Source organism: Janthinobacterium sp. GMG1, from assembly GCF_034427795.1.
In the GTDB taxonomy this organism is placed as follows: domain Bacteria; phylum Pseudomonadota; class Gammaproteobacteria; order Burkholderiales; family Burkholderiaceae_D; genus Janthinobacterium.
In genome coordinates this window covers 226,671-284,341 of record NZ_JAXQNT010000003.1, presented here as the reverse complement: position 1 = coordinate 284,341, position 57,671 = coordinate 226,671, and the positions used below count along the sequence as shown (strand labels likewise).

General features: G+C 62.3%; 47 protein-coding genes and 3 tRNA genes (2 of these 50 cut by a window edge). 30 read left to right on the top strand and 20 right to left on the bottom strand.

All coding sequences use genetic code 11. The features are described from left to right. From SJI03_RS10100 to SJI03_RS10080, 5 genes are all read left to right on the top strand, one after another. On the top strand, window positions 1-23 hold the end of the coding sequence (locus tag SJI03_RS10100; RefSeq protein ID WP_322427067.1) for an Hsp70 family protein. 1,228 nt of this gene lie to the left of the window's left edge; the window shows 23 of its 1,251 coding nt (coding positions 1,229-1,251); the start codon falls outside the window, past its left edge; its stop codon occupies window positions 21-23. Window positions 24-61: 38 nt separating this feature from the next. Then, entirely contained in the window at window positions 62-691 is a 630-nt protein-coding gene (locus tag SJI03_RS10095; RefSeq protein ID WP_175445035.1) for a PolC-type DNA polymerase III, read from the top strand. 176 nt (window positions 692-867) lie between these two features. Further along, window positions 868-2,256, top strand: coding sequence for an SEL1-like repeat protein (locus SJI03_RS10090; protein WP_322427066.1), 1,389 nt, complete (start codon window positions 868-870; stop codon window positions 2,254-2,256). A gap of 97 nt (window positions 2,257-2,353) precedes the next feature. Next, a complete protein-coding gene (locus SJI03_RS10085) occupies window positions 2,354-2,830 on the top strand; it encodes a DUF4262 domain-containing protein (protein WP_322427065.1) in 477 nt (158 codons plus the stop codon). Continuing rightward, on the top strand, window positions 2,827-3,255 hold the full coding sequence (locus tag SJI03_RS10080; protein WP_322427064.1) for a DUF6386 family protein: 429 nt from the start codon (window positions 2,827-2,829) through the stop codon (window positions 3,253-3,255). The genes SJI03_RS10085 and SJI03_RS10080 overlap by 4 nt, the downstream gene beginning before the upstream one ends. Before the next feature lie 30 nt (window positions 3,256-3,285). Here SJI03_RS10080 and SJI03_RS10075 read toward each other — a convergent pair whose 3' ends face one another. Further along, complete coding sequence (locus SJI03_RS10075; protein ID WP_322427333.1) at window positions 3,286-5,073, bottom strand: GGDEF domain-containing protein; 1,788 nt, start codon at window positions 5,071-5,073, stop codon at window positions 3,286-3,288. Between the two features lie 414 nt (window positions 5,074-5,487). Between SJI03_RS10075 and SJI03_RS10070 the strand changes: the two genes are divergently transcribed. Continuing rightward, complete coding sequence (locus SJI03_RS10070) at window positions 5,488-7,686, top strand: prolyl oligopeptidase family serine peptidase (RefSeq protein WP_099376939.1); 2,199 nt, start codon at window positions 5,488-5,490, stop codon at window positions 7,684-7,686. Between the two features lie 65 nt (window positions 7,687-7,751). Here the strand turns inward: SJI03_RS10070 and SJI03_RS10065 are convergent, their stop codons facing one another. From SJI03_RS10065 to SJI03_RS10045, 5 genes are read right to left on the bottom strand one after another with little or no spacing between them, the layout of a single operon-like run. Next, window positions 7,752-8,630, bottom strand: a complete 879-nt coding sequence (locus tag SJI03_RS10065; RefSeq protein WP_322427063.1) for an STM4011 family radical SAM protein — start codon at window positions 8,628-8,630, stop codon at window positions 7,752-7,754. Continuing rightward, window positions 8,624-10,003 carry an STM4012 family radical SAM protein gene (locus SJI03_RS10060; RefSeq protein ID WP_322427062.1) on the bottom strand — a complete coding sequence of 460 codons (1,380 nt, stop codon included), beginning with the start codon at window positions 10,001-10,003 and terminating at the stop codon, window positions 8,624-8,626. Before SJI03_RS10060 ends, SJI03_RS10065 begins: the two co-directional genes overlap by 7 nt. Next, window positions 10,000-10,848 carry an STM4013/SEN3800 family hydrolase gene (locus SJI03_RS10055; RefSeq protein ID WP_322427061.1) on the bottom strand — a complete coding sequence of 283 codons (849 nt, stop codon included), beginning with the start codon at window positions 10,846-10,848 and terminating at the stop codon, window positions 10,000-10,002. Before SJI03_RS10055 ends, SJI03_RS10060 begins: the two co-directional genes overlap by 4 nt. Then, on the bottom strand, window positions 10,841-11,929 hold the full coding sequence (locus tag SJI03_RS10050; RefSeq protein ID WP_322427060.1) for an STM4014 family protein: 1,089 nt from the start codon (window positions 11,927-11,929) through the stop codon (window positions 10,841-10,843). Before SJI03_RS10050 ends, SJI03_RS10055 begins: the two co-directional genes overlap by 8 nt. A gap of 13 nt (window positions 11,930-11,942) precedes the next feature. After that, window positions 11,943-12,869, bottom strand: coding sequence for an STM4015 family protein (locus SJI03_RS10045; RefSeq protein WP_322427059.1), 927 nt, complete (start codon window positions 12,867-12,869; stop codon window positions 11,943-11,945). A 270-nt stretch (window positions 12,870-13,139) separates the two neighbouring features. On the opposite strand from SJI03_RS10045, the gene SJI03_RS10040 reads away from it, so the two are divergent. Continuing rightward, the gene (locus tag SJI03_RS10040) at window positions 13,140-14,243 is read left to right on the top strand and encodes a PEP-CTERM sorting domain-containing protein (RefSeq protein WP_322427058.1); all 1,104 of its coding nucleotides are present in this window, start codon (window positions 13,140-13,142) and stop codon (window positions 14,241-14,243) included. Window positions 14,244-14,281: 38 nt separating this feature from the next. Here SJI03_RS10040 and SJI03_RS10035 read toward each other — a convergent pair whose 3' ends face one another. Continuing rightward, window positions 14,282-14,857, bottom strand: coding sequence for a helix-turn-helix domain-containing protein (locus SJI03_RS10035; RefSeq protein ID WP_077403922.1), 576 nt, complete (start codon window positions 14,855-14,857; stop codon window positions 14,282-14,284). Window positions 14,858-15,078: 221 nt separating this feature from the next. On the opposite strand from SJI03_RS10035, the gene kbl reads away from it, so the two are divergent. From kbl to SJI03_RS10020, 3 genes are read left to right on the top strand one after another with little or no spacing between them, the layout of a single operon-like run. Further along, window positions 15,079-16,305: a glycine C-acetyltransferase gene (gene kbl, locus SJI03_RS10030; protein ID WP_322427057.1), complete on the top strand. Its 1,227-nt coding sequence runs from the start codon at window positions 15,079-15,081 to the stop codon at window positions 16,303-16,305. Between the two features lie 20 nt (window positions 16,306-16,325). Continuing rightward, window positions 16,326-17,291 (top strand): NAD-dependent epimerase/dehydratase family protein, encoded by a 966-nt coding sequence (locus SJI03_RS10025; RefSeq protein ID WP_322427056.1) that lies wholly within the window; start codon window positions 16,326-16,328, stop codon window positions 17,289-17,291. A gap of 48 nt (window positions 17,292-17,339) precedes the next feature. After that, window positions 17,340-18,740 (top strand): L-serine ammonia-lyase, encoded by a 1,401-nt coding sequence (locus SJI03_RS10020; RefSeq protein WP_322427055.1) that lies wholly within the window; start codon window positions 17,340-17,342, stop codon window positions 18,738-18,740. Between the two features lie 42 nt (window positions 18,741-18,782). On the opposite strand, the gene SJI03_RS10015 is transcribed toward SJI03_RS10020, so the two are convergent. Continuing rightward, complete coding sequence (locus tag SJI03_RS10015; protein ID WP_322427054.1) at window positions 18,783-19,523, bottom strand: AAA family ATPase; 741 nt, start codon at window positions 19,521-19,523, stop codon at window positions 18,783-18,785. A gap of 270 nt (window positions 19,524-19,793) precedes the next feature. On the opposite strand from SJI03_RS10015, the gene thrC reads away from it, so the two are divergent. From thrC to moaD, 3 genes are read left to right on the top strand one after another with little or no spacing between them, the layout of a single operon-like run. Then, window positions 19,794-21,275, top strand: coding sequence for a threonine synthase (gene thrC, locus SJI03_RS10010; protein ID WP_322427053.1), 1,482 nt, complete (start codon window positions 19,794-19,796; stop codon window positions 21,273-21,275). 14 nt (window positions 21,276-21,289) lie between these two features. Further along, window positions 21,290-22,516 carry a gephyrin-like molybdotransferase Glp gene (gene glp, locus SJI03_RS10005; RefSeq protein ID WP_322427052.1) on the top strand — a complete coding sequence of 409 codons (1,227 nt, stop codon included), beginning with the start codon at window positions 21,290-21,292 and terminating at the stop codon, window positions 22,514-22,516. 10 nt (window positions 22,517-22,526) lie between these two features. Beyond that, window positions 22,527-22,793 (top strand): molybdopterin converting factor subunit 1, encoded by a 267-nt coding sequence (gene moaD, locus SJI03_RS10000; protein WP_322427051.1) that lies wholly within the window; start codon window positions 22,527-22,529, stop codon window positions 22,791-22,793. A gap of 46 nt (window positions 22,794-22,839) precedes the next feature. Here the strand turns inward: moaD and SJI03_RS09995 are convergent, their stop codons facing one another. Continuing rightward, a complete protein-coding gene (locus SJI03_RS09995; RefSeq protein ID WP_219308928.1) occupies window positions 22,840-23,073 on the bottom strand; it encodes a hypothetical protein in 234 nt (77 codons plus the stop codon). Between the two features lie 155 nt (window positions 23,074-23,228). Here SJI03_RS09995 and SJI03_RS09990 point away from each other — a divergent pair, with 155 nt between their 5' ends. After that, on the top strand, window positions 23,229-24,482 hold the full coding sequence (locus SJI03_RS09990) for a TIGR03862 family flavoprotein (RefSeq protein WP_322427050.1): 1,254 nt from the start codon (window positions 23,229-23,231) through the stop codon (window positions 24,480-24,482). Here the strand turns inward: SJI03_RS09990 and SJI03_RS09985 are convergent. The 6 genes from SJI03_RS09985 to hpnC form a co-directional block, all read right to left on the bottom strand. Further along, window positions 24,479-25,285: a head GIN domain-containing protein gene (locus tag SJI03_RS09985; protein ID WP_099376926.1), complete on the bottom strand. Its 807-nt coding sequence runs from the start codon at window positions 25,283-25,285 to the stop codon at window positions 24,479-24,481. The two genes, SJI03_RS09990 and SJI03_RS09985, sit on opposite strands and share 4 nt — an antisense overlap. Window positions 25,286-25,295: 10 nt before the next feature. Further along, window positions 25,296-26,093, bottom strand: coding sequence for a DUF1700 domain-containing protein (locus SJI03_RS09980; RefSeq protein WP_322427049.1), 798 nt, complete (start codon window positions 26,091-26,093; stop codon window positions 25,296-25,298). Window positions 26,094-26,112: 19 nt separating this feature from the next. Next, entirely contained in the window at window positions 26,113-26,268 is a 156-nt protein-coding gene (locus SJI03_RS09975; RefSeq protein ID WP_322427048.1) for a hypothetical protein, read from the bottom strand. A gap of 124 nt (window positions 26,269-26,392) precedes the next feature. Beyond that, window positions 26,393-27,763: a hydroxysqualene dehydroxylase HpnE gene (hpnE, locus tag SJI03_RS09970; RefSeq protein ID WP_322427047.1), complete on the bottom strand. Its 1,371-nt coding sequence runs from the start codon at window positions 27,761-27,763 to the stop codon at window positions 26,393-26,395. A gap of 7 nt (window positions 27,764-27,770) precedes the next feature. Further along, complete coding sequence (hpnD, locus tag SJI03_RS09965; protein WP_099376923.1) at window positions 27,771-28,604, bottom strand: presqualene diphosphate synthase HpnD; 834 nt, start codon at window positions 28,602-28,604, stop codon at window positions 27,771-27,773. A gap of 46 nt (window positions 28,605-28,650) precedes the next feature. After that, on the bottom strand, window positions 28,651-29,532 hold the full coding sequence (hpnC, locus tag SJI03_RS09960) for a squalene synthase HpnC (protein WP_322427046.1): 882 nt from the start codon (window positions 29,530-29,532) through the stop codon (window positions 28,651-28,653). Between the two features lie 290 nt (window positions 29,533-29,822). Here hpnC and SJI03_RS09955 point away from each other — a divergent pair, with 290 nt between their 5' ends. From SJI03_RS09955 to SJI03_RS09905, 11 genes are all read left to right on the top strand, one after another. Continuing rightward, window positions 29,823-30,986 (top strand): efflux RND transporter periplasmic adaptor subunit, encoded by a 1,164-nt coding sequence (locus tag SJI03_RS09955; protein ID WP_322427045.1) that lies wholly within the window; start codon window positions 29,823-29,825, stop codon window positions 30,984-30,986. Beyond that, on the top strand, window positions 30,983-34,081 hold the full coding sequence (locus tag SJI03_RS09950) for an efflux RND transporter permease subunit (protein ID WP_322427044.1): 3,099 nt from the start codon (window positions 30,983-30,985) through the stop codon (window positions 34,079-34,081). Before SJI03_RS09955 ends, SJI03_RS09950 begins: the two co-directional genes overlap by 4 nt. Before the next feature lie 173 nt (window positions 34,082-34,254). Then, a tRNA-Leu gene (locus tag SJI03_RS09945) sits at window positions 34,255-34,337 on the top strand. Between the two features lie 724 nt (window positions 34,338-35,061). Beyond that, complete coding sequence (gene tig / locus SJI03_RS09940; protein ID WP_070256539.1) at window positions 35,062-36,402, top strand: trigger factor; 1,341 nt, start codon at window positions 35,062-35,064, stop codon at window positions 36,400-36,402. An 85-nt stretch (window positions 36,403-36,487) separates the two neighbouring features. After that, entirely contained in the window at window positions 36,488-37,105 is a 618-nt protein-coding gene (clpP, locus tag SJI03_RS09935; RefSeq protein ID WP_369811567.1) for an ATP-dependent Clp endopeptidase proteolytic subunit ClpP, read from the top strand. Between the two features lie 200 nt (window positions 37,106-37,305). Next, entirely contained in the window at window positions 37,306-38,574 is a 1,269-nt protein-coding gene (clpX, locus tag SJI03_RS09930) for an ATP-dependent Clp protease ATP-binding subunit ClpX (RefSeq protein WP_010398446.1), read from the top strand. Between the two features lie 276 nt (window positions 38,575-38,850). After that, window positions 38,851-41,262: an endopeptidase La gene (lon, locus tag SJI03_RS09925; protein ID WP_034787304.1), complete on the top strand. Its 2,412-nt coding sequence runs from the start codon at window positions 38,851-38,853 to the stop codon at window positions 41,260-41,262. 203 nt (window positions 41,263-41,465) lie between these two features. After that, complete coding sequence (locus SJI03_RS09920) at window positions 41,466-41,738, top strand: HU family DNA-binding protein (RefSeq protein ID WP_010398442.1); 273 nt, start codon at window positions 41,466-41,468, stop codon at window positions 41,736-41,738. Window positions 41,739-41,863: 125 nt separating this feature from the next. Next, window positions 41,864-41,940: transfer RNA gene (locus SJI03_RS09915), tRNA-Asp, on the top strand. Window positions 41,941-41,957: 17 nt separating this feature from the next. Next, a tRNA-Asp gene (locus tag SJI03_RS09910) sits at window positions 41,958-42,034 on the top strand. A 411-nt stretch (window positions 42,035-42,445) separates the two neighbouring features. Beyond that, window positions 42,446-44,371 (top strand): SurA N-terminal domain-containing protein, encoded by a 1,926-nt coding sequence (locus SJI03_RS09905; RefSeq protein WP_322427043.1) that lies wholly within the window; start codon window positions 42,446-42,448, stop codon window positions 44,369-44,371. Window positions 44,372-44,439: 68 nt separating this feature from the next. Here SJI03_RS09905 and SJI03_RS09900 read toward each other — a convergent pair whose 3' ends face one another. Then, window positions 44,440-45,072, bottom strand: coding sequence for an arylesterase (locus SJI03_RS09900; RefSeq protein WP_322427332.1), 633 nt, complete (start codon window positions 45,070-45,072; stop codon window positions 44,440-44,442). A 55-nt stretch (window positions 45,073-45,127) separates the two neighbouring features. Here SJI03_RS09900 and SJI03_RS09895 point away from each other — a divergent pair, with 55 nt between their 5' ends. Continuing rightward, complete coding sequence (locus SJI03_RS09895) at window positions 45,128-45,880, top strand: ABC transporter ATP-binding protein (RefSeq protein ID WP_402718129.1); 753 nt, start codon at window positions 45,128-45,130, stop codon at window positions 45,878-45,880. 53 nt (window positions 45,881-45,933) lie between these two features. Here the strand turns inward: SJI03_RS09895 and SJI03_RS09890 are convergent, their stop codons facing one another. Next, on the bottom strand, window positions 45,934-47,481 hold the full coding sequence (locus tag SJI03_RS09890; RefSeq protein ID WP_322427042.1) for an NAD(P)H-hydrate dehydratase: 1,548 nt from the start codon (window positions 47,479-47,481) through the stop codon (window positions 45,934-45,936). Between the two features lie 132 nt (window positions 47,482-47,613). Between SJI03_RS09890 and SJI03_RS09885 the strand changes: the two genes are divergently transcribed. Beyond that, window positions 47,614-51,186 carry a hydantoinase B/oxoprolinase family protein gene (locus SJI03_RS09885; protein WP_322427041.1) on the top strand — a complete coding sequence of 1,191 codons (3,573 nt, stop codon included), beginning with the start codon at window positions 47,614-47,616 and terminating at the stop codon, window positions 51,184-51,186. Here SJI03_RS09885 and SJI03_RS09880 read toward each other — a convergent pair. After that, window positions 51,168-52,115 carry an AraC family transcriptional regulator gene (locus SJI03_RS09880; protein WP_322427040.1) on the bottom strand — a complete coding sequence of 316 codons (948 nt, stop codon included), beginning with the start codon at window positions 52,113-52,115 and terminating at the stop codon, window positions 51,168-51,170. The two genes, SJI03_RS09885 and SJI03_RS09880, sit on opposite strands and share 19 nt — an antisense overlap. A gap of 179 nt (window positions 52,116-52,294) precedes the next feature. On the opposite strand from SJI03_RS09880, the gene SJI03_RS09875 reads away from it, so the two are divergent. The 3 genes from SJI03_RS09875 to SJI03_RS09865 all read left to right on the top strand — a co-directional run bounded on the left by SJI03_RS09875 (window position 52,295) and on the right by SJI03_RS09865 (window position 56,730). Further along, window positions 52,295-53,341, top strand: coding sequence for an NAD(P)-dependent alcohol dehydrogenase (locus SJI03_RS09875; protein ID WP_092716513.1), 1,047 nt, complete (start codon window positions 52,295-52,297; stop codon window positions 53,339-53,341). 300 nt (window positions 53,342-53,641) lie between these two features. Beyond that, window positions 53,642-56,068, top strand: a complete 2,427-nt coding sequence (locus SJI03_RS09870; RefSeq protein ID WP_322427039.1) for a membrane-bound PQQ-dependent dehydrogenase, glucose/quinate/shikimate family — start codon at window positions 53,642-53,644, stop codon at window positions 56,066-56,068. Window positions 56,069-56,079: 11 nt separating this feature from the next. Continuing rightward, entirely contained in the window at window positions 56,080-56,730 is a 651-nt protein-coding gene (locus SJI03_RS09865) for a TetR/AcrR family transcriptional regulator (RefSeq protein ID WP_322427038.1), read from the top strand. 241 nt (window positions 56,731-56,971) lie between these two features. On the opposite strand, the gene SJI03_RS09860 is transcribed toward SJI03_RS09865, so the two are convergent. Both SJI03_RS09860 and SJI03_RS09855 read right to left on the bottom strand, forming a co-directional pair. Continuing rightward, complete coding sequence (locus SJI03_RS09860) at window positions 56,972-57,316, bottom strand: cyclophilin-like fold protein (protein WP_322427037.1); 345 nt, start codon at window positions 57,314-57,316, stop codon at window positions 56,972-56,974. 238 nt (window positions 57,317-57,554) lie between these two features. After that, window positions 57,555-57,671, bottom strand: partial view of an MFS transporter gene (locus SJI03_RS09855; RefSeq protein WP_199534268.1) — the final stretch only. Its footprint extends 1,005 nt past the window's final position; the window shows 117 of its 1,122 coding nt (coding positions 1,006-1,122); its start codon lies beyond the right edge, outside the window — the gene reads right to left on this strand; it ends in the stop codon at window positions 57,555-57,557.

Below are 57,671 nucleotides of genomic sequence, written 5' to 3'. Positions count from 1 at the left end.
ACGCCGTGCGCAAGTTCGGCTAAGCTGGCCCACCGCAGCATCGCAGAAAGAGCCTGACTTCATGAATGTGTTTGACAAACCGATCGTCATGATCGACTTCGAGACGACCGGATTGTCTCCCGACATGGGCGACCGCATCACGGAAGTGGCGGCGCTGCGCATCGAGGGCGGGCGGATCACGGACCGCTATGTGACCCTGATCAACTGCAATGCGCGCATCCCCTCGTTCATCACGGGCTTGACGGGCATCACGCAGGCCATGGTGGACAAGGCGCCGCCCGTGGCCGAGGTGGTGCCGCAGTTGCTGGATTTTATTGGCAGCGATGCCTTGTCGGCGCACAATGCCAGCTTCGATGAAAAATTCCTGCGCGCGGAAAGCGCCAGGCTGAACCTGGCACCGGCGCACCAGTCGCTCGTGTGTTCCTTGAAACTGTCGCGCCGCGTGTTTCCCGGCATGGCCAGCTACAAGCTGGGCTTGCTGTCGAGCCAGCTGGGCATCGCCTTCAAGAGCGCCGCCCACAGGGCCGAGTCCGATGCGGAAGTGGCGGCGCAAGTGCTGATCCATATCGGCCGCCATTTGCGCAGCAGCTATGGCATCGCCGATGTCGATGCGGATTTGCTCGTGTCGCTGAACAAGCTGGCCGCCGCCAAGGTGCCGCAATTCCTGCAAAAACACCCATCACGCCGCTGACCGCCGTTTCCCCTCTAAGCGGGCTCATCAAAACGATATAATTTTGTTATTTCGTTTGAGCCTGCTCAAGTCCTTCCCCCGCATCGAATTTAAAATTTAAGCAACACACGATTTCGCCGCCCTGGGCCGCCGTTTTGCGCGTGCTGCCGGCAAGCGCAATGTGGATGGGGGCGCACATGGACAAGCACCATACTGCCAGAGATAGCCACGAAGCGTATATCTGGTTCCGCACGGCTGCCGAGCAGGGCAATGCCTATGCCCAGTTCAACCTGGGCCTGATGTACAAGAAGGGTGAAGGCGTGGCGCAGGACGATGCGCGTGCCTTTGTCTGGCTGCGCCTGGCCGCGCTGCAAGGGCTGGCTTTCGCGCAGAATCACCTGGGTGCCCTGTATTACCATGGCCGCGGCGTGGCACAGAGCGACGAGGACGCCGTGCTGTGGTTTCGCCGCGCGGCCGCTCAGGGCGATGCCTCGGCCCAGCAAAACCTGGGACAGATGTACCGCAAGGGACGCGGCGTGCTGCAGAGCGACGAGCTGGCCCTGGCGTGGTTTTACCGCGCTTCCGAGCAGGGCGTGGCCAGTGCGCAATCGTTGCTGGGCGAAGCCTATGCGCAAGGGCTGGGCGCGAAAAAGAACGATGCGCTGGCCCTGGCCTGGTTCCGCAAGGCCGCCTTGCAGGGCGATGCGCAGGCGCAGCTGAACCTGGGGCTCGTCTACAAGCGGGGCCAGGGCGTGGCGCAAAGCGATGCGCAGGCGCTGGCCTGGTTCCGTCAGGCCGCCGCCCAAGGCCTGGCCGTGGCGCAGCGGCAACTTGGCGTGGCGTATGCGGAAGGCCTGGGCGTGGCGCCCGACCAGCTGCGCGCCTACGCCTGGCTGCAGCGGGCGGCCGAGCAGGATGACGCCGACGCCCAGTTCAACCTGGGCCTGATGCTGGCGCGTGGCCAGGGCGTGGACAAGGATGAGGCGCGCGCGGTCATTTGGTACCGGCGTGCCGCCATGCAAGGCCATTGCATGGCGCAATACAATCTGGGCGGCATGTTTGCGGGCGGACGCGGCGTCGTCCGCGACCTGCGCCAGGCGCTGGATTGGTATGCCAGGGCGGCGGCCCAGGGCGCCTCGAATGCGCAGTTCAACCTGGGCGTGATGTATGCCAATGGCCAGGGCGTCGAACGCGACGAGGTGTGCGCCGTGCGCTGGTACCGCACGGCGGCCGAGCAGGGCGATGCCAGTGCGCAAAACAACCTGGGCGTCATGTATGCGAACGGTCATGGTGTGCATCAAGACGATGGCCTGGCCGTGCAATGGTATGCGCGCGCGGCCGGCCAGGGTCATGCGCTGGCGCAATACAACCTGGGCGGCATGTACAACAGCGGGCGCGGCGTGGAGAAGGATCCCGTTTGCGGCTACATGTGGCTGGCGCTGGCGGCTGAGGGCGGCGATAGCGGGGCGGCCAGGGCGCGGGAAGCGGCTGCCGCCAGGCTGGAGCCGGCGCAGCTGCAAGAGGCGCAGCAGCGCATGCGGCAATGGCACCAGGTGCGCTTTCCACCGCGGCCGCCGCGCGACTGAAGCGTGGGCTGTGCACGTGGACGCGCGCTGCATGCGATAATTGCTGGCAGGCATGTCGCGAAGGCGGCATGGTTTTCGGCACAGTGAAAGGTGGAACATGGTAAGGCAGGCAGGCGAGGATGCATCCGAGCAAAAAGTCATCGACGACATCGCCACGCATGGCTGGCATGGCGTCCACATCAGTGCCGATGAGGAAGGTCCCGGCTATGCTTTTACCATAGGCGCTTGCCACAGCTTTGGCCAGCCTGAATTTCTCATCATGGGCTTGCCGCGCGCCATGGCCCACCAGATACTCGATGTGGCGCTGGACGCCGCGCGCAGCGGCGCCATCACGGATTTCACGGCTACCACGGACGTCTTGCTGGAAGGCCATCAGTGCGCCTTCGTGCGCGTGCCCGTGGAGCAGTATCGCAACTATGTCGGCTATGCGCGCTGGTATTACCAGGGCGATGATTTTATCTTGTACCAGATCGTCTGGCCGTCGCGCGATGGCCATTTTCCGTGGCAGGCGCAAGCCAGTGCGCAGTACGTGGAGAGCCAGCCCCTGCTGGGATCGGCGCCGCTGGCGGCATGACGAGTATTGTGACCGGCACGGCCACCGTGTGCGTGTTCGACCCGGCGCTCCTGCGCCACAAGCTGGAAGAGGACTGCGACTGGTGGAGCCTCCCCAGCGCGGAACTGGCGGCCGTGAATGCGGGGCAGGTGGCGTTTTTCAACGTTGGCGGCGACGGCGCGTATGACATTGCCTTGCACGCCGAACTTGCCGAGCCACAGGTAGTCGTGCATCTGACGATCGCCTCGGGCCGCGTCTTCATCGGCGCCGGGGAAGACGTCACGGGCGGCGGCCTGGAACCGGACACGGCCTACGGCGGCCTGTTCGTGGACGTGCCCGCAGGCAGCTACCGCGTGCAGGCGCGCCGCGATGGCGCGCGCATCAGCCTGGCATTCGTGCCCGATGCGCGCGGCAGCAATGCGTTTGGCGACCTCGTACGCATCTGATTCCGTTGAGCTTCTTGCTATTGCCCCTGGCTACGCATCCATGCGGGCCGCGCCCGCGCCTTGCCGTCGGTCCAGGAACAGGCTGTTGCCATGGATTTTCTTTGCCTGTTTCTTTGCTTCGGCCGCCTGCGTGGCAATTTGATGGTGCGTGTAGTACTGGTGCGCCTCGACCTTGATGACGCCCAGCGACAGGCTGATCAACGAATAAAACACTTTCTTGCCTTGCCGGTCTTCGCTGATGTAGCCGCCCCGTTCGCAGTCGCCCGTGCTGTAATAGGCGAGGATGGCGGCAGCGAAGTCGTCCAGCATGGCCTGGCAGCGCGTTTCCCAGTCTTCGCTCTGGAACAGGATCATGAAATCGTCGCCGCCGATGTGGCCGATGAAGTCGCGGTTCGGGTCGCAATGGCTGCTGAGGATTTCTCCCGTCAGCTGGATCACGTCGTCGCCCTTGCGGTAGCCGTACACATCGTTGAAGGGCTTGAAGTGGTCGAGGTCGCAATAGCAGACCCAGAAGCGGCTGCCGCTGTGCAATAAGCGGTCGATATGTTCGTTGATGGGCACGTTGCCGGGCAGTTGCGTCAGCGGGTTGGCGTAGCGGGCTGCATTGATCTGCATCTGCGTGATTTCGCGCATCAGGTCGTGTCCCGTGCCCATGCCCAGGTAGCGGCCGTGCTCGGTGATGATGAAACCGTTGAACAGGTGGTGGGCATCCGATTGCACCATGGTGTAGCTGAGTTCCTGCAAGCTCGTCTCGTGGTCGGCGATCAGGGGTGTGGCATCCATGAACAGGCTGCAGGATTTCTTGCCATACAGTTCGCGCTGGTAGGGGCGGGCGAAGTGGTCGATCATTTCGAAGCGGCTGATCAGTCCCAGCGGCATGCCGTCGTCGACGACGGGGATGATCATCAGCTTCGGGTCTTTCAGGAAAATATCGTACACCTCGTTATTGTTTTTCTCGGGCGACACGGCCGCCACCCGGTGCAGCAGCTTGCGGATGCTGGCGCCGTTCTTTTCCAGGCTGCTGCGCTGCGGATACACGGCCACGCCGTTGCGCCCCAGCGCCTGCACCACTTCGGCCGGCAGGGCGCGCGCCGGCACCGAGTTGGGCCGGCCCAGGTGATAGCCTTGTCCGAACGCTACGCCCAGGTCGCGCAAGACCAGCAATTCCGTCTGCGCCTCGATGCCCTCGGCGATCACCAGGGTGCCCGATTTTTCCGCGATTTCCTGGATCGAGCGCACGAACTGCAGTTTCACGGGGTCGTTATTGATGCCCTGGATGAAATGCATGTCGATTTTCACGTATTCCGGACGCAGTTCCGACCACAGGCGCAGACTGGAAAAGCCTTCGCCCAGATCGTCGATGGCGATCTGGAAACCCATGTTGCGGTAGTGCAGCACCGCTTCGCGCATCAGCTCGTAATCATACGTGGGCTGGTTTTCCGTCAGCTCGATGATGACGCGGTCCGGATTGATGCCGATATGTTCGATGTATTCCAGGGTTTCGCCATGGCGCGCATTGCGCAGCAACAGGCATTCGGGGCTGACGTTGAGGAATAATTTTCCGGGCAGCTGCAGCTCTGCAAAGCGTTCGAGCACCACTTGCCGGCACAGGTGTTCCACTTCCAGGGTCAGGTCATGCGCGCGCGCCACCTTGAACAGATTCATCGGCGCATGCAGGGGGCTGTCGGACGGCCCCCGTATCAAGCCTTCGTAGCCGATGATGTCGCCGCTGTGCATGTGGATGATGGGCTGGAACAGCGCGCTGAGCTTGCGGCCCGCCAGGATCTCGTGCAAGGCATCCGTCCCTTCGATGCCCATGGATACCGATGGCGGCTTCAGGTAAGCCACGTTCGATGGCACCGCGCCGGGCGGCGCGGCGGTGGCGGTGGGGAGGGCGAGAGTGTGCATAGGCGGACGTGACGGCACGGCCTCTGGACGGGCCATGAACATGTTGCCGATGGTAAAGAAGAATTATGACGGCTTGATGAAACGACTTTGCTTTTGATAATGTTTCTTACATGAACGTCAGTTTGCCGATTCCGGCGAAAGCGAGATTTATCACGCCAATTTACGTGAATTACCCAAACAAAAGACGGCAAATCCACCGGATAACTGTGCTTTAAAAGTGGCAATCCGCGCTATGATTTCTCTTGGCGAAAGTCAACATAGGCTGCCGCAGAGTTTGCTTGAGCGGTATGCTTTCCCCGACATCCAACAATGAGACGACAACCCATGCAATTACGTAGTGCAACCCTCATATTCAGCTTGATGACCGCTTTCGGCGGCAATGCCCTGGCGCAAAGCGCCGCGATGCCATCGTGCCCGGCTGGCGACGGCGCTGCCGTGACGTATCCGGTCAGCAAAAAAGTCGACCAGCAAGACAGCTATTTCGGCACCACCATTGCCGACCCGTACCGCTGGCTGGAAGATGCCAACAGCGCGGAAACGGGCGAGTGGGTCACGGCGCAAAACAAGCTGACGCAGTCGTATCTGGGCACCATCCCCGAGCGCGCCGCGATCAAGCAGCGCCTGACCAAGCTGTGGAACTATGAGCGTTTCTCTACGCCAACGAAGCAGGGCGGCCGTTACTTCTACAGCCGCAATGACGGCTTGCAGAACCAGGCCGTGCTGTACACGGTGAAAAAACTGACGGACGAGCCACGCCTGCTGCTGGACCCGAACACCCTGTCGACGGATGGCACGGTGGCGCTGGCCGGCACTTCGATCAGCCCGAATGGCAAGTACCTGGCGTATGCCACGTCCGCTTCCGGTTCCGACTGGAATGAGTGGAAAGTGCGCGACATCGAATCGGGCAAGGATTTGACGGACCATATCCAGTGGGCCAAGTTCTCCGGCGCTTCGTGGACCAAGGATAATACCGGTTTCTTCTACAGCCGCTATGACGCGCCGAACGAAGCCACCAAGCTGGCCGATATCAATTACTTCCAGAAATTGTATTTCCACAAGATCGGCACGCCGCAAAGCGATGACGTACTGGTCTTTGACCGTCCCGACCAGAAGGAATGGGCGTTTGGCGGCAGCACCGTCAGCGACGACGGCAATTACCTGATCATCACGGCCACGCAGGGGACGGAACGCAAGAACCGCATCTTCTACAAGGACTTGCGCCAGAAGAACGCCAAGGTCGTGGGCTTGCTGGAAGCGTTCGATGCGTCGTACTCGTTCATCGACAATGACGGCCCCGTGTTCTTCTTCAAGACGGATAACAAGGCGCCAAAATCGCGCGTGATCGCCATCGATACGCGTAAACCGCTGCCCTCCGACTGGAAGGAAATCGTGCCGCAAAGCGCGGAAACCCTCGTTGCCGTCAACCTGATCAACAACCAGCTGGTGCTCGACTATTTGAAAGATGCGCAAACGCAAATCAAGATCGTCGACCTGAAGGGCAAGCTGGTGCGCGAAGTGGCCTTGCCAGGCATCGGTTCGGCAGGCGGCTTTGCCGGCAAGCGTGGCGACACGGAAACGTTCTACTCGTTTACCAGCTTCACGACGCCAGCGACCATCTACCGCTACGACATGAAATCGGGCAAGAGCAGCGTGTACCGCCAGCCGAAGGTCGATTTCGACCCGAACGCCTTTGAAACGCGCCAGCAATTCTTTACCAGCCGCGACGGCACCAAGGTACCGATGTTCATCGTCTCGAAAAAAGGCATGAAGCTGGACGGCACGAACCCGACCTATCTGTACGGTTATGGCGGTTTCAATATTTCGCTGACGCCTAGCTTCTCCGTGGCGAATCTTGCCTGGGTGGAAATGGGCGGTGTCTACGTGATGGCCAACCTGCGCGGCGGCGGGGAATACGGCGAAGCATGGCACCAGGCTGGCACCAAGCTGAACAAGCAAAACGTCTTCGACGATTTCATTGGCGCGGCGCAATGGCTGGTGGACAACAAGGTCACCTCGCCATCCAAGCTGGCGATCGGCGGCGGCAGCAATGGCGGCCTGCTGGTCGGCGCGGCCATGACGCAGCGTCCCGACCTGTTCGCCGCGGCGATTCCGCAAGTGGGCGTGCTCGACATGTTGCGCTTCCACAAGTTCACCGTGGGCTGGGGCTGGGTGCCTGACTACGGTTCGTCGGACGATGCCGAGCAGTTCAAGGCGCTGGTGAAATACTCGCCGCTGCACAACCTGAAGGCGGGCGGCTGCTATCCGGCCACCATGATCACGACGGCCGACCACGACGACCGCGTCGTGCCTGCCCACAGCTTCAAGTTCGCTGCAGCTGCCCAGGCAGCGCAAGGCGGCGCGGCGCCCGTGCTGATCCGTATCGACAGCAAGGCTGGCCATGGCGCCGGCAAGCCGACGACCAAGCAGATCGAAGAAGTGGCGGACCGTTGGGGCTTCCTCAGCCGTTCGCTGAAGATGACGCCGGTTACTGTGCCTGAACCGGCCAAGGTGGCGGCGCAGTAAATCAGCGCAGTAATTCGGTAGTTGTTATAAAGTAAAAGGCGCGGGCGCAGTTGGCCCGCGCTTTTTTACGTCCGCTGCACAGGCGCGATGCGCGCCAGCACGCCGTTTTCAAACGTGGACTGAAACGGCAAATCCTTGCGCTGCGCATAGCCGATATAGCAGTCGCACTTGAAGCGGGGGCAGCGGCGTTCCTGCAGCATGTCCGCCAGCTCGTCCTCGTACAGATTCCCCAGCCGTTCGGGCACGAAGTGGCAGCGCGCCAGTTCGCCATCGCCATCGACGGACAGCGACGCTTCGCCCGCCAGGCACGGTTTATTGCGCGAGGGCGACGGGCGGCGGTTTTGCGCGAACCACGGGTCGACGCCGTCCAGCCAGACCAGGTCTTCCACACTGTAATAGCCGGGACCACGCCGGTCATACGCGTTCAGCCACAGGTAGACGTGGGCCGGCAGGGCCGCGCGCAGGGCGCGGATGGCATCCAGGTGTTCGTTCATCGCCACGACGCCGACGGAATAGCGCACGCCCATGGCGTCCAGGCGCGCGCAGCGTTCGAGAAAGCGGGCAAGGGTCGTCTGGTCCGGGTGATAGGTGCACCACAGGCCGATTTTTTCCAGGCCGTCCATCCCTTGCAGCCAGTTCAAGGGGCCGGACAGATTTGTCTGCAGCGCCACCTGGCGCACGTGCGGCAAGGCTGCCAGGGTTTGCATGGTCGTACGGTAGTGGCGCCGCACCAGCGCTTCGCCCCACGGCGTGAACAGGATGCTGATGTCCCGCTTTTGTGCCGCCACCCAGCTGGTAAAACGCGCCACTTCGCGCGCATCGCGGGCCAGCGCGGCGCGGCTGTCGCGCTTCTTGGCGAACGGGCAGTAGCCGCAGGCGTAATTGCAGCTTGCCAAGGTGCCCCGGTACAGCAGGGACAGCGTTTCTGCCGGCGCTGTCAGCACGCCTGGCCGCCTTCGGCCATCAGCGCGCGCACCGTCTCGGAGGCCAGCCACGGGCCGATGGTGTCGGCGTAGCTGTAGCCCCTGTCATTCAGGCGCAGCAGCGGGCCGTTTTCTTCCACCAGAGCCAAGGCGTGCAGCTCGGCCAGCTGCGGCAAGTCCTGTTCGCAGCGGCTGCCGAAGCGCGCCGTGTAGGCGTCGCGGTCCAGGCCCGGTTCCGTCAGCAGCGACTGGATCACGTAGCGCCGGCGCTGTTCTTCGTCATCGAGCTGGTAGCCGTGTTCGGCCTGCGCGAAGCGCGCCTCGTCCAGCGCCAGGTAGTTGTCGATGATGCCGATGGTTTCAGTTCTCGCCACCGCGTATTCGCTCGAATAATGCAGGTTGGCCGTGTAGGAGCGGGCGCCCGCGCCCAGGCCCACCATGCCGTCATTCTGGCAGCAGTACGAAGGACCGTTTTGTTCCGGCGCATGGGGCGCGCGGAACATGCGCATCGATACCTGCTCATAGCCTTGCGCGCGCAGATGGTCGCGCGCGGCCGCGTACAGGGCCAGGCGGCTGTCGCCGTCGCGCGCCAGCATGATGGGGTTGAGCGTTTCGGCTCCCTGGCGGCGCGCCACCTTGCCGAGACCCGTCTGCTCGCGCACGTACAGCGGATACAGGTAGATTTCTTCGGGCCGGAAGGCCAGCGCGCTGTCGATGGAGGCGAGCAGGCTGGCCACGGTTTGACCTGCGATGCCGTAGATCAGGTCCAGGTTCAGGGTGGGAAAGCCGGCCGCGCGTATCAGGCCGATGGCGTGATGCACGGTGGCGTTTTGCTGGGGGCGGGCCAGCGCGCGCATTTCGCCGGCGGCAAAGCTCTGGATGCCCAGGCTGACCCGGTCGATGCCGTGCGCGCGGCAGACGGCAAGCCGTTCCGCCGTGATGGTTTCGGGCGAGGCTTCGATGCCGGCCGGCGTGGCTTGCAGGTCGATGCCGAGGATGTCGCGCGCGCCGCACAGCAGGGTATCGAGCTGCGCCGGCGACAAATAAGTGGGCGTGCCGCCGCCCAGCGCGAAGCGGGCAAAGCGCCGTTCGCCCAGCGCGCCGTTGAGCGCGCGCATCTGCACCAGCACTTGCTGCACGTAGCGCTCGACCATGTCTGCACTCGGGCGTGCCATGGCGAACAGGTTGCAAAAGCCGCAGCGCATTTCGCAAAACGGAATATGGATATACGCGAACAGGGCGGCGCGGTCTTGCCGCGCCCACAGGGGCGCCAGCGGCGCCGCCTGCGGCAAGGCGCGGTAGGCCGCCTTGTGCGGATACGAATACGAATACGCCTGGTAGGGCGTGTGGCGCATGCGCTGCGCCAGGGTGCCAGGTTGTTCGGAAGGGTTCACGATGGGGACTCCTGGGAAATGGTATCGATATCGGGGGCGATGAAGAAATGCGCATACGGCACGTTCCACACGCTGTCGTGGGCCACTCTATGGCCACGGTAGCCGTCTTCGCCATAGGCGCTGCCGTGGTCCGAGCAGACGATGGCAAACGTGGGCGCGCGCGCGGCGCAGGCGGCAAACAGGGGCGCCAATGCGCCATCCACATAGCGCAGGGCTGCCGCATGGCTTTCCAGGCAGTCGGCGCGGCAGCCGGGCAGGTAGGCGCGGTTCGGCGTGTGCAGGGCGGCCACGTTGATGAACAAGAAGGTGCGCTGGTCGCCGTCCGCCAGGCGCTCGACGGCCAGCGCCACCTGCTTTTGCGTCGAATGGCGGCTGGCCACGCCCATGCCGGCGCTCCAGTGGCTTTCCTGGAACAGCGACGGCAGCACCGTGCCCAGGGCCGTCTGCTTGTTGAAGAAGCCCACGCCGCCGATGCAGATGGTGCGGTAGCCGCGCACGGCCAAGGCGGCGGGAAGGTCCGCTTCCTCGAACGCAAACGTGTGCGGCGAGGTGGTTTCGCTGCCTGCAAAAGCGCTGGCGAACAGGCGCGCATGGCGGCCCGGCGCGGCTGGCGTGGGCAAAAAGCCCGCGAAGAAGGCCTGGTGCGCCGCATACGTAAAGGTGGCAGGCGAGTGGCGACGTTCCCAGCCTCCGGGCGGCAGAAAACGTCCCAGCACGGGCAATTCGCCCGCCTCAAACAGGGCTTGCGCCACGTCATAGCGCAGCGTGTCGAGCGTGATGAAGACGAGGTCGTGGCTGCCGATGAGGGCGTGCATGTCCGGGATGGCAGGTGTGTCTTTAAGCATGGGTCAGTTGTGCTGCGTAAGTGTCCGCCCCTTGCCATAGCAGTCCAGGCAGCAGGTCACCGAAGGCGTTCGCTTCCAGCACATGGGCCTGGCCCTGGCGCACCACGAGGTCGTAACCCGTCACGTGGCTGGCGGGGAAGGCGCGCGCGGCCTGGATGGCAGTTGCTTCCAGCGCCGCCAGGTCGACGGCGCTCAAGAGGCCAGATGCCTCGCCGCGCCGGTTGTCGAGGTGCAGATTCGTCATCATGTGCTGTCCGATGCGCGCCACCCGGTGCGCGGGCTGGCCCGCCAGGGTCACGACGCGCAGGTCGTAATGGCTGTCGCCGCAGCGCGGCTTGTTCAGCCATGCTTCCGCATACAGTTCCTGGGCGGCCAGCGCGTCGACGAGGGCCGCGATGTCGGCGGGCGTCTCATGGCGCGCCATGCGCTTGACGTTGAACAAACGCGTCTGGCCATCCGTCCGCGACAAGGTGGCCGAGGTGGTGGCTTGCTGGCGTCCGGCCTTGTTCCTGCGGTAGGCGACGACGCCGGAGGCCGATGAGCCATATCGCGGTTTCAGATACACGCGGTCGAGGTCATGCTCGTGCAGCAGCGACTGCAGATGCTGGTAGCCGTGCACGGGGCCGAGCAAGACGGGTATGGGCACGCCGTGCGCGGCCAGGTGGCGCTGGCAAGCCAGCTTGTCCGTCATGCGGAGAATTTCGGCCGGCGCATTGAACGCGCGTATTGCCGGCAAGGCCGCCAGCTGCCTTGCCAGGCCCTGCATCGCATTGGCAAAGCCCGCAAACCACGCATCCATGGCCAGCAGCTGGCCATGCGCGGGCGCGTCGACGGCAGGACGGTCCAGCAGCCTGCAGCCCGCCTGCAGCAAGAGCACATGGGCGGCAGGATCGTCGCCGGGCGGTTCGATTTTCAGGCGGCCGGACTGGCGCAGGGCGGCTTCCAGCAGCGCCGGCTGCGCCAGCCAGTCGCGCCATTCGAGCACCTGCGCGGGCGGCAGGCGCAGTTGCGCGCGCGCCGCCTGCATCAGGCGCACGCGCTTGCTGCCCTGTGTCGCCAGCAGGGTGAGATGCGTGTGCAAAGGGTGAATCCGCTTATTCCCCGACTGCCACGTAGCGGTAGCTTTCGCCGTCGTCTTCATCGGCTTCCTGCGGGTCGTCCAGCACCACATCGAAGGGCAGCGCTTTCAGCTTGGCCTGGTTTTCTTCCGAGATGTAGTGGTGCGACAGGTCCAGGCGCTTCAACTTGCCCAGCTGCGTGTGATTGAGCACGGCCACGGCGCCCAGGTCGCCGATGGTGCCCAGCGACAGGTCGAGGGTGTCGAGCTGCGCCACCAGCGGTTCTTCCGCCAGCCAGACGGCCAGGTCGTCGGCGATTTCCGCGTCGCGCAAGCCCAGGTAGCGCAGGGTCGGCACGCTCAGCTGCGCCAGCACCTTGCGGTACAGGTCGACGTCGCCCGAAAAGCCATAGTCGTCCGTGCCCAGCCACAGTTCCAGGTGTTCCAGCTGCGGCATGCTCGATTGCGCCAGCGCCTCGGCGATCTTTTGATCGAGTCCGCCCGCTTCGATGGTGAACCGACGCAGGTTCTGGTGCGCGAACGGTTCGATGACGAGCTCATTGCCGCCGCGGATGCGCAGTTCTTCCAGCTGCGGGAAAGCATCCAGCAGCGGCTTGTAGCTGCCTTGCACGATCCACGAAATTTCGCATTCCTCGTACGTCATGTCGCCGATGAACAGGGCGCGCAGGTTCGGCAACTGCGGCGCGTGGCTGGCCAGCGCGGCGATCACTTCGTCGGCACCCGCTTCGTACGGGTCGCCCCACATGCCGATGATCAGCGCTGCGAGCGTGTTCTGGTCCGCCTTGGCGAGAAAACCGGCGATCAGCTCGTCCATCTTGCGCTTGTCGTCGTATTCCAGCGACAGGCGGTAGACGATGTCAGGCGACGCGTCGAAGGGCAGGTCCGGGTCGTACTGGACGACTTTCTTGTTGTGGAAGGTGGTGGTGCTGTCGGAAATGGTCATCGGTTGGCTCCGTTAAAAACAGTTGGGGCCTGGATGCCGCGCAGGGGCGTAGCAAGGATGGGGCGAGCCGGGATGTGCTGCGGCGCTTTGCAAAGACATCCAGGCCTGGAAATCTTGTCTATTGCGAAATCTTAGCATGGACAAAAGGACTTATTGCGCACGGCTGCGTGGCAACGCAGCGAATGGGAATGCCTTGAAAGCAACAATGTTGTCAAATAAGTTTACATTTTTGATATTTAATCGTATCGTGCATTTTTCTTGGAGGGAATAATGAAAATAATCCGGAGAATCGCGCTGCCCTTGTTTTGCGCTTGCGTCAGCACGCCGGCGCTCGCACAGGGGGCGCCGGCATCGCCGCCCCAGTTTTCGGTCACCGTGTTCGAGAATGCATCGCTGGCCAATCTGAGCGTGGGCAGCATCAGCGCCATGGGGCAGATTTACGGCGTTGGCCGGCTCGACGGCGTCGACATGGTGTATGCCACGGCGGGCAGTCAGTTGACGGTGGCGCCGAAGGCCGCAGTGAGTAACCTGGTGTTTGCCAGCAATGCGGCCGGGGATAGCCTCGTGCGTTCTGCGGGCAGCAATGGCAATGCGCTGGTGCACATCCTGTCGGGCGGCATGGCCACCTCGCTCAATATCGCCGGGCAAACGACGTGGTCCGGCACGATGAATGCTGCAGGGCAAGTTGCCTTCAATGCGGGGTTTGGCAGTTATGCCACTTTCGACTACACGACGAAAGCCTATCTGTACGACCCGCAAACGGGCATACGGGCGCTGGGCACCCTGGGCGGCAAGGATAGCTATGTCACGGGCATCAACGACGATGGCGTCGTCGTCGGCGCTTCCGCGATGGCGCCGACGCCGGGCGGTTCGCAAGGCTTCATGTACAAGGATGGCGTGATGACCAGCGCGACGGGCTGGGGCGGTTACCAGAGCACGATTTCGGGCATCAACAATGCGGGCCAGATGGTGGGCCATGTCACCCCCGACTGGAACCAGGACCGGACGCGCGGTTTTCTCAAGACCGACGGCAACAACACGTTCTTGAAATCCATCTCCACACCGATCGGCGTGGATGGCTTGGGCCAAGTGCTGGGGGCAAACGCCATGTTCTACAGCAATGGGGTGACTTACAGCCTGGAAAGTCTGGTGCAGGGAGAGGCGGGCTGGAGCTACATGGCCGTCGGCGGCATCAACGAGGCGGGACAGATTTCCGCGCGCCGTTGCCAGTCGCTCATTTGCGAGATTGTCCGCCTCGATCCCGTCAGCGCCGTGCCTGAGCCGCAAACCTATGCCATGTTGCTGGCTGGCATGGCCTTGCTGGGCTTTGCGAGGCGCCGGCGCCGGCAGCGCCCGTGTGATGCCGTAACGTAATACTTTCTGCCAAACAGGATGGAGGATGGGCCAGCGCGCTAGCGGTGGATTACCACCAGCAGCGCCTTGCCCTCCGTTTTTCCCAGATTCCTGATGGTATGCGGCAAGTCCGCCGGATACCTGGCCGTGCCGCCATTCTTGACCTTTTTCTTCGCCGTCCCCACTTCCAGCTCCAGGTTGCCGTGGATCACCGTCAAATGCTCGGTGGTGCCCGGATCATGCGGCTGCGAGGCCAGTTCCCCGCCTGGCGCCAAGGTCACCTCATACCATTCGTATTTGCCCGCCAGTTCCATCGGCCCCAGGATGCGCAGCACGTAGCCTGCGTGGTCGCCGGGCAGGGTGGGGGTTTCGTGGGCATCCGTGATGCGGATGGTTTCCACGGCTTTTTCCGCGCTGGACAGCAATTCACCGATCTGCACGCCCAGGGCGTTGGCCAGGCGCCACGTGATGGCGATGGTGGGGTTGGCTTTTTCGCGCTCGATTTGCGACAGCATGGACTTCGACACGCCTGCGATGCGCGACAAATCCTCCAGTGTCAGGCCGCGCGCCAGGCGCAGCCGTTGCAGGGTGGCGCCCACTTCGGGCGGAGAATTGGTCGAAACGCTGGTTTTCATCGGCAGGTGGCTTGCAAAGTTCAAAAGGCTTGGGTAATATCCACTATATTGAATTTCAGTTCGAAATAGTGGATTTTGAAGGAAATCACGGAAACGTGTAGACTTCAAACAGCGCTTCACGGTACAGCATTGTGCGCGCACCGGTCAAGCGGCTGTTTCCCCCTATGGCGGCTGAGGTCACCCGGACGCCACACATACAACAGGGATACACAAGGATCATCATGAGCGAGCAAGCGAAGAACACCTTTTTCAGCGGTCTGCAACAGAATCTCGATCAATTGCGCCAGCAGGGCTTGTACAAGCCCGAGCGCGTGATCGCCTCGCGCCAGGGCGCTGAAGTGGTGTGCGACGATGGCCGTACCCTGATCAATATGTGTGCGAATAACTACCTGGGCCTGTCCGGCGACCTGCAGACGCAGGAAGCGTCTATTGCTGCCACGCAAAAATACGGCTACGGCCTGTCGTCCGTGCGCTTTATCTGCGGCACGCAAACCGTACATAAAGAACTGGAACAGGCGATCTCAAGCTTCCTGGGTACCGAAGACACGATTTTGTACGCGGCGGCCTTCGACGCCAACGGCGGCGTGTTCGAGCCCCTGTTCGATGAAAACGACGCCATCATCTCGGATGCGCTGAACCACGCTTCCATCATCGACGGCATTCGCCTGTGCAAGGCTGGCCGCTACCGCTACGCCCATAACGACATGGCCGACCTGGAAGTGCAGCTGAAAGCGGCGATTGCCGCCGGCAAGCGCCATAAGGTCATCGTCACGGACGGCGTGTTCTCGATGGATGGCACGATTGCGCAACTGGACAAGATCTGCGACCTGGCCGACCAGTACGGCGCGCTGGTGATGATCGACGAATGCCACGCTTCCGGCTTCATGGGCGCGACGGGCCGCGGCACGCACGAACACCACAATGTGATGGGCCGCATCGACATCATCACGGGCACCCTGGGCAAGGCCCTGGGCGGCGCCATGGGCGGCTTTACCTCCGCGCGCAAGGAAGTCATCGACACCCTGCGCCAGAAATCGCGCCCGTATCTGTTCTCGAACACCCTGGCGCCATCGATTGCCGGCGCTTCGCTGTCGGTTTTGGCCCGCCTGGCCAAGTCGACGGAACTGCGCGACCGCCTGCATGAAAACACGGCTTTCTTCCGCAGCGAGATCGAGCGCATCGGTTTCACCATCAAGCCGGGCACCCATCCTGTCGTTCCCGTGATGCTGTTCGACGCCCCGGTGGCGCAGAAATTCGCCGCCCGCCTGTATGAACTGGGCGTGCTGGTGACGGGCTTCTTCTACCCGGTCGTGCCGATGGGCCAGGCCAGGGTCCGCGTGCAGCTGTCGGCCGCCCACACCCGTGAACAACTGGTGCAAGTGCTGGCCGCCTTCGAGCAGGCAGGCAAGGAACTCGGTTTGCTGACCACCACGACCACTACCAACTAACAAGAATTCAGGAAAATAGCATGGAACGCATCTTAGTCATTGGCGCAAACGGCCAAATCGGTAGTGAACTGGTGGGCGCGCTGGCGCAGCAGCACGGCGCGGACAACGTCATCGCCAGCGACATCGGCACGAATAATCTGTACCAGGCCAAGCGCTATGCGCAACTGAATGTGCTGGACAATGACGGCCTGGCGAGCATCATCGCCGATGAAGGCATCACCCAGGTGTACCAGCTGGCGGCCATGCTGTCGGCCACGGGCGAAGCGGCGCCGTTGAAGGCGTGGAGCCTGAACATGGACGGCTTGCTGAATATCCTGGAGCTGGCGCGCGAGCGGGGCGAAGCGGGCAAGCCGCTGCGCATCTTCTGGCCATCGTCGATCGCCGCCTTCGGCCCGAACACGCCGCAAGTGAACACGCCGCAAATGACGGTGATGGACCCGACCTCGATGTACGGCATCAGCAAGCTGGCCGGCGAGCGCCTGTGCGAGTACTACTTCAACAAGTATGGCGTGGACGTGCGCAGCATCCGCTATCCGGGCATCATCAGCTACAAATCGCCTCCGGGCGGCGGCACCACCGATTACGCCATCGCCATCTTCCATGCGGCCTTGCGCGGCGAGCGTTATGACTGCTTCCTCGATGCGAACACCACTCTGCCAATGATTTACATGCCCGATGCCATCCGCGCCACCATCGAACTGATGGACGCGCCGGTAGCTTCCATCAAGATCCGTTCTTCGTACAATGTGGCCGGCGTGTCGTTCAACCCCGAGCAGCTGGCGAAAGCCATCGTGCGCATGGTGCCTGACTTCAAGATCAGCTACAAACCGGACAGCCGTCAGGCCATCGCCGACAGCTGGCCGCAAAGCCTGGACGACAGCAAGGCCGGCGCCGACTGGGGCTGGAAGGCGCAGATCGGCGTCGAACAGATGGTTACCGACATGCTGGCCAATGTCGATGCAGGGCAGGCGGCCAAGGCAGCCTGAGTCCGGCACCGGCATTCATAAAAACATACTAATATAAAGAGACACTACATGGATATGAGCGTATTTGACCTGTTCAAGATCGGCATCGGGCCGTCGAGTTCCCACACGGTGGGGCCGATGGTGGCGGCGCGGCGTTTTCTGGTCGAATACGGTCCGCTGGACCAGGTAGTGGGCGTCGAGGCGGCCCTGTACGGCTCGCTGGCGCTGACGGGCGTGGGCCATGCCACGGACAAGGCCGTCATTCTTGGCCTGATGGGCGAAACGCCGCAGGACGTGGCGCCCGATGCCGTCGACAGCAAGCTGGCCGCCATCGAGGCGGCCGGCGAGATCGCCTTGCTGGGCACGCACGTGGTGCCATTCACGGCTGCCACGGGCTTGATCTGGCACAAGAGCGAATCCTTGCCAGAACATCCGAACGGCATGCGCTTTACCCTGAAACTGGCGGACGGCAGCCGTGCCGACAAGGTGTATTACTCGATCGGCGGCGGTTTTATCCGCGAGGCAGGCGAGGCACAGGCCGAAGCGGCCGTGGAGTCGGCCGCCAGCGCGCGGGTCGTCTTCCCCTTCGACACGATGGAGCAGTTACTGGCGCATGGCGTGGAAAGCGGCCTGTCTATCCCTGAAATGCTGCGCGCGAACGAATGCGTCAAGCGCAGCGACGCGGAACTCAATGAAGGACTGGACCGCATCTGGCACGTCATGCGCGACTGTATCGCGCACGGCCTGGAAACGACGGGCAACCTGCCGGGCGGTTTGAACGTGAAGCGCCGCGCCGCGAAATTGTGGCGATTGGCGCAGGAGGCGAAGGCGTCGGACAACCGCGCCAACGACTTGCCGCACGACGCCGTGCACCTGGTCAGCCTGTACGCGATGGCCGTCAACGAGGAAAACGCGGCCGGCGGTCGCGTCGTCACGGCGCCGACCAACGGCGCCGCCGGCATCATCCCGGCCGTGCTGCGTTACTACGCGCAGGATTGCCGCCCCAGCGACCCGGTGGGCGGCGTGCGCCGCTTCATGCTGACGGCAGCGGCCATCGGCATGCTATGCAAGCGCAATGCCTCGATTTCGGGCGCCGAAGTGGGTTGCCAGGGCGAAGTGGGCGTGGCGTGCGCCATGGCAGCAGCCGGCCTGGTGGCGGCGCTGGGCGGCACGAACGAGCAGATCGAAAACGCGGCTGAAATCGGCATCGAGCATCACCTGGGCATGACCTGTGACCCGATCGGCGGCCTGGTGCAGATCCCGTGCATCGAGCGCAATGGCATGGGCGCCGTGAAAGCGATTACGGCCGCTTCGCTGGCGCTGAAGGGCGACGGCACGCATTTCGTCAGCCTCGACGAAGTCATCGAAACCATGCGCCAGACGGGCGCGGACATGCAGGACAAGTACAAGGAAACGTCGCTGGGTGGCTTGGCCGTTCACGTCATTACAGTGAACCATGCCGCTTGCTGATGGCGGTAATATCGGCTTGACGCAGCGCGCAAGCCGATAAAATCACTCTTCCTCAAACAACTGCTCCAGCCTGCGTGGATAGTTATTCAAAAAATCGCGCGTCACGGCAAAGTGCTCCGTGTCTTCATAGGCCACTTCGTGGATGCCGCCACCCGTAAACATCAGGATTTTCGCGTTCGGATAGGCGAGCAAAATCGGCGAGTGGGTGGCGATGATCAGCTGCGAGTCGTCCTGCACCAGCTGGTGGATCACGGATAGCGCCGCCATCTGGCGGCTCGGTGACAGGGCCGCCTCGGGTTCGTCCAGCAGGTACAGACCTTTTCCGCGCAGCTTGTTGATCAATGTCGCCATGAACGCTTCGCCGTGCGATTGCGCGTGCAGCGACTTGCCGCCATAGCTGGCCAGGTATTCGGGCATGTCGTCCATGTAAGTGGCGACGTTGAAAAAGCTCTCGGCGCGCAGGAAATAGCTGTCCTCGGGCTTCTTGTAGCTCTTGCTCAGGCGCAGATGCGCGTGCAAGCCCGATTCCTCGTCCGAGGGCAGGGCGATGCGCACGTTGCGCGTGCCGCCATCCTTGCCGAAGCCCAGCGCCACGGCCAGCGCTTCGAGCATGGTCGACTTGCCGCTGCCATTTTCGCCCACGAAAAACGTCACGTCGCGGTGGAAGTCCATGTGCACGAAGTCGCGGATGGCGGGGATGGTGAACGGATAGTGGTCCAGGTCGACGACAGCGTCGGGGCGCAGCGCGGCGCTTTGCAGATACGGTTTTTTACTCAGCGACATGGCCGGTTCTCGACTCCAATAATGGTCATAGCAAGGGATACTCAGCACAGTGTGGCGCAAATCGGCGGCGCGCGCCAGTGCGCACGCCGGCCATGTTCATCTGGCTTGATCTCATGCCATTATGGCTGGCTTGACAACATTCAGGCTCTCCAATTGTCACATCCTGATCTGGCAAATGCCACGCGATTCGCCTTGGGCGGCGGCTGGCACTATAATATCCGCTGCCATTCATGATCAACCGCACTCAGCTCAACTGGACTCTTCAAATTTATGCACTACGTGTCTACCCGCGCTGATAAAGCGCCATCGAATCTGCAGCAATTCTCCGACATCCTCCTGGGAGGCCTGGCCCCCGATGGCGGACTGTATCTCCCAGAACACTACCCGCAAGTCACTGGTGCCGAGCTTAACGCCTGGCGCACATTGTCGTATGCCGACCTGGCATTCGAAATCCTGAAGAAGTTCGCCACCGATATCCCGGCCGCGGACCTGAAGGCACTGACGGCGAAAACCTATACCAAGGCAGTCTACAAGAACGCCCGCGCCGGCGAAAACGCGGCCGACATCACGCCGCTGCGCGTGCTCGAAGAAAACGTCGTCAAGGGCGGATCGACCACCCTGATGCTGCAGGCGCTGTCGAACGGCCCGACCCTGGCCTTCAAGGACATGGCCATGCAGCTGCTGGGCAACCTGTTCGAATACACCTTGGCCAAGCACGACGCCGAACTCAATATCTTTGGCGCCACCTCGGGCGACACGGGCAGCGCGGCCGAATACGCGATGCGCGGCAAGAAGGGCATCCGCGTCTTCATGCTGTCGCCGCACAAGAAAATGAGCGCTTTCCAGACGGCGCAGATGTTCAGCCTGCAAGACCCGAACATTGTCAACATCGCCGTCGAAGGCGTGTTCGACGACTGCCAGGATATGGTGAAGGCCGTGTCGAACGACTTGCCGTTCAAGGCACAACAGAAAATCGGCACCGTCAATTCCATCAACTGGGCGCGCGTCGTGGCGCAAGTCGTGTACTATTTCCGCGGCTACCTGGCGGCCACCACCAGCAACGAGCAAAAAGTGTCGTTCACGGTGCCGTCGGGCAACTTCGGCAATATCTGCGCCGGCCATATCGCCCGCATGATGGGCTTGCCCATCTCGAAACTGGTGGCCGCCACGAATGAAAACGACGTGCTCGACGAATTCTTCCGCACGGGCGTCTACCGCGTGCGCAAGTCCGCCGAAACGTTTCACACGAGCAGCCCGTCGATGGATATATCGAAAGCGTCGAACTTCGAGCGCTTCGTCTACGACCTGGTGGGCCGCGACAGCGAGCGCGTGCGCGCCCTGTTCACGAAAGTGGAAACGCATGGCGGCTTCGACTTGTCCGGCAAGCCTGGCAGCGATGGCGACGAGTTCAAGCTGGTGGCCAAGTACGGCTTCAAGTCGGGCAAATCCACGCACCAGGACCGCCTCGACACCATCCGCGACGTGGCCGACGACTACGGCATCACCATCGACACGCACACGGCCGACGGCATCAAGGTGGCGCGCGAGCACCTGGAGCCGAACGTGCCGATGATCGTGCTGGAAACGGCGCTGGCGGCCAAGTTCAACGAAACCATCCTCGAAGCGCTGGGCGTGGACGCGGAACGGCCAAAGGGCTTCGAGAACATCGAAGACTTGCCGCAAAAATTCATCGTGATGGATGCGGACGTGGAAAAAATGAAGGCGTACATCGCCGCAAATACGGGCTTGTGATGAGCGGGCCTGTGATGAGCGACTCGACCGCACAACGCAAACCGATGCTGTCGGTGGCCGAGGCGCAAGCCTTCATGCTGGGCGCGGCGCGCCCGGTGGCCGAGGTGGAGCTGGTCGACACCATGCGCGCCAACGGCCGCGTGCTGGCCACGGCGCAGACGTCGACCCTGAACGTGCCCGAGCGCGACAATACGCAGATGGATGGCTATTGCGTGCGCGCGCAGGATTGCGCCAGTGGCGCGGCCAGCTTGCCCGTGTCGCAGCGCATCGCGGCCGGCCACGTGGGCCAGCCATTGCAGCCGGGGACGGCGGCGCGCATCTTCACGGGTGCGCTGATCCCGGACGGCGCCGATTGCGTCGTGATGCAGGAGCAGTGCACTGTGCTTGATGGCGTGGTGACGGTGAATCACGTGCCGCACGCGGGCGAATGGGTGCGGCGCCAGGGCGAGGACATCCGCGCCGGCGGTGAAATCCTCGGCGCGGGCCGGCGCCTGCGCAGCCAGGAAATGGGCCTGGCCGCCTCCGTGGGCTTGGCGCAGGTGCCCGTGCTGCGCAAGCTGCGCGTGGCCGTATTTTTCACCGGCGACGAGCTGTCCATGCCCGGCGAGCCTCTGGCACCGGGCGCCGTCTACAACTCGAACCGTTTTACCTTGCGCGGCCTGCTGGAAAATCTGGGGTGCGAGATCACGGACCTGGGCATCGTGCCCGACAGCCTGGAAGCGACAAAAGCCGTGCTGCGCCAGGCGGCCCAGGGCAATGATCTGATCATTACCTCGGGCGGCGTGTCCGTCGGTGAGGAAGACCACATCAAGCCGGCCGTGGAAGCGGAAGGGCGCTTGAACATGTGGCAGATCGCCGTCAAGCCGGGCAAACCCCTGGCGTTTGGCGAAGTGCAGGACGCTTTCTTTGTCGGCTTGCCCGGCAATCCCGTCTCCAGCTTTGTCACGTTTTTGCTGTTCGTGCGCCCGTTCATCCTGCGCCTGCAAGGCGTGGCGGGGAGCCTGGCGCCGCGCAGCTACAAGCTGCCGGCCGCGTTCGAGCGCCTGAAGGCGGACAAGCGCAACGAGTTCTTGCGCGCCAAGGTCAATGACGACGGCGAACTGGAACTGTTCGCCAACCAGAGTTCGGGCGTGCTGACGTCCACCGTGTGGGGCGATGGCTTGATCGATTGTCCACCGGGGCTGTCGATTGCGCGCGGCGACATGCTGCGTTTTATCCCGTTTAACGAATTGCTGTACTGAGGAAGTATCGATGAAGATCAATCTGCGATTTTTTGCCAGCGTGCGTGAGCTGGTGGGCACGGGCCAGGAAGTGCTGGAAGTGGACGCGGGGGCCGTGTCTCGGCTGACGGTGGGCGAGGTCAGAGCGCTTCTGATCGCCCGCGGCGGCAACTGGGAATATGCGCTGGCGCAGGGCCGCGCCCTGCGCATGGCCCACAATCAGGTAATGTGCGATGCCGATACCGTGATCGGCGAAGGCGACGAGGTGGCGTTCTTTCCGCCCGTGACGGGCGGCTGATCGCGCTTGCCAGTGAGACGGCCACTTCATCGAAGTGGCCGTTTTTTCATGACGACTTGGCTTTTGGTTTATCACCGCTGCACGTGGCGCAAGCGATGGCTTTCTTGTAGCGCCAGTATTTCGAGCCGATGAAGATGGCCGACGCCACCAGCGACCAGGCCAGCGCGCTGAGGATGTCGGCCTGACTGGTGGTGCCCTTGCTGTACTCGACCACCGTCAGGATGATGAATAAGATCGAACTGGCCAGCAAATAGCGGGAAATCCAGAATCCTGCGCCCATGTGTTTCTCCTCTTGTCGTCTCGTTGTCTCGTGAAGTCCAGCCGCTGATCACTGCGGCATCTCCGCGCAGTATGCATCATTTTTCGGCATTCTTGCCATCCCCGCGCCTTATCTCGACTAAAATGCCGGGGTTTTCACCGTCTTTCCAGCTTGCCATGACCCATTCCAGCCTTCCTCCCTTTCACATCGCCGTCATCGGCGGCGGCCCCGCCGGCCTGATGGCCGCCCAGGAAGCGTCCAGCCGGGGCGCCAGGGTGGAACTGTTCGACGCCATGCCGTCCGTCGGCCGCAAATTCCTGCTGGCGGGGCGGGGCGGCATGAATATCACCCATGCGGAAGACTACTGTTCCTTCATCTCGCGCTACGGCAGGCCGGCACGCTGGATCAAGCCGGCGCTGGACCAGTTCGGTCCGCAAAAAGTGCGCGACTGGGTACACGGCCTGGGCGTGGATACCTTCGTCGGCTCCTCGAACCGCGTCTTCCCGACGGATATGAAAGCGGCGCCGCTACTGCGCGCCTGGCTGCACCGCTTGCGCGAAGCGGGCGTGCAATTTCACATGCGCCACCGCTGGACGGGCTGGCGCGACGGCCAGCTGGTATTCGCCACGCCGGAGGGTGAGCGTTTGCGCGCCTTCGACGCCGTGATCCTGGCGCTCGGTGGCGGCAGCTGGGCGCGGCTCGGTTCCGATGGCGCCTGGGTACCGCTGCTGCAAGAGCAGGGCGTGGCCGTGACGCCTTTGGTGCCGGCCAATTGCGGCTTCGACGTGGACTGGAGTGAGCATTTCAGCAGCCGCCATGCGGGCGAACCGCTGACGACGGTGGCCATCTCGGCGCGCAACATCCATGACTGCATGATCAAGCGCCAGGGCCAGTTCGTCATCACGGCGGGCGGCGTGGAAGGCAGCCTGATTTATGCCTTATCGGCCGCCCTGCGCGAGCAGATCGCCGCCGAGGGCAGCACCACCATCTGGCTCGACCTCGCGCCCGACTACACGCATGAACGCGTGTTCGAAGAAGTGACGCGCCCGCGCGGTTCCCGCTCCATGTCCAGCCACCTGAATAGCCGCCTGGGCATCAAGGGCGTGAAATCGGGCTTGCTGCGCGAATGCCTGAGTGCGGCCGACTTCGCCGACGAAGCCAGGCTGGCGGACGCCATCAAGCTGCTGCCCGTGACACTCGTACGCCCGCGCCCCATCGACGAAGCCATCAGCAGCGCTGGCGGCGTGGAATTCGACGGAGTCGAAGGCAGCATGCTGCGCGCCATGCCGGGCGTGTTCCTAGCGGGGGAAATGCTGGACTGGGAAGCGCCGACGGGCGGCTACCTGCTGACGGCCTGCCTGGCGCAAGGCAAGGCGGCCGGCGAGCAGGCGGTCAGTTGGCTGGAAGAGAAAGTGAATGCCGAAAGTTAATGCCAGGTAATCTCGCCTGAGCCGCTTTTCTGGGTCTCGCGCTGGCGCGGGTTGCCGTGGACGTGGATGTCGCCGCTGCCGCGCAGGGTCAGGTTGCTGGCGTCGCGCACGAAGACGGTGCTCGTGCCGGAGCCTTGCAGGCTGACGCTGGCCTTGTCGGCGGCCAGGTGCTCGGCATCGATGTCGCCTGAACCGCTGAGGTCGGCGCGCAGGAATTTCGTGTTGCCGCTGGCGGCGATGCGCCCGGAGCCCACCATTTCCAGCACCACGCTGTCGCTGTTGCCGGCATTGATGTCGAGGTCGCCGCTGCCGTTGACGGTGGCTTGTACCTGCTTGTAGCGTCCCGTGAAACTGACGTCGCCCGATCCCGTCAGTTCCAGGATAAAACTGTCGCCGGAAAACCCCGTGATCTTGCTGTCGCCGTTGCCGTGCACTTCGACGCGCACGAGGGCTGGCAGCACCAGTTCCACCTGCAGCGGCTGGCGGTGGTGGAACAGCATGCCTTTCGGGCCGATATGCAGGGTGGTGCCATCCTGCGTGGTGTCGACATTCGACAGCAGACGCTGTTCGCCGCTCACCTTCAGCGAGGGCGTGGCGCCGCGGCGCAGCACCAGGTCGATGGGGCCGGCCAGGTCGATGCTGTTGATATTGGCGGCCACCGGGCGCGTTTCGCTGCGCACGGCACGGCCGGCGGCACTGCTGGGATTGCTGATTCCCTTGGCGCGCAGCGCCGCATACGACATGGCGATCAGGACCAGTGCCAGCAAGAGCATGGACAGGCCAACTTTGAGCAAGCGTTTCATGGCAGCCTTTCTAGTGACCTTTGAGCAGGGAAACATTCATGGCAACGTAGCGCTTGATGCCGATCAAGGTATAGCGCGTTACGACCAGACTGAGCAGGAAGATGGCGATGCCGCCGAGCAGCATACCCACGCCAAAGACGGTTTGCGTGGTGCGCGCATCGCGGTCCATGTCGGTGGAGATGCGGATGCCGCCGCCAGCCAGCGCCTCGGCCCGCTCCATCATGCGCGAGGAAGCGCCGGGCGCCCCAGGCTGGGACTCGGCCGGGTCATGCTGCAAGGGGCCGGGCAGGTGATCGACTTCGATGCCCGTGTCGCCGATGGTGATGCGCGTTTCGCGCCGTTCGCCGTTTTCGCCGCCGTCATCGTCATGGATGAAGACATGGCGCAGCGGACCGTCGAGCACCAGTTCGTTGGCGCCGGACAAACCGCTGGCCGTGATGGCGATGCCGGCCAGGTAAAAGCTCAGGCCGACGGCGTACAGGGTGGCCAGCAGGGCCGCGTAGACGGCGGCAGGCACGACCATGAACAGGTTGAAGATGGCCAGGCCCACGAGCGAGACGAGCAGGCGCAGCAGGTTGACGGGGGTTTTCTTTTGCTCGAAAGCCTGGCGGTGCGTGCTGCTGCGCAAGGTGAGGGCGATTTTTTTCGGGTCGCCCAGGTCCTCGGCGATTTCGTGCTCGCTGCGGCCGGCCGCCGCGCCTTCGATGAAGGTCTGCTCGTAATAGTCGAGGGTCTTGGCCACCAGGTCCGGTGGCAAGCCTGCCAGCGCGCGCCGCAGTGCGTCGAGATAATCTTGTTTGTTCATCATATTCTTCCTGTCCGCCGCTTCAGCCCATGGCCGGCAGCAGCATGCTTGCCTGGCTCAGCATCAATGGTGCTTGTGGCGCCTGCTGTACTTGAATGACGATCAAGGTGGCCAGTATCACACCAGCCAGCAGCGCCAGGGTTTTCAAGCTATTTTTCAAGTGCAAGGTGGTGTGCATGGTATTCCCCGTGGCATGGCCGTTGTCGATGGTCAGACTGTACCCAAGCGTACGCGAGCGCACCAGCGCGGTGCGACAGAATGCAATTTCGCGGGGGCGAGCGACACCAGGGGAGGATGCACCGTCAGGTCTGTTTTGCCGTCTTGCCCGTGGTGACGACCCTGGCCGCCGCCACGCCGCTGCGCACGGCCGCCTCGATGGTGGCCGGATAATCCTGCGTCCGGTCCTCATTGGCCGTGTAGTCGCCGGCCAGCAGCAAGCCCGGCATGCCGCTGGCGTTGCCGGGGCGTAATAAATCCGGCGTGCAGGCAAAGGTGGCGCGCTTTTCCGTGATTAGCTGGGTCCACACGGGCTGGGCCAGCTCAGGACGTTGCAACACCTGCGCCAGCTGCGCCGCGATGGCTTGCGCCAATGGTCCGTGGCCTTGCTCTGCGGCATAGCCGGAGGCGCTGATGACGACGGCCAGCAAGCCGGCCTGGCTGGCGTCGAGCTGGCCCCGGTCGAAGACGAACTGGCCCCAGTGCTGCAGCTGCGGCGTATCGACGAGAGCGTAAAACGGCAAGTCCAGGTGCACCGAGGCATCGTATTGCAGGTAGCAGGTGCTGATCGCTTCCGGCGTGAAGGCTTGCATGCGGTTAATTGCGTCATCGAGGCGTGCGTCCTGCAAACCTTGCAGCAGGCTGGCTGCTTGCACGGACGAGGTGGCCACGATGACGCCGTCATACTGCGCGCCATCCTCGCCGCCGTCATCGAGTCGCCAGCGGCCATCGGCCAAGGCGTGCAGGGCGGCAACCTTGGCGCCCGTACGTACTGCGCCGCCATGCTGTTCTACATAGCGGGCGGCCGCGTCGGGCAACATGCTGCTCAGGTCCGCTTTCGGGATCAGCATGTCGGAGGCGCGGCGGCGGCTTGCGCCCAGGCTGTCGCGCAGCACGTTGAGGAAGACGCGGGCCGAGGCGCGCTCGGGCGGCGTATTCAGCGCGGCCAGACACAGCGGGTGCCACATCAGCCGGTTCAGGCGGTCCGTCTGGTCGAAGCGCTGCAGCAATTCGCTGACCGTGCAATCGTGGTACAGCTGCCAGCCCATCGTCCGCATGGCGGTGGAAAATCGCATCAGGGCCAGTTTGTCGGCGCGCAATAATCCCTTGGCGCGCAGCAAGGCCCAGGCCAGGTGCAGCGGCGCGGGCAGGCGGGGCGCGAGAAAATCCATGCCGCCGGAGTTTGCCGGATAGCGCATCTGCAGGGGTAGCGTGAGGATCAGCTCGGCAGGGTCTTGCCCCGCCAGCTTGATCAGGCGCAAGGTTTCCGTGTACGCGCCCAGCAGGATATGCTGGCCGTTGTCGAGCACGGTTTTTTCCCGTTCGACGCGGCGCGCGCGGCCGCCCAGGGTGCGCGCCGCCTCGAACAGGGTCACCGAATGACCGGCGCGCGCCAGTTCCATGGCCGCCGCGCAGCCAGCCCAGCCGGCGCCGATGACGGCGTAGCGTTGCTTCACGCTGCTCTTAGCCACGAACCCAGGTCTTCCAGGCCAGCCACAGTTTGCGGATCGGCGTGAGCGAGATGCGCTGTTTCAGCACGTGGTAGCCGTCGCGCTCGACTTCATTGAGCACGGTGCGGTAGATGGCGGCCATGATCAGGCCAGGGCGCTGGGCGCGGCGGTCTTCCGCCGGCAGCAGGGCGAACGCTTCGTCGTAGGCCTTTTGCGCGCGCGCCACCTGGAAGCGCATGAGGTTTTCAAAGTTTTCGCTGTGGCGCGCGTTCAGCAGGTCGGCTGCCGTCACATTGAATTGCTGCAATTCGCTGATCGGCAAATAGATGCGCCCCTTGCGCGCATCCTCGCCCACGTCGCGGATGATGTTGGTCAGCTGGAAGGCATGGCCCAGTTTTTCCGCGTACAGCAGCGTTTCCGGGCGGGTCGCGCCAAAGATGCTGGCCGACAAGATGCCCACCACGCTGGCCACATGCCAGCAATAGCGGCTCATGGCCTGGTAGTCGAGGTAGCGGGTCTGGTTCAAGTCCATTTCCATGCCGTCGATGATGGCCTGCAAATGCTTTTCTTCCAGTTGATACACGGCCAGATGCGGTTCCAGCGCGCGCATCACGGGATGCGTGGGGATGCCCTCGTACATGGCCTTGACTTCCTTGCGCCACCAGACCAGCTTGGTGCGTGCCACGGCTTCGTCCGTGCAATCATCGACCGTGTCATCGACTTCGCGGCAGAAGGCGTACAGGGCCGTGATGGCCTTGCGGCGCTCGGCGGGCAGGAACAGGAAGCTGTAGTAGAAGCTGGAGCCGCTCTGGGCGGCCTTTTGTTGGCAGTATTCGTCGGGAGACATAGTCAAAAGAGCAAGGGTTGCAGATCGAAGCCGCTATTCTATCGTCTTACAGAGTGGGCGACGGGGGAAAAGCCGTTTTTACTTGTGTCTCTTGATGCAAGCTTTTGCGCGACATGCGCAGCGCGCGCCAGAAAATGATCAGCCAGTCGCGTTTCTCCAGCTTGGGGCGGCGCCGGAACACGTCGTAATTGACGGCTTCGATGCATTCGAGGATGCGCAAGCCTCCTTGCACCACCAGACGCAGCTCCCAGCCGATGCGCCCGCGCAGGCGCAGGGCCAGCGGCGCGCCGGACAGCATCAGGGCGCGCGTGCGGGCCACTTCGAAGCGCATCATGGCGCTCCACTTGCCGTGCGCCTCGGGCCGCTCGAAGGCGGCGGCGGAGACGGCAAAGCGGGTCAAGTCTTCCATCGGCAGGTAGATGCGCTCTTTTTGCTGGTCGATGGCGACGTCTTGCAGGAAATTAATTAGTTGCAAAGCTGAACATATCGCATCGGAATCGCGTACATTCTGTTCATCGGCCGCGCCATACAGGTGCAGCATCAGCAGCCCCACGGGGTTGGCCGAGCGGGCGCAGTAATCGAGCACGTCGTCATAACTGGCGTAGCGCGTCGTTTCCACATCCTGCTTGAAGGCCGACAACAGATCGTAAAACGGCTTCAGCGGCAGCTGGTGTTTGGCGATGACGGCAGCCAGGCGTTCGAACATGGCGGCGGTCTCGCCAGCATGGTCTTCCTGGCGGGCGATGCGGCCCAGCGCCGCTTCATAGGCGTGCAGGGCGGCCAGGCGCTCGGCCGGCGTGGCGTCGCCTTCATCGGCCAGGTCGTCGGCGCTGCGGGCGAAGGCATAGATGGCTTCGACGGCAGGCACCAGGCGGCGCGGCAGTAAAAATGATGCAACTGGAAAATTTTCGTAATGGTCTACAGGCATGAACACACTTCTCTAGTCTTGCGTTTGCCCGGCACCCCTGAAACGCTGGAATGTGGCCGGACGTTGTACGTCTCAAGATTAATGACGCAAAAGTCACTAAAAACTTTTACGCACGATTATAATTAATAACCAGAAAGTCATTAGGGGAAAATCACTCCCCGTCATGACCAAGCTGATATTGTCACAAATTTAAGGATATCGCGTGCGAAAAAGTTTGGCTTGGCCCAAAGGACAAGCAAAAAGTTTCTCCGCATAAAAATATTGCAGCCCGCATAGTAAAGGAAAATACCTTGTTTGCCCTGAAAACCCTGCGCCGCGAGACCGGCGTACCAGCTCTTCCCGCCCTGCGGCTGATTGCCGCTGCCGCTCTGGCGCTGACCCTGGCGGCCTGTTCCAAGCCTGCCGTCAAAGTAGAAGACGTGCGCCCCGTGCGCGCGATCGTATTGTCTAGCAGTAATGTTGACGTGAGTGCCGAGCTGGCGGGCGAGGTTGTGCCCCGTGTCGTATCGCAGCTGGGCTTCCGCGTGGGCGGCAAGATCGTCGCGCGCAAGGTCGACGTGGGCGCCACGGTCAAGAAGGGGCAAGTGCTGATGCAGCTCGACCCTGTCGACTTGCAGCTGTCGCAGGCGCAGGCCAAGGCTTCGCTGGTCAGCGCGGAAACGAGCCGCGACCTGGCGCGCGCGGAACTCAAGCGCTACCAGGACTTGCGCGAGAAAAATTTCGTCAGCCAAGCCGTGCTGGACGGCAAGGACGCCACCTACAAGGCGGCGCAGGCGAACGTGGAAGCGGCCCAGGCCCTGTACCGTGGCCAGGCGAACCAGTCCGGCTATGCCAGCTTGCTGGCCGACGTCGACGGCGTCGTCACGCGCATCGAGGCCGAAGTGGGGCAGGTGGTGGCGCCCGGCGCGCCCGTCGTGCAAGTGGCCAAGAGCGGCGAGAAGGAAGTCGTGATCGGCATTCCTGAAGACAAGGTGGAAACCTTGCGCGGCGTCAAGGATGTGGTGGTGCGTCTGTGGGCCGATCCGAAGCAGGGCTTGCCGGGCAAGATACGCGAAGTGTCGCCCGTGGCCGATGCCGCCACGCGCACCTATATCGCCAAGGTCAGCATCCCGGACGCGCCGCAGGCACGCCTGGGCATGACGGCCGTGGTGCAGTTCGCCTCGCAAACGGCCACGCCGCAGATCAAGGTGCCGCTGACGGCCCTGTTCAATGAGAAATCGCAAAGTTCCGTGTGGGTGGTGGAAAACGGCGCCGTGAAGCTGGTGCCGGTGACGGTGGGCGGCGTGGCGGGCAATGAGCTGCTGCTGACTTCGGGCGTGAAAGCGGGCCAGACCGTGGTCACGGCCGGCGTCAACCTGCTCAAGCCTGGCCAGAAAGTGTCCATCCTCGGCGCCGAACTGGCCAGCAAGCCTGATGTCGCCGCTGCCGCCGTCAGCGTGGGTGCCGTCAAATGAAGGGCGGCTTCAATCTGTCGCGCTGGGCGCTCGAACACATTCCCCTGACGCGCTACCTGATGGCCGTGCTGCTGATCGGCGGCATGCTCAGTTATGCCAGCCTGGGCCAGGATGAAGATCCCCCGTTTACCTTCCGTGCCATGGTGCTGCAAGCGTACTGGCCCGGTGCCACGGCCTTGCAGATGGCCGAGCAGGTGACGGACAAGCTGGAAAAGAAACTGCAGGAAACGCCGTACATCGACGAGATCACCAGCTATTCGAAGCCGGGTGAAACCTTGATCCTGCTGGAGCTGCGCGAATCGGCGCCGCCGAAGGAAACGGCGGCCGCCTGGTACCAGGTGCGCAAGAAGATCGGCGACATCCAGGGCACCTTGCCGTCTGGCGTCGTGGGTCCGTTCTTCAATGACGAGTTCGGCGACACGTATGGCTCCATCTTCGCCCTGTCCGGCGACGGTTTTACGTACGCGGAAATGAAGGATTACGCGGACAAGGTGCGCCAGGAACTGCTGGCCGTGGGGCAGGTATCGAAGGTGGAACTGTTTGGCGTGCAGGATGAAAAGATCAATATCGTCTTTTCTCACAAGAAATTTGCCCAGCTGGGCATTCCTTTCGACGCCATCGTGCAGCAGCTGTCCGCGCAAAACAGCATCAACGCCACGGGCGTGCTGGTGACGCCGACGGACAATCTGCAAGTGCGCGTGACGGGCGCCATGCTGACCGTCAAGGACCTGGAAAACCTGGAACTACGCGCCAACGGCACCACCTTCCGCCTCGGTGATTTTGCTACCGTGAAACGCGAACTCGTCGATCCTCCCAAGGACAAGATGCGTTTCAACGGCAAGGAAGTGATCGGCCTGGGCGTGTCGATGGAAAAGGGCGGCAATATCATCGACATGGGCAAGGCATTGCAGGCAACGGTGACGCGCATGAAGAGCGAGTTGCCCGTGGGCATAGAACTGCAGCGCGTGTCGAACCAGCCGGAAGCCGTGTCGGCCTCCGTGGGCGAATTCGTGCATACCCTGATCGAAGCCATCCTGATCGTGCTGGCCGTCAGCTTTGTCGCGCTGGGCTTGCACACGAAACCGCTGCGCATCGACGTGCGGCCGGGCCTGGTGGTGGCGCTGACCATCCCGCTGGTGCTGGCTGTCACCTTCCTGTTCATGCGCCTGCTCGACATCGACTTGCACAAGATTTCGCTCGGTGCCCTGATCATCGCGCTGGGCTTGCTGGTCGATGACGCCATCATTGCCGTCGAGATGATGGTGCGCAAGATGGAAGAGGGCATGTCGCGCTTCGACGCGGCCACGTTTGCCTACACGTCGACGGCCATGCCCATGCTGACGGGCACCCTGATCACGGTGGCGGGCTTCTTGCCCATCGGCCTGGCCAAGTCGGCCGCCGGCGAATACACGTTCTCCTTGTTCTCCGTCAATGCGCTGGCCTTGATCATCTCATGGGTGGTGGCCGTCGTTTTCACGCCGTATATCGGCTACGTCTTGCTGAAAGTGAAACCGCACGCGCATAACGACCATGAATTGTTCGACACGCCGAACTTCCGCCGCTTCCGCCGCGCCGTCACCTGGTGCGTGGAGTGGCGCAAGACGACGATCGCCGCCACCCTGGCCATCTTTGCGCTGGGCATCTATGGTTTCAATTTTATCGAAAAGCAATTCTTCCCCGATTCCAGCCGTCCCGAACTGATGGTGGAACTGTGGTCGCCCGAAGGCACGACCTTCGCCGCGAATGAAAAGCAGGTCAAGAAATTCGAAGCCTTCGTGGGCAAGCTCGACGGCGTGGAAAGCGTGACCAGCTATGTGGGTACGGGCAGCCCCCGTTTCTACCTGCCGCTGGACCAGATATTCCCGCAGACCAACGTGTCGCAAGTGGTGGTCTTGCCGAAGAGCCTGGCCGACCGCGAACGCTTGCGCCAGCAAATCGTCGATGTCTTCAAGAAAGATTTCCCGGAAGTGCGGGGCCGCGTCAAACTGTTGCCGAACGGACCGCCGGTGCCGTATCCGGTGCAGTTCCGCGTCACGGGGCCGGAAGTGGCCGGTGTGCGCGCCATCGCCGACCAGGTCAAGGACATCATGCGTGCCAATCCGAACACCCTGGGCGTCAACGACAACTGGAATGAATCGGTGAAGGTACTGCGCCTGGACCTGGACCAGGACAAGATGCGCGCGCTGGGCGTCACCTCGAAAACGGTGATGCAGGCGGCCAATACGATCCTGTCGGGCACGGTCATCGGCCAGTTCCGCGAAGACAATAAATTGATCGATATCCAGGTGCGTCAGCCACTGGAAGAGCGGGCGACGATTTCCGTGCTGAATGACACGAATATTCCGACGGCGACGGGCAAGTCCGTGCCCATCTCGCAGCTGGCCCGCGTGCATTTCGTGTGGGAGCCGGGTGTCGTCTGGCGCGACAAGCGTGAATGGGCCATCACCGTGCAGTCAGACGTGATCGATGGCATCCAGGGCGCCACCGTGTCGACGCAGCTGGCGCCGCAGCTCGACGCCTTGCGGGCCAAGATGCCGGCCGGCTACCGCATCAATGTGAAGGGCGTGGCGGCCGACAGCGGCGAGGCGGAAGCGTCGATTGCGGCCAACCTGCCGCTGGCGATCTTCATCATCTTTACCTTGCTGATGTTGCAGCTGCATAGTTTCTCGCGCTCGCTGCTGGTGTTCCTGACGGGGCCGCTGGGCGTGGCGGGCGCCGCGTTTGCCTTGCTGCTGCTGCACCGCCCGCTGGGCTTCGTGGCCAACCTGGGCGTCATCGCGCTGTTCGGCATGATCATCCGCAACTCGGTGATCCTCGTCGACCAGATCGAGCAAGACATCAAGGATGGCTCGGCCCCGTGGGATGCCATCATCGATTCGGCCGTGCGCCGCTGCCGCCCCATCGTGCTGACGGCCGCCGCCGCGGCGCTGGCCATGATCCCCTTGTCGCGCTCCGTGTTCTGGGGGCCGATGGCAGTCGCCATCATGGGAGGATTGATCCTGGCGACGGCGTTGACCTTGCTGTTCCTGCCAGCCCTGTATGCGGCCTGGTTCCGGGTCAAGAAGCCGGAGCCGGTGAGCGCAAAAGAAGGCTAGCAGCCAGCATCAGGGTGCAGGCATAAAAAAGGCGGCATTCCTCTGGGAAATCCAGTAGAATGCCGCCTTTGCTTTACCGAGGGCTTGCTCTATAAGTCCACGGTAGCCAGATCGCTCCCGAGTTGTTAAAATCAGAGGCGACAGGCGAGTAATCTGTTGCAAGTAGTACAAATGCGGATGTGGTGGAATTGGTAGACACGCTGGTCTTAGAAGCCAGTGCTTCGGCTTGGGAGTTCGAGTCTCCCCATCCGCACCAATCCGGGTTGTTCCAGCCCGGAGGTGCAGCACCATCAAGTTGTTCTTCAGCCTCCTTGCAGGCGTCTTTCCCGTTTTCCTGTTGCCTTGCCTGTATTTCCGTCATTCGGAATGCCTTTGTTTGCGCCATTTTTCGTCGGAGATCGGGCGGGGAGGCGGGGTCGGGACGGAGATTTGCCTGAAAAATGGCCAAATTGAGGTAAATCAAAGGTTTTTTGCCCGAAATCTTCGCTGTGAGCGCATTTCTTTGTTTCGGACGGGGCGCCAGTTCGCATATACTAATGAACGAAGCAGGCTGGAAAGCCTGTCTCTGGCGAAACAAAGAATGCCGGGGCAAGAGTAAAGACAGGGCACCCCCAGGCTGTGGCGACTCGTTCGCCGCCGCTGGTATCCTCTGTGGCCGGGCTGCAAAGCCAGCCACTTTCCCGAAGTCCTTTGTTATAATGCCACGCTTTACCGAATGATGGCCGGCCCTGCATTTACTTAGAAGCAAGGCTGGACGCTCGGAGCCCTGTCGCAGTACTGGAAGCGGCGGATTGTTTGGTGCCTGGTGCGGGTTTTTCCTCAGCCGGGTAGACCAGGTCCATCGTCCTGTTTGCAGTACTTTTACAGATGAATATGCGAGCGAGTGAAGCTGGACCCATGTCTTGCCGCCAGTGATGGCGCAAGGGGTCGGGTCTTCTTTTCTCGCACCAACAGTGTTTATTTTTTGGACGATTTTTTACATGGCAACTGCAGTCGAAACCTTGGGCAAACTCGAACGTCGTATCACGATCTCCTTCCCGCTGACGGACGTCCGCACGGAAGTTGAGAAGCGCCTGAAAGTGCAAGCCCGTACGGCTAAGGCACCGGGCTTCCGTCCGGGCAAAGTGCCGTTGAAAATGGTCGCAGCACAATACGGCTACCAAATTGAATCCGAAGTGCTGAATGACAAAGTCGGCCGTGCGTTCAACGACGCCGCCAACGAAAACAATCTGCGCGTGGCCGGTTTCCCGAACATCGTGCCGAAAGAAGAAGCAGCCGAAGGCCAGCTGGCTTTCGACGCAACGTTCGAAGTGTATCCGGAAGTTGCCATCGGCGACCTGACGGCCGTTGAAATCGAAACCGTGCAAGCCGACGTGTCGGAAGCCGAAATCGACAAGACCATCGACATCCTGCGCAAGCAGCGCGTGCACTTCCACACCAAGGGCGAAGCTGGCGAACACGGCGACGGCGGTGAGCCGATCGCTGCCAATGGCGACCGCGTGACCGTTGACTTCGTCGGCTCGATCGACGGCGTTGAATTCCCAGGCGGCAAAGCTGAAGGCTACGCTTTCGTGCTGGGCGAAGGCCGCATGCTGCCAGAATTCGAAGCAGCAACCCTGGGCCTGAAAGTGGGCGAGTCCAAGACTTTCCCATTGTCGTTCCCAGAGGACTACCACGGTAAAGACGTCGCTGGCAAAACCGCTTCGTTCACCATCACGCTGCAAAAGCTGGAATGGGCGCACCTGCCGGAAGTCGATGCCGAATTCGCAAAGTCGCTGGGCGTTGCCGATGGCGACCTGGCCAAAATGCGCGAAGACATCAAAGTCAACCTGCAACGCGAAGTCGCTGGCCGCGTGAAAGCACGCAACAAGGAAGCCGTCATGGACGCGCTGATCAAAGTTGCTGAGCTGGAAGTGCCAAAAACGCTGATCGCTCAGGATTCCGAGCGCCTGGCTGAAATGACCCGCCAGGACATGGCGCAGCGCGGCATGAACGTCAAGGACGTGCCTTTCCCAGCAGAACTGTTCGCAGAAAAAGCCGAGCGTCGCGTACGCCTGGGCCTGATCCTGTCGCAACTGGTGGGCGACAACAAGCTGCAGGCGACGCCTGAGCAAGTCAAGGCGCAAATCGAAGATTTCGCTCAAAGCTACGAAGATCCACGCGAAGTGCTGAAGTACTACTACAGCGACCGTCGTCGTCTGGGTGAGATCGAAGCCCTTGTATTGGAAGAAAACGTCGTCACTTACGTGTTGGGCCTGTCGAAAGTCACGACGAAAGCAGTTGCTTTCGACGAACTGATGGGAAGCAACGCACAAGCGTAAACCAGTTGGTATTGGGATGCCTGCTCTTGCCGCAAGGTGAGGGCGGCTTCCCCTAACTGCTTCACAAGGAAATGAAATGACAGGTATGAACCGTAATCCAGCGCTGGACACAGAGATGCTCGGCCTGGTGCCGATGGTGGTGGAACAAAGCGGTCGCGGCGAGCGCTCGTATGATATTTACTCGCGCCTGCTGAAGGAACGCTTGATTTTCATGGTCGGCCCGGTCAATGACCAGATGGCCAATCTGGTTGTCGCCCAGCTGCTGTTCCTGGAAAGCGAAAATCCGGAAAAGGAAATTTCGCTTTACATCAACTCGCCAGGTGGTTCCGTCTCGGCCGGCATGGCCATCTACGACACCATGCAGTTCATCAAGCCGGACGTCTCGACCCTGTGCACGGGCATGGCTGCTTCGATGGGCGCTTTCCTGCTGGCCGCTGGCGCCAAGGGCAAGCGTTTTTCGCTGCCGAACTCGCGCATCATGATTCACCAGCCGTCCGGTGGTTCGCAAGGCATGGCGTCCGATATCGAGATCCAGGCGAAGGAAATCCTTTACCTGCGCACCCGCTTGAACGGCATCATGGCCGAGCGCACGGGCCAGACGATCGAACAGATCGCCAAGGACACCGACCGCGACCGTTTCATGTCCGCCGACGAGGCCGTTGAGTATGGTTTGATCGACAAAGTGTTGACCAGCCGCGCTTGATGAGCCCCTACCGGTATTGCTAAGCATGTAAGTAAACGCCCGGGCGATCAAACGTTCGGGCGTTTCGCTTTTATTTCGGGTAGCATGGAGCTTGTGCGCGTTGTTGACTTGCGCCATGGCTAGCGGCCTTTACGGGCGGCAACCATCATCCGGCTTGCGATTTTGCAATATTGTTAATGCAGTTCCAACCAAAATGCCTTATGTCAGACAAAAAATCCTCTAGCGGCGAAAAATTACTGTATTGCTCGTTCTGCGGCAAAAGCCAGCACGAGGTGAAGAAACTCATCGCCGGCCCGTCCGTGTTCATTTGCGACGAGTGCATCGACCTGTGCAACGACATCATCCGTGATGAAACGTCGAGCATCGAGACGGTGACCGGTACCAAATCCGACCTGCCGACGCCGCAAGAAATTGCCGCCTTGCTCGATCAGTACGTGATCGGCCAGCAGACTGCCAAGCGCATCCTGTCGGTGGCGGTGTACAACCATTACAAGCGCCTCAAGCACCTGGGCAAGAAAGACGACATCGAACTGGCCAAGAGCAACATCTTGCTGGTCGGTCCTACCGGCTCGGGCAAGACCCTGCTGGCACAGACCCTGGCGCGCATGCTCAACGTGCCGTTCGTGATCGCCGACGCCACCACCCTGACCGAAGCCGGTTACGTGGGTGAAGACGTGGAAAACATCATCCAGAAGCTGCTGCAAAGCTGCAACTATGACGTCGAGAAAGCCCAGCGCGGCATCGTCTACATCGATGAAATCGACAAGATTTCGCGCAAGTCCGACAATCCGTCCATCACGCGCGACGTGTCGGGCGAGGGCGTGCAGCAAGCCTTGCTGAAACTCATCGAAGGCACGATGGCTTCCGTGCCGCCACAAGGCGGTCGCAAGCATCCGAACCAGGATTTCGTGCAGATCGACACGACCAACATCATGTTCATCTGCGGCGGCGCCTTTGACGGCCTGTCGAAAGTGATCGCCAACCGTTCCGAAAAGAGCGGCATCGGCTTCTCGGCCACGGTGCGCAGCAAGTCGCAAAGCTCGGCCAGCGAACTGATGTTGCAAGCGGAACCGGAAGATCTGGTCAAGTTCGGCCTGATCCCGGAACTGGTCGGCCGTCTGCCCGTCATCGCCACCCTGGCGGAATTGACGGAAGAGGCGCTGATCCAGATTCTCGTCGAGCCGAAGAATGCGCTGATCAAGCAGTATTCGAAGCTGCTCGAGATGGAAGGCGCGGAACTGGAGATTCGTCCGGCCGCCCTGCATGCGATCGCCAAGAAAGCGCTGGCGCGCAAGACCGGTGCCCGTGGCCTGCGCTCCATCCTGGAACATGCTTTGCTGGACGTCATGTACGAACTGCCGAGCGAACAAAATGTGGTGAAGGTCGTCATCGACGAAAATACCATCACCAGCGGTGCCAAACCTTTGTTGATTTATCAAGAGACTGCCAAGGCCTCCGGAGAAAATTGAAAACTGCCGAGACAAATGCATAAAAAGGGTTTTGATTCCTTAATGCATGGCAGTACAATTTAAATCAATGAGTGCAGGCTTCAATCGGAAAGCCACTCGCGGCGCTTAGCTGCGCGTGGCTTTTTTACTGTGAAAACTGCATTTATTACCGTCATGCGGGTGTGTTTTGCGAAATAAACAGAAAAATGTTTGTTTCACAGAATTATTTATTCTCGCCGGTCTTGTGTTTTGGCAGCGAGCGCCAACATCGTAAACACGCTTTCTATAAGGTACGCCATGACAACTTCCAAATTAACTGAGCAAACTCAACTGCCGTTATTGCCGTTGCGGGATGTCGTCGTTTTCCCGCATATGGTGATACCGCTGTTCGTTGGCCGTCCAAAGTCGATCAAGGCGCTGGAAGCTGCGATGGAGCAGGGCAAGAGCATCATGCTTGCCGCTCAAAAAGCAGCCGCGAAGGACGAGCCGTCTCCTTCGGATATCTATGAAATTGGCTGCGTTGCCAATATTCTGCAAATGCTGAAGCTGCCCGATGGCACCGTCAAGGTGCTGGTCGAAGGCGCGCAGCGTGCCCGTATCAACCATATCAGCGATGCGCCGACGCACTTCATCGCCGACCTGACGCCGCTCGAGTCCGAGCCGGGCGACGAGTCGGAAGTCGAAGCCATGCGCCGCGCGATCGTGCAGCAGTTCGACCAGTACGTCAAACTGAACAAAAAGATTCCACCGGAAATCCTCGCTTCGCTGTCGGGCATCGACGATGCCGGCCGCCTGGCCGACACGGTGGCCGCGCACCTGCCGCTGAAACTTGAGCAAAAACAAGTCATCCTGGAAATTTTCAGCGTGGCCAAGCGCCTCGAGCATCTGCTGGGCCAGCTCGAAGGCGAACTCGACATCCTGCAGGTGGAAAAGCGCATCCGTGGCCGCGTCAAGCGCCAGATGGAAAAATCGCAGCGCGAGTACTACCTGAACGAGCAAGTCAAGGCGATCCAGAAAGAGCTGGGCGAGGGCGAAGATGGCGCCGACCTCGACGAGCTGGAGAAGAAAGTCGCTTCGGCAAAAATGCCGAAGGAAGCGCTCGACAAGGCCACCAACGAGCTGAAAAAGCTGAAGCTGATGTCGCCGATGTCGGCCGAAGCCACCGTCGTGCGCAACTACATCGACACCCTGGTCAACTTGCCTTGGAAAAAGAAATCCAAGGTCAACAACGACCTGGCGAATGCGGAAAAAGTGCTCGAGGGCGACCACTACGGCCTCGACAAGGTCAAGGAACGCATCCTGGAATACCTCGCAGTGCAACAGCGCGTCGACAAGCTCAAAGCGCCTATCCTGTGCTTCGTCGGTCCTCCGGGCGTGGGCAAGACCTCGCTGGGCCAGTCCATCGCCCGCGCGACGAACCGCAAGTTCGTGCGCATGGCCCTGGGCGGCGTGCGCGACGAAGCCGAGATCCGCGGCCACCGCCGCACCTACATCGGCTCGATGCCGGGCAAGATCCTGCAATCGCTGTCGAAAGTCGGCGTGCGCAATCCCTTGTTCCTGCTCGATGAAGTCGACAAGATGGGCGCCGATTTCCGTGGCGATCCTTCGTCGGCCTTGCTGGAAGTGTTGGATCCGGAACAGAATCACACGTTCTCCGACCATTACATCGAAGTCGATTTCGACCTCTCCGACGTGATGTTCGTGGCCACGTCGAACTCGTACAACATTCCACCAGCCTTGCTTGACCGCATGGAAGTGATCCGTCTGTCCGGTTACACGGAAGATGAAAAGACCAGCATCGCGCAGCGTTATCTGCTGCCGAAGCAGATCAAGAACAACGGCTTGAAGGAAGAGGAAATCTCGGTGGCCGAGTCGGCCTTGCGCGACATCATCCGCTACTACACGCGGGAAGCCGGTGTGCGTTCGCTCGAGCGGGAAGTGTCGAAGATTTGCCGCAAGGTGGTCAAGATGCTGCTGCTGAAGAAATCCGACAAGAAAGTCATCGTCAACTCGAAGAACCTGGATAAATTCCTTGGCGTGCGCCGTTACGATTTCGGTGTCGCAGAGAAAGAAAACCAGGTCGGCCAGGTGGTCGGTCTGGCATGGACGGAAGTGGGCGGCGATCTGCTGACCATCGAAGCCGTGTCGATGCCGGGCAAGGGCGGCATCATCCGCACGGGTACGCTGGGCGACGTCATGAAAGAGTCGATCGAGGCAGCCCGCACGGTGGTGCGCAGCCGGGCGCAGCGCCTGGGCATCAAGGCGGACGTGTTCGAGAAGAGCGATATCCACATCCACGTGCCGGAAGGCGCGACACCGAAGGACGGTCCTTCGGCTGGCGCGGCCATGACGGTGGCGATGGTGTCGGTCTTCACGGGCATTCCCGTGCGTGCCGACGTGGCGATGACGGGCGAGATCACCTTGCGCGGCGAAGTATTGCCGATCGGCGGCCTGAAAGAAAAGCTGCTGGCGGCCCATCGCGGCGGCATCAAGACGGTCCTGATTCCAGAGCAGAACGTGAAAGACCTGGCCGATATTCCGGACAACGTCAAGAACAAACTGGAGATCGTTCCCGTGCGCTGGATCGACAAAGTGCTGGAAATCGCCCTCGAACGCATGCCTGAAGCGTTGGCGGATGTCGCTGCGGTGGAGGCTGTCACGGCCGCCGCGGCCAAGCCCGACGCGGCCGGTGAGGTGGTAAAACACTAACGTTTTACCCCTGTTTTCCCCAAACAAGCGCTTTTAGAGCGCTTGTTTTATATTGAAACGTGAATTGCGCCCCCAAAGCGCTTGACACATATACAGTGTGGCTTGTTTAATACGCCTGCACATTTTTTCGCCGGACAGCTGTGGTGCCAAAAGTGCCGCAACGATACGGTAAACGTTTTATACCTTTGTAATTGGGGATGCTAGTGAACAAGACTGAATTGATCGACCACATTGCTGAAAAAGCTGACATTTCCAAAGCCGCCGCTGCGCGCGCACTCGACGCTGTTATCGGCGGCGTGACGGAAACTTTGAAAAACAACGACAGCGTGACGCTGGTTGGTTTTGGCACTTTCTCGGTCAGCGAACGCGCTGAGCGTACCGGCCGCAATCCGCGTACGAAAGAAGCGATCACGATCGAAGCTGCAAAAGTTCCAAAATTTAAAGCTGGTAAAGCTTTGAAGGATGCTGTAAACTAACGGACTTCGGTGAGGTGACAATCACCGGAAACATTTGGCGGCGCCTTCGGGTGCCGCGATTTCAGGGTTGAAGTTCTTCGAATAACAACCCTGGATACAAATGCAAGTAGTACTGTGTATTTTTCGGAGTGGTAGTTCAGTTGGTTAGAATGCCGGCCTGTCACGTCGGAGGTCGCGGGTTCGAGTCCCGTCCGCTCCGCCAAAAAAATACGCTCTTAAGGAGTGGTAGTTCAGTTGGTTAGAATACCGGCCTGTCACGTCGGGGGTCGCGGGTTCGAGTCCCGTCCGCTCCGCCAGAATATAGAAGCCCGCGCTGCTGAATAAGTAGCGCGGGTTTTTCTTTTTCAGCGCCAGATTATCTCCGCGCGCCTGCTTTTTAAAATCCCCTCCTGCCGTTTTGAATAAAAACGCCTGCGTTTAAATCCGCTTTAAGCTGCGCAGGGTTAAATGCCCGAGTCCGGCGCCTTGCCGTCCAGGCGGCGCCAGGGCAGGGCGCGCGCCCTGATTTACTCTTGCTATAGCGCTATGGGCATTGTAGAATCAGGAGATAATGGCTTGGGCGTCAGAATCCTGCTTTAGTTCCAGCGCCAAGTTGTTGAATCTAAAGGGGAAGTGGACATCTGTCCCGTCCATTCCGCCGAAGAAATCAAGGCGAACGCATGTTCGCCTTTTTTTATAGTGATCCACTCATCCCGAATTGGCTGACCATGTTTGAATTTATTCGTACCCATCGACGCTTGATGCAGTTTCTCCTGATGCTGGTCATCGTCCCGTCTTTTGCACTGGTCGGTATCAGCGGCTACCAAAGCTTCGGCGACGGCGCGAACACCATCGCCAAGGTCGGCGACCAGGTCGTTACGCAGCAGCAATATGAAGAAGCGCAACGCCAGCAGATCGACCGCTATCGCCAGATGATGGGCGAGCAGTTCGACCAAAAAATGTTTGACACGCCGGAAGCGCGCCAGAGCATCCTCGACAACCTGATCGCCGAGCGCGCCGTGGCCGCCGAAGTGGGCCGTAGCCACCTGGTCATCAGCGATGCCGTGCTGCAAAAGGAAGTGCTGGAAATCCCAGGCTTGACCTTGCCGGACGGTAAATTCGACCTGGAACGCTACAAGGCCATGCTGGCCGCCCAAGGCATGACGCCGCAGATGTACGATGCGCGCCGCCGCAGCGACCTGGCCCTGCAGCAACTGGCCGGCGCCGTGCAAGGCACCGCCTTCGCGCCTGGCACCGTCTCCAAGCGCCTGTCCGACATCACCTCGGAAGAGCGTGAAGTGCAGGAACTGCTGTTGCCGATCGCCCAGTACGTGCCGGAAGTCAAAGTGACGGACGCCATGATCAAGGCTTTCTATGACAAGAACAGCAAGTTCTTCGAAATCCCGGAACAAGCCAAGATCGAATACGTCGTGCTGGACGACAGCGCTGCCGGCGAGCAAGTCGACGTCACCGACGCCGACGTGACGGGCTACTACGCGAAGAACCAGAAAGCCTACACGACGGAAGAAGCGCGCCAGGCTAGCCACATCCTCGTCGCCGTCAAGAAAGACGCATCGGCTGCCGACAAGGCCGCCGCCAAGGCCAAGGCCGAAGCCATCCTGGCTGACGTGCGCAAGGCGCCTGCCAGCTTTGCCGCCGTGGCGAAAGCCAAGTCGGAAGATCCGGCGTCCGCGGAACAGGGCGGCGACCTGGGCGTGATTGGCAAGGATGGCTTGCCAGCTCCGCTGCTGAGCGCTGTCGCGAAACTCAAGCAGGGCGAAATCAGCGACGTCGTCGCTTCCGATTTCGGCTTCCACATCCTGACCGTCACCTCGCTCAAGCCACAGCACGTGCGTGCGCTGGACGAAGTGCGCGGCGAAATCACGGCCGACCTGCGCAAGCAATTTGCTGCCAAGAAATACTCGGAAATGGCGGAAACGTTCACCAACACGGTCTACGAGCAATCGGACAGCCTGAAGCCGGTGGCCGACAAGCTGAAACTGAAAGTGGAAAGCGTCGCCAACCTGTCGCGCACGCCGTCGCCAGCACTGGGCAAGGCGCCGTTCAACAACGCCAAGTTCCTGGCCGCCATCTTCTCGAACGATTCGCTGAAAGACAAGCGCAACACGGAAGCCGTGACCGTCGCTCCTAACGTGCTGATCGCTGGCCGCGTGGTGGAATTCAAGCCCGCCAGCAAGCGTCCGCTGGCCGAAGTCGAAGCGATGATCCGTCAGCGCGTGACCCTGGAAGAAGCGGAAAAGCTGGCCAAGAAAGCGGGCGAGACCAAGTTGGCTGCCTTGAAGGCTTCGGGCGACGCCAGCGGTTTCGGCGCTGCGCAATGGGTATCGCGCAGCAAGCTTGACGGCATCAACCGTGCCGCCATCGCGCAAGTCATGAAAGCGGACACGAGCAAGCTGCCAGCCTATGTGGGCGTGGACCTGCCAGCCCTGGGCTACGGCATCTACCGCATCGCCAAGGTGCAGCAGCCGGAGCAAGCCGACGCAGCGCGCCGCCAGCAAGAGAAAGACCAGATCAGCGGTATCCTGGCACAACAGGAAATGTTCGATTACGTCGAGTATCTGAAAGCCAAGGCCAAGGTGAAGATCGTCAAACCGGTCACCGCCCCAGCCACCCCAGCGCCGGAAGCGCCGTAAGATTAGTTTCCACGCATAAAAATAGCCGCTTTCGAGCGGCTATTTTTTTATCTGCGGAGTGGGCTGCTTTACTTGGCTTTCAGCAACGGCGCCAGCTGTGGCCAGATGTTTTTCAGAATCGTCGGATGCGCCTTTGCATTCGGGTGCATGCGGTCGGCCTGGAACAGCTGCGGCTGGTCGGCGATGCCTTCGAACATGAAGGGCACCAGCGGGGCCTTCCATTCCCTGGCCAGCTTGCCGTACACGCCATAAAACTGCTCGCCATAGGCGCGGCCATAGTTGGGCGGCATGCGCATGCCCACCAGCACCACCTGCGCGCCTGATTTCTTGGCCGCCTCACCCATGGCGCGCAGATTCGCTTCGGCCGCCGCCACGGGCAAGCCGCGCAAGCCGTCGTTGGCGCCCAGTTCGATCAGCACGACGTCGGGCTGGTGCTTGGACAGCAGGGCGGGCAGGCGCGCGCGGCCGCCGCTGGTGGTCTCGCCGCTGATGCTGGCGTTGACGATGCGCGTATCGTTCTTTTGCGCCTGCAGCCGCTGTTCCAGCAGCGCCACCCAGCCCGTGCCCCGTGCCAGCCCATACTCGGCCGAGAGGCTGTCGCCGAGCACCAGCAGCGTTTTTGGTGCAGAATAGGCGTTCGTCATGCCTGACACCAGGAGCAGGGCTGCCGCAGGAAGCAAGGACAGGGTGCGCCGCCGCATGCGGCTGCTGCCCTTGACACTTATTTGTTCACGAAATTTTTTAAGATAGATCAGCATGCCCGAATTCCCTAAAGCGACTTCCACCAGTTTTCTCCCATCAGACGCAGCGGCCCAGCGGCCCGCCGCACCCAACAGCCAAAATGCCCGGCCGGCCATCGAAGTGGTCCAGCTGGCCAAGCGCGTACCCGATGCCGATGGTGAGCTGACCATCCTGCATCAAGTCGATTTTACCGTGCAAACGGCCGAGACGCTGGCCATCGTCGGCGCCTCCGGTTCCGGCAAGTCCACCTTGCTGGGTTTGCTGGCGGGACTGGACACGCCCAGCGAGGGCAAGGTCATCCTCGATGGCACCGATATCTTCGCCCTCGACGAAGACGGCCGCGCCGGTTTCCGCAAGGAAAAGCTCGGTTTCGTGTTCCAGTCCTTCCAGCTGCTGGCCCACCTGACGGCGCTGGAAAACGTCATGCTGCCGCTGGAATTGCGCGGCGACCCGGACGCGAAGGAAAAGGCCCAAGCCATGCTGGGGAGAGTGAACCTGGGCAGCCGTTTGAAGCACTATCCGAAATACCTGTCCGGCGGCGAGCAGCAGCGCGTGGCCCTAGCCCGCGCGTTCGTGACGGAGCCGCCGCTGCTGTTCGCCGATGAACCGACGGGCAGCCTGGACGCCGCCACCGGCGAAGCCGTGATCCAGCTGATGTTCGAGCTCAACCGCGAACGGGGATCGACGCTGGTGCTTGTCACGCATGACAGTTCGATTGCGGCCCGCTGCGGGCGGACCATCACGATTGCAGCGGGCAGGTTGGTGTAATTGCGGCTGGTGTTTGTCGGATTACGCGCTTGCGGGCTAATCCAGCAACTCGCTCAAGCCTCCGACAAGGCATTGATCAATTTCCGGATGGCCGGGATCAATTCTCCGGCCGTCAGCCCGATCGGGCCGCTGCCTGCGGCCACCAGTGCATCGGCCGCCGCGCCGTGCAGCCATACGGCGCCCAGCGCCGCTTCCCATTCCGGCCAGCCCTGCGCCAGCAGGCTGCCGCACAGGCCTGACAAGACGTCGCCCGTGCCAGCCGTCGCCAGCGCGGGGCCGCCCGTGTTGTTGACGACGACATGGCCATCGGGTGCAGCGATCACCGTGCCCGAACCTTTCAATACGACGATGACGCCCAGCTGCGTGGCCAGCTGGCGCGCCGCGCCCAGGCGGTCGGCCTGCACCTCGGCCACCGTCATGTCGAGCAGGCGTGCCGCTTCCAGCGGATGCGGCGTCAGTATCGTCGCCCCCGCGCCCGTGCGTACGGCCAGCGCCGATTGCAGCTCCGGCTCGGCCACCATCAGGTTCAGCGCGTCCGCGTCCAGCAGCAGGGGGCTGTCGCTGTCGATGGCACGCTGCAGCAGCTCCACCGTGCCGGCCTTGTCGCCGAGGCCAGGCCCCGCCACCAGCGCGGCAAAGTGCAGGCCCGAGAAATCCACGTCCCTGGCGTGCCGGCACATCAGTTCCGGCTGGCCGCTGTCGAAGGCGGGCGGTGCGTCGGGAAAGGCGATGTAGACGCGTCCCGCGCCCGCATGCAGGGCCGTGCGGGCCGCCAGGATGGGCGCGCCGGCCATGCCTTGCGCGCCGCCGATGATGGCCACGCTGCCATAGCTGCCCTTGTGCGTGTTTTGCCGGCGCGGCTGCAGCTGGCGCGCGAACAGGTGCAGGCCGCCCAGCTGGGCCCTGGCTGGCGGCAGCAGGGCAGGGGCGATGGCCAGCGCAGCCACTTCCACTTCCCCCGCGTAGTCGCGGCCATTCGCCGTGTGCAGGCCCGGCTTGTCGCCGATGAAGGTGAGTGTATGCGTGGCGCGGATGGCGACGCCGTCGATGGCGCCCGTGTCCGCGTGCAGGCCGCTGGGCACGTCGAGCGCCAGCACGGGGCAAGCGAGATTGTTGACCAGCTGCGCCATGTCGCGGCATTCGCCATCCAGGGGACGCGACGCGCCGATGCCGAACAGGCCATCGATGACGAGGTGCCAGGGCGCCGCGCCCACTGCCGCCGACGCCATCGAGGTTGCCGCTTCCATGCAGCGCGCGGCACTGTTGCGCGCGCGGCTCAGCGCCTGTTCGCGTTCGGGCGACGTGGCTTGCGCCTCGGGCGCCAGCCAGACGAGTACCTCGGTGCCGCTGCCGGCCAGGTGCGCCGCCGCTTCCAGCGCGTCGCCGCCATTGTCGCCGGGGCCGGCCAGCACCAGGACGCGCCGGTGGCCCGCGCCGTCGCCATCTTCCTGGGCGTGCAGCAGCTTCAGGGCGGCACTGGCGGCAGCCTGGCCCGCGCGCTGCATCAGCAGCCCTTGCGGCAGGTCTTGCATGGCCGCTTGTTCGATGGCGCGCAGTTCGGCGATGGAGTACAGCGGTGTTGCAGAGTCGATCAGGGGCATGGAGCGTGTTCCGTTAGTCAGCATGTCTTCAACATAAGGCCGAAGCGGGCGAAAGGCAAGGCGCGCACGCCTGAAACGCGTCCCTGTTTGGCAGCTACAATAGCCATCTCACATAAGCGCGGGGGCAAGGCGATGGACTGGCAATTCTGGATCGACCGGGGCGGCACCTTTACGGACATCGTGGCGCGCCGTCCTGACGGCAGCCTGGCCACGCATAAACTGCTGTCGGAGAATCCGGGCCAGTACCGCGACGCGGCGCTGGCCGGCATGCGCCATTTGATGGACCTGGCGCCTGACGCGCCGCTGCCCGTCGAACGGGTGGGCGCCATCAAGATGGGCACCACGGTGGCGACCAATGCGCTGCTCGAACGCAAGGGCGAGCCGACCGTGCTGGCCATCACGCGTGGTTTTCGCGACGCCTTGCGCATCGCCTACCAGAACCGCCCGCAGCTGTTTGCGCGCCAGATCATCCTGCCGGAACTGCTGTACGGCGACGTGATCGAGATCAATGAACGCACGGGCGCCCACGGTGAAGTCGTGACCCCGCTCGACGAACCCGCCGCGCGCGCCGCGTTGGAACAGGCTTATGCGCGTGGCGTGCGCGCCATCGCGGTCGTGCTGATGCACGGCTACCGCTACCACGCGCACGAGGCGCGGGTGGCGCAGCTGGCGCGCGAAGTGGGTTTTACGCAGGTCTCCGTATCGCACGAGGTCAGCCCCATGATGAAACTGGTGGCGCGCGGCGACACCACGGTGGTCGACGCCTATCTGTCGCCGATTTTGCGCCGCTACGTCGACCAGCTGGCGATGGAGCTGCCCGGCGTGCACCTGCAATTCATGCAGTCGAACGGCGGCCTGACGGATGCGCGCGCCTTCCAGGGCAAGGACAGCATCTTGTCCGGCCCCGCGGGCGGCATCGTCGGCATGGTGCGCGCCAGCGCCCTGGCCGGCTTCGATAAAGTCATCGGCTTCGACATGGGCGGCACCTCCACCGACGTGTCGCATTACGCGGGCGAGTTCGAACGCGTGTTCGAGACGCAGATCGCCGGCGTGCGCATGCGCGCGCCCATGATGAGCATCCACACGGTGGCGGCCGGCGGCGGCTCCATCCTGCATTTCGACGGCGCCCGCTACAAGGTGGGGCCGGACAGCGCGGGCGCCAATCCCGGCCCTGCCAGCTACCGGCGCGGCGGCCCGCTGGCCGTCACCGACTGCAACGTCATGCTGGGCAAGCTGCAGCCCGCCTTCTTTCCCCGCGTCTTCGGCCCCGACGCCAATGAAGCGCTGGACGCGGCCACCGTGCGCACCCAGTTCGAAGCGCTGGCGCGCACGGTAGACAGCACCCCGGAACAGGTGGCCGAAGGTTACATCGCCATCGCCGTAGGGAACATGGCCAACGCCATCAAGCAGATTTCCGTGCAGCGCGGCCACGACGTCACCGAATATACGCTCACCAGCTTTGGCGGCGCGGGCGGCCAGCACGCCTGCCTGGTGGCCGATGCGCTGGGCATGCGCACGGTGTTCATCCACAGCCTGGCCGGCGTGATGTCGGCCTACGGCATGGGCCTGGCCGACCAGAGCGCCATGCGCGAGCGGGCCATCGAAGCGGCATTGGATGTGGACCTGGAGGCTGATTTCGCGGCGCTGGGAGAACTGGCGCGCGGCGACTTGCTGCGCCAGGGCGTGGGGCAGGAACGCATCGCGCTGGTGTCGCGAGTGCACCTGCGCTATGAGGGCACGGATTCGGCCCTCGTCGTGCTGTTCGACACGGCCGTCGGCATGCAGGCGCAGTTTGAAGCGGCCTACAAAAAACGCTTTTCCTTTTTGATGCCGGCGCGCGCCTTGATCGTCGAGGCCATTTCCGTGGAAGCCATCGGCGCGTCCGATGCGCCGCAAGTGGCCGCGCCGGTCCATGCACCGCGTGCAGGCGTGCTGGCGCCCGTACAGACGGTGGCCATGTACTGCGCCGGCGTGTGGCGCGACAGCGGCCTGTATGGGGCAGACAGCCTGCGCCCCGGCGATAGCATCGATGGCCCGGCCATCGTCAGCGACGCCAACGCCACCACCGTGATCGAACCGGGCTGGCGCGCGGACGTCACGGCGCACGGCCATTTGATCTTGCGCAGGGTCGCCGCCCTCCCGGAGCGGCGCGCCATCGGGACGCAAGCCGACCCCGTGATGCTGGAAATTTTCAATAATCTGTTCATGTCGATTGCCGAGCAGATGGGCCTGCGCCTGCAAAATACGGCCCATTCCGTCAACATCAAGGAACGGCTCGACTTCAGCTGCGCCATCTTCGATGCGCAAGGCCATTTGATCGCGAATGCGCCGCATATGCCCGTGCACCTGGGTTCCATGGGCGAGAGCATCCGCACCGTCATGACGCGCAATGCGGGAACCATGCGGCCGGGCGACGTCTTCATGCTGAACGACCCGTACCACGGCGGCACGCACTTACCCGACGTGACGGTGATCTCGCCTGTGTTTGACGAAGCGGGCGGCGCCATCCTGTTCTATGTCGGTTCGCGCGGCCACCATGCGGACATCGGCGGCACGACACCGGGCTCCATGCCGCCCGACTCCACGCGCATCGAGGAAGAGGGCGTGTTGATCGACAATTTCAAGCTGGTCGACGGCGCCACGGGACTATTGCGCGAGGCGGAAACACTGGCCCTGCTGGCGGGCGCCAGCTGGCCGGCGCGCAATCCACAGCAGAATTTGGCTGACCTGCGCGCCCAGGTGGCGGCCAACCAGAAGGGGGCCGAGGAGCTGCACAACATGGTCGCGCATTTCGGTTTGCCTGTCGTGCAAGCCTACATGGGCCACGTGCAGGACAATGCCGAGGAAGCCGTGCGCAGGGTCATCACCACCCTGAAGGATGGCGGCTATGTGCTGGACCTGGACAACGGCGCGCGCATCCAGGTGGCGATCAGGGTCGACGTGGCGCGGCGCAGTGCTGTCATCGACTTTACGGGGACCTCAAGCCAGCTGCCGAACAATTTCAACGCGCCGTCCGCCGTCTGCATGGCGGCCGTGCTGTACGTGTTCCGCACCCTCGTTGACGACGAGATTCCCTTGAACGCGGGCTGCCTGAAGCCTTTGACCGTGATCATCCCGCCCGGCTCCATGCTCAACCCGCAGTATCCGGCCTCCGTCGTCTCGGGCAACGTGGAAACCTCGACCTGCATCACGAATGCCCTGTATGGCGCGCTGGGGGCCATGGCGGCGTCGCAGGGGACGATGAACAATTTCACGTTCGGCAGCGCCAAGTACCAGTATTACGAGACGATATCGGGCGGCTCGGGCGCCGGGCCCGGCTTCGACGGCACGGACGTGGTGCAGACGAACATGACCAATTCGCGCCTGACGGACCCGGAAATTCTGGAGTGGCGCTTTCCCGTGCGGCTGGACAGCTACAGCATCCGTCCAGGTTCCGGCGGGGCGGGGCGCTGGCACGGCGGCAATGGCGGCGTGCGGCGCGTGCGCTTCCTGGAAGCGATGACGGCGGCGATCCTGTCGAACAACCGCATCCATCCGCCTTTCGGCATGGATGGCGGCGCGGCGGGCGCGCTGGGGCGCAATTATGTGGAGCGGGCGGACGGCACGGTGGAGCACCTGGCGCATATCGGCAAGACCGGCATGCTGGCGGGCGACGTGTTCGTCATCGAGACGCCGGGCGGCGGCGCTTACGGCAAGACGGAGTAGGCTGTGGCTCCGCTCAGCTGCGCGCGCACCTGGCCCACGTCGCGCATGGGCGCGCGGCCGAACTGGCGGCTGTATTCGCGGCTGAACTGCGATTCGCTGGCGTAGCCGACCCGGTAGCCGGCCGTGCCCGCGTCGATCTGCTCGACCAGCATCAGGCGCCGTGCTTCCTGCAATCGTAGCAGCTTCTGGTACTGCATCGGCGTCATGGCCGTAATCGCCTTGAAGTGGTGGTGCAGCGATGACATGCTCATGTTCGCCATGCCGGCCAGGTGCTCGATGCGCAGCGGCTCGCAGTAATTGTGCTTGATCCAGTCGATGGCTTGTCCCACCTGGTGCGACTGGCTGCTGGCCAGCGCCATGTGGCGCAGGCGCGCGCCGACGGGGCCATTGAGCAGGCGGTAGGTCAGTTCGCGGCGGATCAATGGCGCCAAGGTGGCGATTTCCGCCGGTTTGTCCAGCAGGCGCACGAGGCGCAGCATGGCGTCGAGCAGCTCGGCCGACACGTCGCTGACGGAAATGCCGCGCGTGGCGGGCAGGATTTTCTGCTGCGCCGCGCTGTCGCTGCTGCTTTCGCTATCGAGCAGCGCGGCCACGTCGGCGATGTCGATGCCCAGCACCACGCACAGGTGCGGCTTGTCCACGCTCGCTTCCACCACGCGCACCTGCACCGGCAGGTCGACGGACGTCAGCAGATACTGCATGCGGCTGTAATGGAAGGTGTCCGTGCCCAGGGTGACGTCTTTCGCCCCCTGCGCGATGATGGCCACGCTGGGGCGCGCCGCATGGAACAGCGATTCCGTGACCGACGACTGGCGGTGGAACGTCAGGTTGCCGATGGCCGTCGCGTAGTCGCCCGTGCGCGGCGCGTGGCGGCTGATCAGGGCGGCGATTTCGTCTTGCGGGAGGATAGGTGTGGACAGGGTGGACATGTGGGCCAGTATGCGTCAGGTAGGTAAGGGCAGGGGTTGATCTTACGCAGATTTGGAGGATCGTGCAAAGGTCTTGCAGGATCGCGGTAACGGCGGGCCGGCATCTCGGGCACACTTGTGCAATCGCATGCATGGCACGCGCCCCCCCTCGTCACACACATCTAGATACAGGAGTTTTCATGACCACCATCGCCAAAGGCTACGCCGCACTGGGCCCGACTTCCGCACTGCAACCGTTCACGTTCGAGCGCCGCGCCCCGCGCGAAGACGACGTGGCCATCTCGATCAAATACTGTGGCGTGTGCCATTCCGACATCCACCAGGCGCGCGACGAATGGGGCGGCGCCGCTTTTCCGATGGTGCCTGGCCATGAAATCGCCGGCGTCGTCACGGCTGTTGGCGCCAACGTCAGCAAGTTCAAGGTGGGCGACCACGTGGGCGTGGGCTGCTTCGTCGATTCCTGCACCACCTGCAAGACGCGCAACGTGGACCTGGAACAGTATATGCCTGGCCTGATCCAGACCTACAATGGCCTGGAAGCGGACGGCAAGACGGCCACGCAGGGCGGCTATTCGGACAGCATCGTCGTCAAGGAAGGCTATGTGCTGTCGATTCCCGACAACCTGCCGCTGGACGCGGCCGCGCCGCTGCTGTGCGCCGGCATCACGCTGTACTCGCCGCTGAACCACTGGAAAGCCGGTCCTGGCAAGCAGGTCGCCATTTTGGGCATGGGTGGCCTGGGCCACATGGGCGTGAAAATCGCCCACGCCATGGGCGCCGAAGTGACGGTGCTGAGCCAGACCCTGTCGAAGCGCGAAGACGGCCTGCGCCTGGGCGCCGACCATTACTACGCCACCAACGATGCGGAAACGTTCAGCAAACTGGCCGGCACGTTTGATCTGATCATCTGCACCGTGGGCGCTTCGATCGACTGGAACCAATATATCAATCTGCTGAAAGTCGATGGCAACATGGTCATCGTCGGCATCCCGGACGGCGCCGTGCCGCCAGTGAACGCCTTCGGCCTGGTGGGCGCGCGCCGCAGCCTGTCCGGCTCCATGATCGGCTCGATCAAGGAAACCCAGGAAATGCTGGATTTCTGCGGCAAGCACAATATTGTGTCGGACATCGAGATCATCCGCATCCAGGATATCAATGAGGCGTTTGAGCGCGTCGTCAAGAGCGATGTACGCTATCGCTTCGTGATCGATATGGCCTCTTTGTAACGCTCGAGAAAAAGCCCAGGGCGTTGTTGCCGCGTCTCGCCGTACTATTCGTACTGTCTTCGACGCGGCGCCTAGCCCTGGGCGTTTTTCGAGCGTTCCAACGGCGTTTGTTTAAACGTCAAAACCGGCAGCACCTCCTCCCATCCCCGCCAAAAATCAAGCTCCTGCGTCAATTTTTCTTTCCTTGCGTCAAAAAACGGCATAAAATGAAACCGTACAGTACAGTTTCACTACGTAGATTTAAAAAATCAGCCATCCCCGGCGTGTTGGCCTGGGCAGGGGAGGCGTCATGGATAAAAAATGGACACTTCAGTAAATAAAGGGGCGCCGGCGATCCCGGCGGTCTTCAGGGGCAAGCGGCTTGCCTTGACGGTTTTTGGCGTTTTTCTTGGATTTTCCGGCCTGGCCCTGGCGGCGGGCGGCATCGAACTGATTACCCTCGGCGGTTCCTGGTATTACCTGCTGGCTGGACTCGGTTTGACTCTCGCCGGCGTGCTGTATTTGCGCCGCAAGCCGCTGGCGAGCGGCGTTGTCGCCACGCTGGTCATCGCTACGCTGATCTGGGCCGTGTGGGAAATCGGCTTTGCCTTCTGGCCCATGGTGCCGCGTTTGGCGCCGTTCCTCGTCATCGGCCTGGCGGCCGCCTTGCTGCATCCGTGGCTCGCGGGTCGCAAGCATAATGGGCAGTCGCGCGGCTTCGCGGCCCTGTTTGCCGTCGTGCTGGTGGCCGGTTTCGCTGCCATGTTCAAGCCGCACGGCGTGCTGGATGCCACCGCGCAGCCGCAGCAGGATGTTGTGACGGCCATCAATGACGGCAGCGCCAACTGGGCGCATTATGGTTATGGACCGAAGGGCACGCGCTTCGCGCCCTACACGCAGATCGACAAGGCTAACGTCGATCAGTTGCAAGTGGCGTGGACTTACCGCTCGGGCGAGCTGGCCGAAGGCGCGTCCGAAGCGCAGAACACGCCGCTGCAGATCGGCGACACCATCTACACGTGCACGCCTACCAGCAAAGTCATCGCGCTGGACGCGGACACGGGCGAGGAGCGCTGGACTTTCGATCCGAAGCCGGCCAACACGAAAACGTGGAACCGCTGCCGTGGCGTGGCTTACTACGAGCCGGCCAAAGTGACAAAGCCATTTCACTTTGACGGCATGACAGCGGCCAGCGCGCCGGTGGCGGGCGTTTGCGCCAAGCGCATCGTGCAAGTGACCATGGATGCGCGCCTGATTCAGATCGACGCGCAGACGGGCAAGCAGTGCGAGGGCTTCGGCGACAAGGGTTCCGTCGACCTGACCGTCGGCCTGGGCAAGGTCAAGATGAACGTGCCGTACTACGCCTACACGTCCGCGCCCACGGTGGCGCGCAACCTGATCATCCTCGGCGGCTGGGTCTTCGATGGCCGCTCCACCGACGAACCGTCGGGCGTCGTGCGCGCCTACAGCGCCGACACGGGGGAACTGGTGTGGGCCTGGGACCTGGGCAATCCGGCCATCACGAAGCTTCCGCCGGAAGGGCAGACCTACACGCGCAGCACGCCGAACATGTGGTCGACGCCCGCTTTTGATGATGCACTTGGCCTGGTCTATCTGCCGACGGGGAACGAGCAGCCCGACTTCTGGGGCGGCAAGCGTCCGCCATTGACGGAAAAATACGCGTCGGCCATCGTCGCCCTCGACATGGCCACGGGCCGCGAGCGCTGGACGTATCAAACCGTCCACCACGATATCTGGGATTACGATGTGGCCGCGCAGCCGGCCCTGTACGACGTCCCGGACGGCAAGGGTGGAAAAATACCCGCGCTGGTGCAGCTGACCAAGCGTGGCCAGATATTCATGCTGGACCGCCGCACGGGCAAACCGATAGCCGAAGTCATCGAAAAACCTGTGCCGCAGGAACACGCGGCCGGCGACTGGGTGGCAAAGACGCAGCCATATTCCACCGGCATGCCTGCCCTCGGTGCGGAAACGCTGACGGAGCGCGACATGTGGGGCGCCACCTTCTTCGACCAGCTGGCGTGCCGCATCAGCTTCCGCAAGCTCAATTACCAGGGCGAGTTCACGGCGCCCAGTACCCGCGAAACGCTGATCTATCCGGGCTACTACGGTGGCTTCAACTGGGGCGGCGCGGCCGTCGATGAAAGCAATGGCTATATGTTCGTCAACGATATCCGCATGCCGCAAGTGGTCAAGCTGGTGCCGCGCGAAACGGTGGACGTGGCCAAGCTGACGTCGGGCCACGGCGTGGGCAGCACTTATCCGATGGATGGCACGCCGTTCGTCATCGACCACAAGGCGTTTAACTCGCCGCTGGGCATTCCCTGCCAAAGTCCGCCATGGGGCGTGTTTGCCGCCATCGACCTCAAGACGCGCACGAAAGTGTGGGAGCGACCGGCCGGCACGGTGCGCGATGCCGTCATCAACGGCGTGCGCGCCAGGTTGCCTATCCCGCTGGGCATGCCGACCCTGGGTGGTGGCGTGAGCACGGCGTCCGGCCTGGTGTTTTATGCGGGCACGCAGGATTACTATTTGCGCGCCATGGATATCGCCACCGGCCGTGAAGTGTGGAAGGCGCGCATGCCCGTCGGTTCGCAAGGCACGCCGATGACGTATGTGTCGCCCAAGTCGGGCCGCCAGTACGTCGTGGTGGTCGCAGGCGGCGCCCGCCAGAGCCCGGACCGTGGGGATTACGTGATAGCATACGCGCTTCCCAAGACACAGTAAGAGTTTGCTTCATGCCCCAGTTGCGCACCGTTCCAGCTTCCCCGAGTACCCGAAGCGAGGAGCGGCGGCGCAAGCTGCTGGCGGCGGCGGCGGATCTCTTCCTCGCCTCGGGCTACGATGGCGTCAGCATGGATGCCATCGTGGCCGAGGCGGGCGGCTCGAAAGCCACCGCCTACCGCTACTTTGGCAGCAAGCAGGACCTGCTGGTGGCCGTGGTCGAATACCTGTGCGCCGATTTCATCATCGACCTGCGCCGCCTCGATACCTCGCAAGCGGGCCTGGAGCAGGGCTTGCAGCTGATCCTCGATGAACTGGTTGCCGTCGTCACCAGCCCCCGCCACGTGGATTTCTACCGCCTCGTCGTCACGGGCGCCGCCGCCGTGCCGGCCGTGGGCCTCACCTGGTACGAACACGGCCCGCAAGTGTGGCACGCGCTGATCCTGCGCCTGCTGGAACAGCAGCGTACCCAGGGCCGTATCGCGCCCGATACCTCGTTTTCCAACCTGCCGCAGATCCTCTTCGACGCTGTCTTTTCACACCTGACCACGCGCACCGTCATGCTGGGGCAGGGCGGCAGTGCGGCCACTTTCCGGCCCTTGACCGCGGAGCTGATCGAGCTGGTGGTGGCAAGGGTGGCGAGGGTGGAGCTCAGCGCGGATTAGGCCAGGGAGGCCAGTAATCCGACAACAAGGTTGGGGTGCTGCTCGGATTACACGCTTGGGTGCCTCGGCGGCCCTGTCAATCCGATCTGCGCGACAGGGATGTGGCAGAGCGCCTTTCTGCGATGGCAGATGTACTGGAAAATGAGCAGCGAAAAGGGCCTGAGCTTATCGGGCAGCATTGCTTTCCGCCGTGTACGTCTGCTTTCGCCCAAAGCGGTCATTATGCAAGCCTTGTGGGCGTTCATTTATATTCAAGAAACTGGACCCTAACGCCGTGCTCACCCAGTGCATGGGCCAGCCCAAGCGGATTTGCCACGCGACCAACGTTTGAGTAGGAATACGGTGAAGTAAATGCCTTATAGAAGACAACCAAGGTCTTCGAACCGTACAGCAAGAGGTCGCCATTGCTGATCATTTCCATCCTGCTCGCGTTAGCCGGCAGCGCCTTTTGCAGATCTGCATGCTTCTCGTTTCCGTTGAGTTCGGCCATATCCAGTGTCAGCGGCAGCATCTCGGCAAATGCATGCCCGGTCACGTTGTCGGACAAGGTGATGACGAAGCGACGTTCCCCAACGACCATCCACATGCGCGCCCCCTCGGGCCTCAGGGATGCGCTAGCCGCAACCGGGGCAAGAGCGAATGGCACGGACGCGGACGGCTGTCGGGCTTTGCAAGCGCCGAAGGGTAGCAAGCATAGCAACAGGCCCAGCTTATGCAGTCCTCCGGATAGGCGGCGCTTGCTCATGCTGGTTACTGATGCTGGGCGCCGTTGCGAACCGCTAGCTTGCGTGTAATCATTGTTTGCCCCTTCGTTGGTAGAAGGCTCAGCTTGCCTGCAGCGCTTGCGAGCGCGAGGTCAGGAAGGCAGCCAGCAGCAGGACGGCGGCGCTGGCAATGAACGTGCTTTGATATCCGCTCTTGTCGAACAGGAAGCCGCCGAT

Excerpts from the sequence above, each read along its gene's own strand:
- SJI03_RS10095 (WP_175445035.1), top strand. The coding sequence starts at position 62 with ATGAATGTGTTTGACAAACCGATCGTCATGATCGACTTCGAGACGACC.
- SJI03_RS10090 (WP_322427066.1), top strand. The coding sequence starts at position 868 with ATGGACAAGCACCATACTGCCAGAGATAGCCACGAAGCGTATATCTGG.
- SJI03_RS10085 (WP_322427065.1), top strand. The coding sequence starts at position 2,354 with ATGGTAAGGCAGGCAGGCGAGGATGCATCCGAGCAAAAAGTCATCGAC.
- SJI03_RS10080 (WP_322427064.1), top strand. The coding sequence starts at position 2,827 with ATGACGAGTATTGTGACCGGCACGGCCACCGTGTGCGTGTTCGACCCG.
- SJI03_RS10075 (WP_322427333.1), bottom strand. The coding sequence starts at position 5,073 with ATGGGCATCGAAGGGACGGATGCCTTGCACGAGATCCTGGCGGGCCGC.
- SJI03_RS10070 (WP_099376939.1), top strand. The coding sequence starts at position 5,488 with ATGCAATTACGTAGTGCAACCCTCATATTCAGCTTGATGACCGCTTTC.
- SJI03_RS10055 (WP_322427061.1), bottom strand. The coding sequence starts at position 10,848 with ATGCTTAAAGACACACCTGCCATCCCGGACATGCACGCCCTCATCGGC.
- SJI03_RS10045 (WP_322427059.1), bottom strand. The coding sequence starts at position 12,869 with ATGACCATTTCCGACAGCACCACCACCTTCCACAACAAGAAAGTCGTC.
- SJI03_RS10040 (WP_322427058.1), top strand. The coding sequence starts at position 13,140 with ATGAAAATAATCCGGAGAATCGCGCTGCCCTTGTTTTGCGCTTGCGTC.
- SJI03_RS10035 (WP_077403922.1), bottom strand. The coding sequence starts at position 14,857 with ATGAAAACCAGCGTTTCGACCAATTCTCCGCCCGAAGTGGGCGCCACC.
- kbl (WP_322427057.1), top strand. The coding sequence starts at position 15,079 with ATGAGCGAGCAAGCGAAGAACACCTTTTTCAGCGGTCTGCAACAGAAT.
- SJI03_RS10025 (WP_322427056.1), top strand. The coding sequence starts at position 16,326 with ATGGAACGCATCTTAGTCATTGGCGCAAACGGCCAAATCGGTAGTGAA.
- SJI03_RS10020 (WP_322427055.1), top strand. The coding sequence starts at position 17,340 with ATGGATATGAGCGTATTTGACCTGTTCAAGATCGGCATCGGGCCGTCG.
- SJI03_RS10015 (WP_322427054.1), bottom strand. The coding sequence starts at position 19,523 with ATGTCGCTGAGTAAAAAACCGTATCTGCAAAGCGCCGCGCTGCGCCCC.
- thrC (WP_322427053.1), top strand. The coding sequence starts at position 19,794 with ATGCACTACGTGTCTACCCGCGCTGATAAAGCGCCATCGAATCTGCAG.
- glp (WP_322427052.1), top strand. The coding sequence starts at position 21,290 with ATGAGCGACTCGACCGCACAACGCAAACCGATGCTGTCGGTGGCCGAG.
- moaD (WP_322427051.1), top strand. The coding sequence starts at position 22,527 with ATGAAGATCAATCTGCGATTTTTTGCCAGCGTGCGTGAGCTGGTGGGC.
- SJI03_RS09995 (WP_219308928.1), bottom strand. The coding sequence starts at position 23,073 with ATGGGCGCAGGATTCTGGATTTCCCGCTATTTGCTGGCCAGTTCGATC.
- SJI03_RS09990 (WP_322427050.1), top strand. The coding sequence starts at position 23,229 with ATGACCCATTCCAGCCTTCCTCCCTTTCACATCGCCGTCATCGGCGGC.
- SJI03_RS09985 (WP_099376926.1), bottom strand. The coding sequence starts at position 25,285 with ATGAAACGCTTGCTCAAAGTTGGCCTGTCCATGCTCTTGCTGGCACTG.
- SJI03_RS09980 (WP_322427049.1), bottom strand. The coding sequence starts at position 26,093 with ATGATGAACAAACAAGATTATCTCGACGCACTGCGGCGCGCGCTGGCA.
- SJI03_RS09975 (WP_322427048.1), bottom strand. The coding sequence starts at position 26,268 with ATGCACACCACCTTGCACTTGAAAAATAGCTTGAAAACCCTGGCGCTG.
- hpnD (WP_099376923.1), bottom strand. The coding sequence starts at position 28,604 with ATGTCTCCCGACGAATACTGCCAACAAAAGGCCGCCCAGAGCGGCTCC.
- hpnC (WP_322427046.1), bottom strand. The coding sequence starts at position 29,532 with ATGCCTGTAGACCATTACGAAAATTTTCCAGTTGCATCATTTTTACTG.
- SJI03_RS09950 (WP_322427044.1), top strand. The coding sequence starts at position 30,983 with ATGAAGGGCGGCTTCAATCTGTCGCGCTGGGCGCTCGAACACATTCCC.
- tig (WP_070256539.1), top strand. The coding sequence starts at position 35,062 with ATGGCAACTGCAGTCGAAACCTTGGGCAAACTCGAACGTCGTATCACG.
- clpP (WP_369811567.1), top strand. The coding sequence starts at position 36,488 with ATGAACCGTAATCCAGCGCTGGACACAGAGATGCTCGGCCTGGTGCCG.
- clpX (WP_010398446.1), top strand. The coding sequence starts at position 37,306 with ATGTCAGACAAAAAATCCTCTAGCGGCGAAAAATTACTGTATTGCTCG.
- lon (WP_034787304.1), top strand. The coding sequence starts at position 38,851 with ATGACAACTTCCAAATTAACTGAGCAAACTCAACTGCCGTTATTGCCG.
- SJI03_RS09905 (WP_322427043.1), top strand. The coding sequence starts at position 42,446 with ATGTTTGAATTTATTCGTACCCATCGACGCTTGATGCAGTTTCTCCTG.
- SJI03_RS09900 (WP_322427332.1), bottom strand. The coding sequence starts at position 45,072 with ATGCGGCGGCGCACCCTGTCCTTGCTTCCTGCGGCAGCCCTGCTCCTG.
- SJI03_RS09895 (WP_402718129.1), top strand. The coding sequence starts at position 45,128 with ATGCCCGAATTCCCTAAAGCGACTTCCACCAGTTTTCTCCCATCAGAC.
- SJI03_RS09890 (WP_322427042.1), bottom strand. The coding sequence starts at position 47,481 with ATGCCCCTGATCGACTCTGCAACACCGCTGTACTCCATCGCCGAACTG.
- SJI03_RS09885 (WP_322427041.1), top strand. The coding sequence starts at position 47,614 with ATGGACTGGCAATTCTGGATCGACCGGGGCGGCACCTTTACGGACATC.
- SJI03_RS09880 (WP_322427040.1), bottom strand. The coding sequence starts at position 52,115 with ATGTCCACCCTGTCCACACCTATCCTCCCGCAAGACGAAATCGCCGCC.
- SJI03_RS09875 (WP_092716513.1), top strand. The coding sequence starts at position 52,295 with ATGACCACCATCGCCAAAGGCTACGCCGCACTGGGCCCGACTTCCGCA.
- SJI03_RS09870 (WP_322427039.1), top strand. The coding sequence starts at position 53,642 with ATGGACACTTCAGTAAATAAAGGGGCGCCGGCGATCCCGGCGGTCTTC.
- SJI03_RS09865 (WP_322427038.1), top strand. The coding sequence starts at position 56,080 with ATGCCCCAGTTGCGCACCGTTCCAGCTTCCCCGAGTACCCGAAGCGAG.
- SJI03_RS09860 (WP_322427037.1), bottom strand. The coding sequence starts at position 57,316 with ATGTGGATGGTCGTTGGGGAACGTCGCTTCGTCATCACCTTGTCCGAC.